Here is a 57,671-nt window from a genome sequence, read left to right as displayed (position 1 = left end):
GAAGTTACGGTAAGTGGTGAATTGGTCTCCGAAGAGGAATAGCCTTCCCTCTCCATCATAGTCCTGTATCGTCATGATCCCGTAGGGGTTGCCGCTCTTGGAGGTCCTCTCCGCATAGTCGGTCACTACACCGCCGAAGCGAAGTGCTCCCTTGCCGGCATAGTTGTCCAGTCCGTCGGTCACCTCGCTGCAGGGGATGTTGCAGAGTTCCCTCAGGACCAGAGCATACTTGTCGAGAGGGGAGGCGGTGATGTAGATCCCGAGCAGCGCCTTCTCCCTATTGAGCTTCTCGATGTCGCTCCAGGGCTGTGCGCGGTGGTCGGGTGCAGGGCGGGACATTTCCTGGAAGTTAGCGTCCCCGAAGAGAGACGTCTGACTGGACATCCGGGAGGCTCGGCTCTCGTCGCTATAACGGAGTAGCTTGTCGAGGAATGTCTCCTTCTTAGGCGTATCATCAGGATCGAGGAAATCCTCGCGGGTGAAAGTGCCAAAGGAGTCGAAGGCACCACTCAGCACCAGCGACTCGCACGTCTTCTTGGTCGCTACGCTTGCGGGGATACGCTTGAAGAAATCGTAGATGTCGGTGTAGGGACCATTTGCCTTCCGCTCGCTGACTATGTCCTGGGCAGCAGCGTTGCTAAATCCCTTGATCGCACCGAGACCGAAGCGGATGTCTCCATTCTTATTGGCGGCAAAGGCGCACTCGGACTCATTGACGTCCGGGCAGAGGACCTTGATCCCCATTTGCTGACAGGTACCTATGTACTTAGTGATCTTGGCAATGTCACTGAGGTTGATGCTCAGCACGCCAGCCATGTACTCGCTCGGGTAGTGCGCCTTGAGGTAAGCGGTCTGATAGGAGACCCAGGCGTAGCAGGCGGCATGGCTCTTATTGAACGCGTAGGAGGCAAATTTCTCCCACTCGGACCAGATGTGCTCCAGTGTATCGTCGGGGTAACCATTCGCCCGACCACCCTCGAGGTACTTCACCTTGAGTGCCTGCATCATCTTGATCTTCTTCTTCCCCATCGCCTTACGGAGGTTGTCCGACTGCCCGCGCGTAAAGTTGGCGATCTTGCGAGACAGGAGCATCACCTGCTCCTGATAGACGGTGATGCCATAGGTCTCTGCGAGATCCTCCTTCATCACCGGTAGCTCGTAGGTGATCTCCTCCTGACCGTGCTTACGGGCAATAAAGGAGGGGATGTTGTCCATCGGTCCCGGACGGTAAAGGGCTACCATGGCGATGAGATCCTCGAAGACGGATGGCTGCAGATCCTTGAGAGAGCGCTGCATACCGGGGGACTCAAACTGGAAGATCGCCATGGTGTCCCCGTCACTGAAGAGCTTGTAGGTCAGCTCATCGTCCAGGGGGATCTTATTGATGTCGATATCGACCTTATGATTGAGCTTGACGTTGTCGAGCGCAGCACGGATGATCGACAGCGTCTTCAGCCCGAGGAAGTCCATCTTGATCAGACCGGTGGACTCGATGACGCTACCGTCATATTGGGTGACCAGGATATCCTTATTCGTCAGACTATCCAGTGTGACCCATGAGGGCACGACGTCCGAGATCGGCATCTTGCTGATGATGATACCACAGGCATGGACACCGACGTTGCGCACCGTGCCCTCCAGCTGCATGGCGTACTTCAGCACCTCCTTCTGGAGAGATTCCGGGCCATACATGATATCGCTGAGCTCCGGGACATTCTGCACAGAGAGCGCGACAGAGGGATCTTTCTTGTCCCCTATGCGGTCGGGGATCATCTTGGCGAGCGCATTGGTCTCCGGTAGTGAGAGCTGGAGCACGCGACCCATGTCCTTGATCGAGCTCTTTGCCGCCATCGTGCCGTAGGTGACGATGTGGGCGACATGGTCAGCTCCATACTTATCGGTCACCCACTCAAGGATCTGCTGTCGTCCTTCGTTATCGAAGTCGACATCAATATCCGGGAGAGAGATGCGGTCGGGATTGAGGAACCGCTCAAAGAGGAGATTGTATCTCAGTGGATCAAGGTCGGTGATGGTGAGGGAGTAGGCGACGATCGAGCCTGCAGCAGAGCCTCGACCCGGACCGACGATGATCCCGAGCTTTCGTGCATTGACGATGTAGTCCTGCACGATCAGGAAGTAGCCGGGGAAGCCCATCGTCTTGATCACACCCAGCTCGTAGTCCAGCCGCTCCTTCACCTCGTCAGAGAGCTCCTCGCCATATCGCTTCCTTGCTCCCTCGTAGGAGAGATGCCTGAGGTAGTCGTCGGCATCGGCAAAGCCCTCAGGGATCGGGAAGTCCGGCATCAGCGGGTCGCTGTCAATGGAGTAGATCTCCACCTTGTCGAGGATCTCGGCGGTGTTGCTGAGTGCCTCCGGGACATCGGCGAAGATTTCATTCATCTCCTCGGTACTCTTGAGCCACTCTTGCTTGGTGTAAGTAAGCCTATTGGGGTCGTCAAAAGTCTTGCCCGTGCTGAGGCAGATAAGTCGCTCGTGCGCCTCGCCGTCTTCCTCGTTGGCGAAGTGAGAGTCATTCGTGGCGATCAGCTTCACGCCCTCCTCGGCAGCAAGCTGGATGAGCACCTTATTTACCTGCTGCTGCTTCTCGTAGGTCTCTCGATTGCCGCGTTCCTTGTCTGTCTTGTGCCGCTGCAGCTCTAAGTAATAGTCTTCTCCGAAGAGTCCCTTGAACCATCGGATAGCGCTCCGGGCTCCCTCAATGTCTCCATGAAGGATATGCTGCGGCACCTCTCCGCCAAGACAGGCGCTGGAGACGATCAGTCCCTCGTGGTACTTTTCGAGCAACCCCTTGTCGATCCTGGGCTTGTAGTAAAATCCGGTCGTGAAGGCCTCTGATGCCATCTTGATCAGGTTGTGGTACCCCTGCTTATTCTTTGCCAGTACGATGAGGTGGTAACCGCTGCGGTCCTCGACGGTGCTCTTATTCTCCCGACCATTCCGGGCACAGTAGCACTCGCAGCCGAAGATCGGCTTGAATATTTCCCTCCGCTTCTCCTCGATCTGTTGTCGGATATCCTCCTGAGTCGATGGATCTGACTCCTCAGACAGCTTTGCAGAGAGCTCCTTGATCTCCGTCTGGATCGGCTTATTGATCTTGTTGCAGTGATCATGCAGAGTCTTGATACCATACATCACGCCGTGGTCGGTCAGAGCCATGCCACGCTGACCGTGCTTCCGAGCCGCCTGTACTAGGTCCTCGACTGGAGATGCTCCGTCGAGGACAGAGAAGTAGGAGTGGACGTGGAGGTGTACGAAGGGTCTCAAGTCAGCCATTTTGCTCTCTTATCTTAGGTCTCTGTAGGTGTCAAAAAACTGCTCCTCGGTCATCATTTTTATACCAAGTTGCTCCGCCTTGGCGAGCTTAGCCGGTCCCATGTTTTCCCCATGGATGAGGAGCGAAGTCTTACCAGATATGCTGCTGCCGACCCGCGCTCCATGGCGGGCGAGTAACTCCTTAAGCTCGTCTCGTGAGATGGTGTGGAAGACGCCGCTGATCACGATCGTCTGTCCGGCGAAGGTCTTAGAGGTTGGGCCGCTCGGCTCTTCCTCAGTGATCTCAAAGTGAAGCCCGGCAGCCTTAAGATTAGCAACCAACTCCATGGATCGTGGCTCTTCTGCAAAGTCTCTCACGCTTCGGGCGATCATCGGACCCACCTCCGGGATGCTCTGGAGCTCCTCTTCGGATGCTTCCAGAAGTCGGTCGATTGACTTGGCATGGGTTGCCAGAGTCTCCGCCACCTTGCTCCCCACAAGGGGGATGCCGAGGGCGAAGAGTACCCGCTCGAAGGGCTTCTCCTTGCTCTCGTCGATGCTCTTCAGGAGGTTTTCCGCCTTCGCCTCCTTGAAGAGTGGCAGTCGGAGCAGATCCCTCTCAGTGAGTGTATAGAGCTGATCCACCGATCGTAGACCGAGGATGGTAGTGAGTGCGTGGATGCTGCTCGGACCGATAAAGATGTCCATTGCCTTCCGGCTGCAGAAGTGCTCGATCCGCCCCTCCACTTGAGCCGGACAGTCCAACCTATTGGGGCAAAAGAGTCCAGCCTCGCCCTCATGTCGTACGAGTGCAGAGCCACACGACGGACAGTTCTGTGGCATGGTCACTGGACCGCCCACGCGCTCGTCTCTCAAGTCCTTGCGCACAAGGGTAATCTTAGGGATGATCTCGCCCCCTTTCTCCACCGATACCAGATCCCTTTCGTGGAGATCTAGGTTACGGATGAAGTCTTCGTTATTGAGCGTCGCTCGGGAGACGGTGGTCCCGGAGAGCTCTACAGGCTCTAGATGAGCAACCGGCGTGACGATGCCGCTCCGCCCGGTCTGGAAGCGAACTTCCAGGAGTCGTGTGATCGCTTTTTCTGCATCAAACTTGTAGGCGATTGCCCACTTGGGGCTCTTCGCTGTCATGCCGATCAGCTCATGGAGAGAGTAGTCATTGACTTTCAGTACCACCCCATCCGTCGCCACCTCCAGCTCATGCCGGTGGAGGTCCCAGTAATCGAGATACTTGTCTACCTCCTCTACCGAGTGACTGAGTGCACTGTGCGTGCTTACTGGTAGCCCCATCTCCCGCATCCGCTCCAGTCGATCGGAGTGATACTCCGGCAGCCAATCCTCGTCATCGCTGAGGAGGTAGTAAAAGCGAGCCGTCGGACGGCGATGGCTCACCACAGCAGCGATATTATCTTTAGTCTTAATCGTGCCGGAGACTGCGTTGCGAGGGTTGGCAAAGGGAGGTTCGCCCGCCTCCTCCCGAGCCGCATTGAGTCGCTGAAACTCTCGCCACGGCAGCAGGATCTCTCCCCGCACCTCCACTCGATCCGGGAGATTATCGCCCTTGAGTCGGAGCGGAATCGCCCGGATCGCCCGGATCGCCTGCGTCACATCCTCGCCATATTGCCCATCACCGCGGGTGAGTGCTTGGTGGAGCAGTCCCTCCTCGTAAATTACGGAAATAGAGACACCGTCAAACTTCAGCTCCGCTACCAGTTCCGGGGTCTCGCCAACCGCTTCAGTGAGCCTGCGGTAGAAGTCCTCCACCTCGCCTATGCTGTAGGTATTGGCAAGGGAGAGCATTGGCACTCTGTGGGCGACAGCAGTGCCGGTAGTAACCCCACCGACGAATTCGCTCCCCACTCGCTGTGTAGGAGAGTAGGGGGAGATTAGCTCCGGATGGGCTTCCTCAAGAGACTCCAGCTCCTTCATCAGGAGATCGAAGTCCCTATCGCTGATGGTCGGAGCTGATAGGACGTAGTACCGATACTCGTGCTCCTCCAGCTCTTGTCTCAGCTGCTCTACCCGTCGGCGGGCTTCGTCGAGAGTCATTACTTCAGGAGAAAGGTCGATGAGACGGTGATACTTGCGGTCTTATCTATGTCTGAAGTATTAAGTGTGCCACCCCAGGAGTAGCTCTCATTGGCGTAGCGTCCCAGGATCTGGAAGACGCCCATCTGAGATTTCTGCAAGGCGCCGAGGCTGCCGTGGCTCGCTTTGGCGATTGATGCAGCGCGGTCTCGTGCATCAGCGGCTGCAGCATCGAGCATCTCCAGCTTCAGGTCCGCCATCTTGGTGTAGTAGTAGTTGGGCTCGCCCACCATTACGGTGACGTCAAGATTGATGAGCTCACCGACTGCCTTGGCGGTCTTGTCGATCTTGTCCACATCCTCTGAGGTGAGGACAATCGTCTGGCTCACATCGTAGCCGTCGTGCTCCTCGACGTAGCGGTCTTGATCCTTATTGTAGTAGCCATTGACCCGCTCATTGTACGATACACCGAGCGTCTCCATCTCCTCGTCGGTAAATTCGTGTGAGCGGAGGAAGTCAACCACGACGCCTCTCTGGCGCTCTACCTCGTCAAATCCCGCCTTAGGGGAGCTGCTATGATTAGTGATCGTGAGACTCCACGTGGCGAGGTTGCTCCGGAAGGACCGCTCAGCCCTGCCCTTTACGGTGATCGTGCGAGGTCCGTCGTTGCGGTGCCGCAGAGCTGAGCCACCGATCCATACCGAGAGGACGACAGCTACAGCGATGATCAGTGTACCGAGGATGTTTCTTTTGCTATTCATGGTGCTATGTGGTGATTGAGGTTTTATCTGTTGCATACAAAACTACGAAAAAAAGGACACCTAATGTGCCCTCTTTTCGACCTCTCTCGCTCCCTGAGAGGTAGGTGATAGAGAATGAGGAGAATAGCCTGTCAGAGGCTGATCACAGGCTGATCCATCTTGTCCGGATCCTCCGAGAAGCGAGCATCTCGCACAATGAGCCACTCCTTTGCGTAGGTATTGTAGAGGTCGATCCGGAAGTTCTCCGCCCCAAGCCGGTCCATGGCGGTGGTCACCTTACGCACAGTGATCGTGCTGACATCAAGGGCAGGTAGGTAAGTAGGACGTGAGGTCTGCTTCGGATTGGGCTGACGGATCAGCAGTCGGCAGAGCACCAGTTTGTCGAGCGTATCATTGACAACAATGATCGGCAGGTGACACTCCTTAGCCAGCTCCTCACCATTGTACACCTCCCCCTCGTGCTTGAAGGCGAGACAGATCTTCTTCATCAGCACCACGGCAATGAAGTCCCTGAAGCGTCTCGAGATATGCTCGCTCTCGGAGCGGAAATAATAGTACTCCACATTCTGGATCGAGTAGGCGAGCTGCGCACCGAAGAGTGCGATCACCCATGACATCTGGACAAATAGGAGGAGCAATGGTACTGCCGCAAAGCTTCCGTAGATCGCATTGTACTTACTTACCCACAGCTGTCCGGTAATGTAGATCATCTGGAAGAGCTGGAAGACCACACCGGACAGCGTCCCCGCCATCAACGCCGCTCCCGTGCGGACTCGGGTATTGGGCATAAGCTTATACAGTGCCGTAAAAATCAGAATCCAGATCAGGTAGAGACCGAAGCCGCTCAGGAAGGAAAAGAGCGGAGAGAGAGAGAGCTCGCCGAAGAGCTTGAAGCTCGAGAATGAGCGGATAAATACATTGAGACCGCTGGTCAAGGTGATCAGGAAAGGGAGGATTAGGAAGTAGGCCATAGATCCCAGGATCCGTCGGCTATAAGGACGGGGCTCCTTGATGTGCCACACCTCATTCATTACATCCTCGATATTGAGCATCAGTCGCACTACGGTGTAGAGCAAGGTACCCACTCCGATGATGATGAAGGTATTGCTGTGGACCACATTCATGTAGCTCTCGACGAAGTCAAAGGCCTGTGTCAGCTCTGTGTAGTGACCGGGGAAGTAATCGTACAGCTGTCGCTGGACCGAGCTCTGCATTCCGAAGCCTGCCGCAATACTGAGTACCACAGCCAGCATAGGAATGATCGCTAGGAGGGTGGTGTAGGTGAGGGCAGAGGCCTTGCGACCGAGGTTGCCGTCGGTGTACTCGCGTATCGTAATCACGATCACCTGTAGGACTCTCACCATCCACTTCTGCCCACCCCTGAGATCGTCCTCACGAAGACGCCAAATCTCGTCGGAGAAGAAGCGCTTTGCTTTCCTGCCCCGGCGTGTCACTCGAGAGAAGAAGCTCTTCCGTTGCTCTTTCTCCCTTCTGGACCGGATAGTCTGTAGGCGCTCCTCGTAGCTGGGGAGGTCGTTACTCTGCTGGATGTCCCTCTGGTCGTTGGGCATGTCTGATCGAGTCCGGTGTGATCGGTAATATATACAAAAAGAGAAGCAATCTATCCCCCTCGGGAGAGGGTGATAAGCCGGGTTCTGTCGAGATGGCAAAGCCATCCTCCCTGTCATTAATCTAGGAAGCCGGTCACCCGACTCCTCTATCGATCTACCCCCCGGCATCGGACGAGCAGCCCTCAGTCGCCGGTATACATGATTTTTCCCCTCACGTCTGCGTACGGCAGCCCTCGTCACCGACGGCTCGGTGAGCTCTTACCTCACCTTTTCACCCTTACCTGCATGCAGGCGGTTATTCTCTGTTACGCATGGAGCGCCTCGCGACGCCTTCCCGTTAGGAAGCGTGATGCTCTTTGTGGCCCGGACTTTCCTCTCGAGACCGAGGTCCCGAGCGACAGGGTCACCCTCTCATGATGAGGATAGGTTACTCCCTTATTTCATTAGCAAAGGTACCATTTTTACCTCTTCGTAGAGAGTGGTGTGGATAGGATCCCTATTGACCTGAGTGCAAGCGTGCTGACTGCACTGGTTCTCATAGCGGGTAGATCATGGGGATCAGCCATACCATTGCCACCAGGATGATCACCTGCAGTGGCAGACCGACTCTCACGTAGTCCATAAAGCTGTATCGACCGACGCTCATCACCATCGCATTGGGTGTGGTGGAGATGGGGCTCATGAAGCACATGCTCGCCGATACGGTCACTCCGATCATGACCACAACAGGATTGGAGAAGCCTGCCAGCCCCTTTTGAGGGGTGATGATCCCCATGAGTACCAGTGCCAGCATCGAGCAGAGGGCGACTACATCCGAGCGGATGCGCCCCCACATCAGCAGCCCTGCAGTAATTACCAGGACAACAAGGTCCTGTACCATCGTAAGTAGAGTGTTATGAGATGATGCCTTGTTATCGTTTTGTACAAATACAACTAAAAAGACGCTCCTGGGGTGCTGGTCCTCGGCTCCAAACTTATACCGATAATAGTGATCACTAATACCGGTATTAGCATTCACTATTACCGGTATTAGTTGCGACTAATATCGGTATTAGAATGACGCCACACTCTAAAGAGCGGCTCGGCTCTGATACGGCACTATAACTCACTTGCTGACAATATAAAAAAGGCTGCCAACCACTCGGGGTCGGCAGCCTTGTCTGACTAACCTGTGCTGAGCAAACTCTGGCTCAGCGAGGCAGGATTACATGCCCTGAGGCATGCCTGCGGCGGGATTCATGGCAGGCTCATCCTCCTTGATGTCGGTGATGACGCACTCAGTGGTGAGGAACATGCCTGCGATGGAGGCAGCATTCTCGAGAGCGACGCGGGATACCTTGGTCGGATCGATGACACCGGACTCACGGAGGTTCTCAAATCGATCCTCGCGTGCATTGTATCCATAGTCACCCTCCGACTCGCGGACCTTCTGCACCACTACAGCGCCCTCCTTGCCAGCATTGGCGACAATCTGACGAAGTGGCTCCTCGATGGCGCGGCAGATGATGTCGATACCGGTCTGCTCGTCGTCATTGGCACCCTTGAGACCCTCGAGAGCCTTCTGGGCACGGATGTAGGCGACACCACCGCCGGGGACAGTTCCCTCCTCGATCGCTGCCCGAGTGGCGCTCAAAGCGTCATCGACGCGGTCCTTCTTCTCCTTCATCTCCACCTCACTGGGGGCGCTGACGTAGAGGACTGCCACACCGCCGGCGAGCTTGGCGAGACGCTCCTGGAGCTTCTCACGATCATAGTCGGACGTGGTTGCCTCGATCTGATTGCGGAGCTGGCTGACGCGATTGGCGAGAGCATCCTTGTCGCCCTTGCCGCCCACGATGGTGGTGTGATCCTTGTCCACGCTGATCTTCTCGGCACTTCCGAGCATATCTGCAGTGGCGTTCTCGAGCTTGAGACCGACCTCCTCGCTCACTACGGTTGCCCCGGTGAGGATGGCGATGTCCTCGAGCATCTGCTTGCGGCGATCGCCGTAGCCGGGAGCCTTGACAGCGGCGATCTGTAGGATGCCGCGGAGCTTATTCACCACGAGTGTAGCAAGTGCCTCGCTCTCCACGTCCTCTGCGATGATCAGGAGAGGACGACCGCTCTGGGAGACCTTCTCGAGGATCGGGAGGATGTCCTTGATGTTGCTGATCTTCTTGTCGTAGATCAGGATGTAGGGGTTGTCAAACTCAGTCAGCATCTTGTCCGTGTCGGTCACGAAGTAGGGGGAGATGTAGCCCTTGTCGAATTGCATTCCCTCGACGACGTCTACGTAGGTCTCCATGCCCTTAGCCTCCTCGACAGTGATGACGCCCTCCTTCTTGACCTTACCGAAGGCCTCGGCGATCAGCTTGCCGATCTCCTCATCTCCATTGGCGGAGAGGGTGGCTACGTACTCGATCTTCTTTAGATCAGTGCCTACCTCGACGCTCTGCTTCTTCAGATCCTCGACGATGACCTTGACGGCCTTATCAATACCTCTCTTGATCTCCAGAGGGGCAGCGCCTGCGGCAACGTTCTTGAGTCCAACGCTGATGATGCTCTGAGCGAGGACGGTGGCGGTGGTGGTTCCGTCTCCGGCGTCGTCATTGGTCTTGGAGGCCACCTCCTTGACCAGCTGTGCACCCATGTTCTCATACGGATCCTCCAGCTCGATTTCCTTAGCTACGGAGACACCATCCTTGGTGATGTGGGGAGCGCCAAACTTGCGGTCCAGGATCACGTTGCGTCCCTTAGGTCCGAGAGTAGTCTTGACTGCATCGGAGAGCTTGTCGACACCATCCTTGAGGAGGGTCCTTGCCTCTGTGCTGTACTTGATTTGCTTAGCCATATATATGTTGTGATTTGATTCTTGTGATGTTTGTTATAGGGTAGTTTACTCAATGATGCCGAGCACATCGCTCTGGCGCATGATGAGGTACTTCGTGTCTCCGTCCTCGACCTCAGTACCTGCGTACTTGCCATAGAGGACGTTGTCTCCCTCCTTAAGCACCATTTTCTCATCCTTGGTACCCTCACCGACGGCGATGACCTTGCCGCGGACCGGCTTCTTCTCAGATGAGTCAGGGATGACGATGCCTGATGCAGTGGTCTTCTCTGCCTCTGCGGGCTGGATGAGGACTCTGTCTGCTAACGGTTTGATATTCATAATTGAGCTACTAAATATTGATTGAAATAGTCGTTACTTGCATTATTGACTTAGGGAAAAGTGTGCCAAGTCCGACCTGACAAGTCTACCGGTGACAAAATGGCGCTCCTTTGCTGCCTTCTCTGTCACGATTCATCCGAGGGACAATAGCCGAAGACGCATAGGACGGACAGGGTAGGTAGGGTGTCGCCAATCTCTCTCTGGGAGTGGGAAAGCCCTGAGTCTTAGAGGTGAGTATTTTGTCGCAAGGCATAAATCACGTACCTTTGCGCCGCTTAGTGCGATGGACAACAGCGGTTGTCCTCACAAAAAGGTTCCGAGACACGGACGCCTGATCGCAATGCCGGCCCGTGAGGGTATGTGGCGACTCAGGATATCTATTCACTAGACAATTTGATATGAGATTCAGAAATTTCGTACTTGGAGGGCTCGCTCTGATACTGACACTGTCGTGTCTGTCTGCCAGAGTGGCTCCCGTAGAGCCCGACTACGGACTCAATCCGGGAGAGCGCTTTCCAGGAAGAGAAATGGAGGGTTTCCATGACACACTCAGTGCCCTTGGACGTGGTCCTGAGACAGCACTCGTCGTGACCTGGCGGACGGATGATGGCCTCTCGAGAGCGATCAACGCGATGCTCTCGCACCGATCACTTACATGTGGAGTAACGGTCTACTCGATCTGTCTGGATGACAGCGATGACGATGCCCGACTCTTTGCTAAGGCAGATAATGTGGCCATGGGGACACGGATCCTGGCAGCCTCACAGCTTAGCCGAGGTATGAGACAGCAACTTATGCGGCGCGGTCCGCAGGTTTTTAAGCTCTCTTCCGGACTGGTGAGTGAGGTCTATAGCCTGGACCGCATCTGGCTGGATGGGGTGTCAGTGGTGTGACTCCCTTTATCTCGCTGCCGGATGAGCAGTTTCTCCCTCCATGTCAGCAGATAGGGTGACGGCAACGTCTGCCCGGTCGCTGGACTCATGTTTTTGAGCAATCAATTTATTTGTATTTAATAGAGACCACCTTCAGGAGTACTGAACTCCTGAGGGTGGTCTTTCTTCTGCTTCTACAAAATAAAAAGCAGGTGCGCCTGTCGCTGAGACGGTACACCTGCTGGCTGGAGTGACCCCGGGGAGAATCGAACTCCCATTTAAAGTTTAGGAAACTTCCGTTCTATCCGTTGAACTACAGGGCCTATTTTGAGTATCTTTGCCCGCAAAGGTACGATAAAAAGGGGTATTCCCTATAGCATTCCTCACAGAAATGAATTTCAGCAAGGTGTTCAAGCGACCATGGACTTGGGCTATAGCTTTGGTGGTCTGTCTCTTAGTCGCTGCGCTATGGACCGGCTACCGAGTGACAAAGATGCCATCCTACAATTGTGGAGGCTCGGCTCCGGTCAGTATCTATATCTATCCTGGCGACGACTGGAGTGCGGTCTCTGGCAGGATCCCGGAGGGAGTCTCTGTCAGAAATGGCAGAGACCTGTCGACGGTGGGCCTTCTGGGCGGTGAGCCCCGTGCCGGTCATTATCTGATTAGACCTGACGAGACAACTCTGGGACTCTATCGCCAACTGTCCCGAGGACTTCAGGCACCGGTTAGGATTACCTTTACCACGACCCGAGACGTGGGGCAGCTGTGGAGACGTCTGTCGGATCAGCTCCTCTGCGATAGCGCGGCGATAGCTGAGGCGATGACTGATCGGACCTTACTTGATAGCCTGGGAGTGGAGGACTCTACTCTTGCCTATTACTTGATCCCCGATACGTATGAGGTCTACTGGACTGAGTCCGCAAGGGCGATCACAGCGAGATTGGCGAGAGAGAGTAAGACCTTCTGGAACGAGAAGCGCCGCTCACAGGCTGCAGAGCTTGGTATGACACCCCGGGAGGTGATCACACTGGCATCCATTATCAATGAGGAGAGCGCCAAGAGTGACGAGTATAGGACCATAGCCGGGCTCTATCTCAATCGGCTTCATCGTGGGATGGCACTGCAGTCTGACCCCACTGTCCTCTTCGCCCTAGGAGATCGGTCGATAAGGCGGGTCATGCATAAGCATCTGGAGGTCGACTCTCCCTATAATACCTACCTCCATCTCGGACTCCCGCCCGGCCCCATACGGATCCCGTCCGCATCCGCCATCGATGCGGTACTCTCCGCCGAGCAGCATGACTACATATATATGTGTGCTAAGGAGGACTTCAGCGGTCGTCATAACTTCGCTGCCTCTTACTCGGAGCATATGCGTAATGCAAGGGCCTACGCCTCAGCACTAAATGAGCGTAATATTCATTGAGTGATTTACATATGAAAATATCAGAGCTTATCTCTTTCCTCGAGACGCAAGTCCCGGTCTCTCTGCAGGAGTCGTACGACAACTCCGGTCTGCAGCTGGGTAATACGGACCAGGAGTGTAGGGGTGTACTTCTGGCAATTGATATCACTGAGGCGGTGCTTCAGGAGGCTGTCGACTTAGGCTGCAATGCGATATTTACGCACCATCCGCTGCTATTCCACAGCTTAAGACGGATCACCTCTGAGACCTACATTGAGAGATGCGTGGCCTTTGCGCTAAAGCACGATCTGGTCATCTACAGCGCACACACCAGTCTGGATAATAGTTCTTTGGGTCCTAACTTTTACTGGGCGAGGATGATGGGCCTGCGGAATGTACAGGTCCTCGAACCAAAGTCAGACTATTACTTTAAGGTGGTCACATATGCCCCTCTTCAGGATGCAGATGCGATCAGAACAGCTCTGGCAGATGCCGGAGCAGGTATGCAGGGGGAGTATAGTGGATGCAGCTTCTCGGTCGATGGAGAGGGACGATTTACGCCGTCATCAGACGCTCATCCTCACTGCGGCGCACCGGGTGAGGCTCATGTAGAGCCGGAGACCTGCATTGCGGTATTGGTCGACAGGGGGAGGCTGAGCACGGTCCTGTCTGCGCTACGGAGTGCTCATCCCTACGAGGAGCCTGCTATCGACGTCCTCCCGATTAGTTATCAGTCTCCCGAGGTGGGAGGCGGAGTGATCGGTGACTTACCCCGTCCGATGACGCTTAAGGAGATTGTGGACAGTATGTCTGCCTTCCAGCCTGTCGAGAGGGTCTGTCACAGTCGCTACGACGGACATAAGGTCAGTAGGGTGGCCTTCTGCAGCGGATCCGGTGCCTCCCTCTATAAGCGAGCAGGGAGGAGGGGTGCGGAGCTATTCATCACTGGTGAGGCGAAGTACAACGACTTTTACGACGCTACTGACTACACGGTACTGGCAACTTACGGACACTATGAGTCCGAGCTGATGACTCAGAATATCTTAGGGGATATCTTATCAGAGAAAATGGGTACATTTGCACTCCACTACTCTGTAAATAGTGCAAATCCGGTAAATTATCTCGAGAGAAGTAATGGCAAGTAATAAATCTATAGATCAAGAGGAGCTCTCCGTGCAGGAGAAGCTCAAGGCTCTGTATAAGCTTCAGCTGGTCACCAGTGAGATCGATCGTATACGTATCATCCGCGGCGAGCTGCCGGAGGAGGTGCGTGACCTGGAGGATGAGATCGAGGGACGCCACACTCGGTATCAGAAGGACCAGGAAGAGATCGAGGAGCTTAATCGCCTGATCGGCGAGTACAAGGAGAGCACGATCAACTCTAATGAGCTGATCAAGAAGTACAATGAGCAACTCCATAATATCAGCAACAATAGAGAGTATGACCTCTTAGTGAAGGAGATAGAGTATCAGGAGCTGGAGATACAGGGCTTTGAGAAGGATACTCGTCTCGCTAAGGAGCGTATTGCTCGACTGGAGGAGGCCATGGAGGAGCTGAGTCACGAGACTGAGGAGAGAGAAAAAGACCTTGAGGTCAAGAAGACAGAGCTCGACACCATTATCTCTGAGACAAAGGATCAGGAGGATAGACTGCACGATCAGACTAAGGAGCTCGAGACCAAGATCGATGAGCGCCTGCTGAGAGCTTTCCACAGGACACGTGACTCGTACCGAAATGGTCTCGCTGTCGTGACGATCGATCGTGGCGCCTGCAAGGGATGCTTCAATAAGATCCCCCCTCAGAGGATCATTGACATCCAGTCTCGTAAGAAGATCACCGCATGTGAGTATTGCGGACGTGTCCTGGTCGATCCCGAGCTTGCAGAGGAGTCTGCACGTGAGGTCGATCTCCAGTGATAGAAGAGAGTAACTATCGACGACATAGGAGTGCCTCAGAGCTAATGTGCCCTGAGGCACTCTTTGCTATCATTTATGTCACTAACTCTATCCGACCATACGATGACTGAGGGCTCGACGATCATTGTCGGGCTCAGTGGAGGGGCGGACTCAGTCTGTCTCATGGACTTGCTCTACAGGTCCGGCTACGAGGTCATCGCTGCGCATGTCAATTTTCATCTCCGGGGAGACGAGAGCGACAGGGACGAGACCTTTGTGCGCCGGATCTGCTGTGACCGCTATCCCGATGCTCGGCTCGTCGTTCGATCTTTCGACACCATTGGATACGCGCGGGAGCAAGGCCTGTCTGTAGAGATGGCGGCTCGAGTACTGAGGTACGACTGGTTTGCTGAGCTTATGGTCGAGTACGAGGCTGCAGCTATTGCGGTAGCTCACCATGCCGGTGATCAGGTGGAGACACTTCTCCTCAATCTCGCCAGGGGTACCGGCGGAAGAGGCCTCTGTGGCATGCGATCCTACGACGAGCGAACCTCCGTCTGGCGTCCTCTCCTATCTGTCACACGTGATGAGATACTGCACTATCTCTCTGATCAGAAATTGCCCCATGTGGAGGACTCCACCAATGAGGATCCCTCCATTACTCGAAATCTCATTCGCCATAAGCTGATACCGCTGTTTCGGGAGATAAATCCCTCCTTCACCTCCAGCACGATCAATACCATGTCCCATCTCCGTGAGGAGCAGGACTACCTGGATCGGCAAGTGGCACAAGCTAAGGTGGCACTCTGGGATAATGACTGTGGATGCCTATGTCTGGACGGAGATCCCTTTGCACTCTATCGGATAATGAGTGAGATGGATCTTACGGCGACCCAGATCGATGATATCCTCTCTCCGTCTACTGAGGGTGGGGCTCTATTTAAGACTGCGGCAGGTACCCAATATGAGCTCTTTAGGAAAAAGCTCTATCGGATAGCCCTCCCCACTGTCTTCGCTCAGCCGGCAGATACCGAAATGGTCTGGTCGCAGCTGCTCACCATCTCGCTTCTCCAGTCGCCCTGTGAGGGGGCATATATTCGAGCGGCTCGCTCATCTGACACCTTCGTGCTCCACGGGATGAGTAGGGGGCATAAGTCGGTCTTTCAGTTTCTCAAGGAGTGTGGGATCCCCTCTTCCTATCGTCCGCTCTGCCCGGTGCTGGTTGATCGATCCGATCGGGTGCAGCTGGTGCTATGTCGGCACAGAGGTACCCAACCCTTCCGGCTTACCCCTGTAGCCGGTGCCGGGTACCTGGCTCACCTGCTGTGTCGAGGGGTCTGAGGAGGACAAGAAAAGAGGAGGGTAAGATATGCTCTTACTCTCCTCAAAACCTGAGCGGAAAACGAGGCTCGAACTCGCGACCTCAACCTTGGCAAGGTTGCGCTCTACCAACTGAGCTATTTCCGCATTTTACAATCCCCTCTTAGGTTCATTGCTCTGCAAAGGTAGGACAATTATGTGATATCTGCAAGGGCTTCCCGCTGGTTTAGCAGGTAAACCGCGTGAGAAACTTACCTATTGGGTCATCGGCTCCTCAGTTTTACGCACCGGATGTGTGGTCTCAAGTACAAGGCAATGGTTGTCTGTAGTGTACGCGCAGCTTGAGACTTCACTCCACACCTCTGCCCGGATCAATAAGCGAAGCGCTCAAACTAATATCGGTCTCAGTCAAACCTATTACCGGTAATAGACAAAACTAATATCGGTATTAGTCGAGACTAATACCGGTATTAGAAGTGGTAGATTCTGACCTGCTGATAATCAATTAAGTGTGGATTGCCTCTTGCGACTGTAAGGTCAGACCACTGCTGCGATTGACTACCGGTGCTTTTTGGACTACTTAATTAGCGCCCTTCCAATGGAACTCAGAAGCCAAGCATCGCGGCGAGCTCCTTAACATCCTTAGCTACCTTTTGATCACTCTGCATCAGGTCGCGAATGGTATTGTAGCCGTAGATCACGGTGGAGTGGTGCCTATTGCCTAAGGTCTGACCAATCACCTTAAGTGGAGTGTCGGTGTACTCCTTGCAGAGGTACATCACGGTCTGCCTGGCAAGTGCGATTACTCGCTTACGTCGCTTGCTCTCGATGTCCTCCTGAGAGACTCCATAGAATTGGCAGGTGGTGTCGATAATCTCGCTGAGGTCTGCCTTATGCTCCTGAATGCCCACTGTCTGGGACATGACGCGATGGGCTAAGTGAATGTCCAGAGGCACATCATTGTAGAGCGAGTAGGCCATTAGTGACGTCAGGGATCCCTCGATGTCTCTCACGTTGTCCTTGGCATGCTCCACGATGAAGTCAAAGACGTCATTGGATAGAGTGACACTGGCTTCCTTGACCTTAGACTGCAGGATCATCCTTCTCAGTCGTACGTCTGGACGCTCGATCTCCACAGTAAGACCCCACTTCAGTCGGGTGTAGAGTCGGTCCTCGAAACCCTTCAGCTCCACAGGTGCACGATCGCAGGTGATGATGATCTGCTTGCCGAGAAGCTTCAGGTTATTGAAGATCTGAAAGAAGGCATTCTGCGTACTTGTGGCACTGGCTATCTCCTGGATATCGTCCATCAGCAGCACGTCGATATTGTGGTAGTAGTCGAAGAAGAGCTCCGGCTGCTTTGCCTTTATCGTTGCATAGACATACTGACGCATGAAAGTCTGGGCAGGTATGTAGATCACTCTCATGGAGGGATTGTCGGCTACCAGCTGATTACCGATGGCGTGCATGATGTGCGTCTTGCCCACCCCGGATGCACCGTGGATGAAGAGAGGGTTGAATGCATTATTCCCCGGCTTCTTGATGATCGACCGTGCGGCAGTGTAGGCGAGCCTATTGCAGATACTCTCGTAGAAGTTGTCAAACTTCATCCTGTTATCCAGGTGCGTCCGGAAGGGCGCACTCTGAGCCTCGGGAGCGGACTGAGACAGATCGGTAGATGGCTCGATGTCTTGGATCGTAGTGATGTCTGTCCCTCTTAAGCTCTGTCGAGGCATACTCTCCAGTGTCCGACGAAGGGTCTCGTCAGGGATCTGATAGTTGAGCTTCACATTGTCCCCAAAGGCGATCCCGAGGGACTCCTTGAGCACCTCCAGGTACTGAGACTCGATCCGCGAGTAGTAGTCACGAGAGGGTACACGTACCGTCAGCACCCCGTCCTCCCACTTGATCGGCTTGATGGGCTCAAACCACATATGGTAGTCCTGAGGTGAGTGAAGACTGGTCCTGACGTTGCTTAGGAAGTTATCCCAAGCATTGATAAGTGTACTGCTAATCATAATGCTCTAAAATTTCTCCGACCTTGATGCAACTCTGTCCGGGGAGATCAGATAGATCCGGGGCTAAAATAAGGACTCCTCCCATTGGAACCAATGGAGAGAAGGCCTTATCTGGATGCCTTGCAGTGCAAAGGTTATGAAACCTATCGAAACAAAAAAAGTCCGATTCTCTTGCTTTTTCCGATCCCTGTAGGTCTCAACCCCTTAGGCGTAGTGCTCTATACTGTAGGGTGTTACATTCCCATTACATCGGTAAGGGTTTGGTTGTTAGCTACCTAAAGATCTAAACAATAAATAGTTAATGCAGGTTAACGAGCAAGGGGTCACTCGTACTTGATCCAGCGCCAGAGCTCTTTCATACTCGGCTTTTTGCCGTACATCAGCATACCGACGCGGAAGATCTTGGCTGCAAACCAGACGAAGAAGCAGGTGAAGGCAATCATGATAAACATCGACAGCCAGACCTGCCAGGCGGGAGGATTGAAGGGTAGTCTCACCATCATGACATTGGGTGCCATGAAGGGGATGAAGGAGGTGACAAGGGAGATATTGGTATTGGGATTCTCTGCCGAGTAGAAGCCGAAGATGAATCCAAAAAGCAGCAGGATGGTGATCGGCAGAGTGATCTGATTGACTCCCTCCTCGGCGTCTGTAACCGCGCCGGAAGCTGCGTAAAGTGCGGCGAAAGAGACGTAGGAGGTGATGAAGTAACAGAGGAAGCAGAGGATGATCTGTCCGTAATTGATATTCGCCAGTGCCTCCAGGCTGCCTGCCAGCTCAGCATCGTAGCCTCCCTCCTGTGCTGCCATCACAGCGTCCTTGAATTGGTTCATATCAAAGGTCACCGAGCTCAGCAGTAGTGACTGCAGTGCCACGAAGACGATGACGAAGAAGAGTCCCCACATCAGCAGCTGAGTGATTCCGACGAGACCGATGCCCACGATCTTTGCCCAGAGTAGGGTGGTGGGCTTGACGCTCGTGGCGAGGATCTCCATGATCCTATTCTTCTTCTCCACTCGCACACTCTCCATCACCATCGATCCATACATGATGACGAAGAAGTAGAGGGCAAAATTGAATATCTGCCCCGTGATCATTCCCACCGTAGCTGAGGCTGCTACCTCCTCCCCGTCAGAACTCCACTGTACGGTGGAGATATCCACTGACACCTTGGAGTCAGCGATGATCTTGTCCAGCTCCGGGATCTCGTAGGATGCGATCTTCTCCTGCTGCAGCTCCTTTGAGAGTGTCTCGGAGAGGTTTTTTTCCAGCGCCGGAGGGATCGTAGCGGTGGAGTAGATCGTTATGGCTCGTGGGTCCTTGAGGAGATCCTTTGTGATGACCACGACTGCGTAGAGGCTGTCAGAGGAGAGCGCTTCACTCTTGTACTCCGATATGTTGTTTGCGCCATTCATAAAGTGGAAGCCCTCTGCCTCTCCTGCCTTGATGGCATCGTAGTACTTGCCGGTCTGGTCCACGATGATCACCTCCTTGTCACTGGTATCCTTCGCAAAGACTCCGAGCAGAGCCGGCACAGCTCCCAGGAGTATCATCAGGACGGGGGTGAGGAAGGTCATGATGATGAATGACTTCTTCCCTACGATGGTCATATACTCCTTTCGGAGTACGATGAGGAAATTATTCATGGCTCTCTTCGATCTCTCTTTGCTTATCCGTAATACTCTGTAGCTCTGTCGGGGCACCGCTCTTCTTGACTACATCGATGAATATATCATTCATACTCGGGATGATCTCCTCGTAGCTCACCACCTCCCCGATGGGTCCAAAGGCCGCCAGCAGCTCGCGTGAACTCATTCCCGGGGTATTCTCGATCACCAGAGTGTGCTGACCGTACAGGTTGGTCTCATCGGTGCGGAAGACAAATTTCTCCCTCACTGCCTCCGGGAGCTCTATCTCAGAGTCGTAGACGATCCGGTAGAGATTACCTCTATAGTCGTTACGCACCTCGTGGATGTCCCCATCGAGGACCACGTGAGAGTGGTTGATGAGCGTGATGTTGTCGCACAGCTCCTCCACGCTGTACATGTCGTGGGTGGAGAAGATGATCGAGTGTCCCTCATCTCTCAAGCGAAGCATCTCTCGCTTCAGGATCTCCGCATTGATCGGGTCGAAGCCGCTAAAGGGCTCGTCGAAGATCAGCAGATCCGGCTGGTGGATAATGGTGCAGACGAATTGGACCTTCTGAGCCATTCCTTTGCTCAGTTCTCCCACCTTCTTGTCCCACCAGTCGATGATGTCCAGTCGCTCGAACCACATGCGCAGTCTCTTCTCAGCCTCCTTGCGCTCCAGCCCCTTGAGCTGAGCAAAGTAGAGAGCCTGCTTGCCAACCTTCATCTTAGGGTAAAGACCTCGCTCCTCAGGGAGGTAGCCGATGTGCTTCAGGTCCTTGCTGGTGAAGGGATGTCCTGCAAAGGTGATCTCCCCCTCGTCCGGCACGGTCAGGCGGGTCAAGACGCGGATGAGGGTAGTCTTCCCGGCACCATTGGGTCCAAGAAGACCATGGATCTTACCACGCTCAACTCTCAGACTGGCGTGATCCAGAGCTCGATGTGCGGAGAAATCCTTGACGATGTCTCTCGCCTCAAGTAAGTAGTTTTCCATCTATATATGCGTTATTTCTAATGTTGTCTTGGCTGAAGCTTAAGGGTCGGTGTGAGGATGCGATCCCCCAGCATTCGACTCATATCTACCTTCATCTGGTTTAGGTTCGCCAGCTCGGCGAGTAATTCTCTTGACCGCTCATCCAGAGCTTCGTCACCCTCCTGATGATCCATCGGTATGGTCTGCAGTTGCTGCAGCAGGTCCGAGATCTGCCTGAGGACAAAGTCGTACTTGTAGCTCAGGATTGTCCTCATGACCCGACTGACCACCTCTATCGGTGTGGAGGCCTCGCTGATGTAGACAGAGTGCATCTCGCTCAGCTCCTCCTCATTCATCAGCAGATCTGCCACCGTGTGCAGGATCACCGGATCCTCGTGCCAGGAGAGGTACTTGGCAATGTCTGGATTGGGTTCCTCCTCATAGAGGCGCTCCACCTCATCGAGTATGGTGCAGAAGTGTGTGGTCAGGGTACCATTCTCCCTCAGGTCCCTCGTCTCCTTCTGCACTACCTGGATCAGGCTACAGCCATGCCTTCCCGGCTCTATCTCGTAGTCGGGTATCTCCATGAGTCCGTTCTTCATGATTTCGCCCAGCAGCGTGATCTCGAAAGGATTGAGTCTTTCGTCAGGCTGGCTGGTCTGCTCCTTAGGTACCGTTGGGTTGGGAGTAGTCGCCTCTTCCTCTCGCTTCTGTTGCTCCTGGCGGCGCTGTGTGTTTTGCCACTCCCGTCGGATGGTATTCCTCTGTTGCTGCTGCAGCTTCTGGATCCGCTCCAGCAGGTGCTCCGGCTCGACACCCAGTCGGGGAGCCATATCCTTGACGTAGATATCCAGGATCAGCTTATCCTGGATGTGCGCCATCGACTCCGCTATGACCGCCACGGTATCTGCTATGCCCTGAGGTGTATCAGTCCCGTTTTGCTCAGAGAGGATCCGGGCATTGAAGCGTAGGCTATCCTCCTCATGCTCGCTGATGTACTGCTCGATCTCCTCTGCAGTGTGGCCCTTGGCAAAGGAGTCGGGATCCTCGCCCTCCGGCAGCAGCACTGTATGGAGACTCATCCCGCGCTCCAGCCCTACGTCCAGTCCCCTCATGGCCGCCTTGATGCCGGCGGCATCGGAATCGAAGATAAAGGTGAGATTAGACGTAAAGCGCTTGATCTTCTGCACCTGCTGCGTCGTGAGGGCGGTCCCTGAGCTGGCCACCACATTGGTAATCCCTCGCTGATGCATGGACAGCACATCCATATATCCCTCCACCACGATGCACTTGTCCTTCTTTGCGATCGCTTGCTTAGCGAAGTAGAGTCCGTAGAGCTCCCGGCTCTTATCGTAGATCGAGGAAGCGGGCGAATTGATGTACTTCCCCGTATTCTCCTTCTTGACTAAGATCCTGCCTCCGAAGCCTACGATCGAACCGCTGATCGAGTGAATGGGGTAGATGACGCGGTCCCGGTATCGGTCGATATATTGCCCGTCATCGGTCCGGAAGAGGAGCCCAACCTGCTCGAGGGCATCGGCGGAGACGCCCTTCTCCTTTGCTAATGAGTAGAGGAAGTGACGATCCCTCGGCGAGTATCCGAGCTCAAATCGCTTGATCGTCTCATCGCTTAGGTCGCGGTCGCGAAAGTACTTCAGACCGATGAGGCGCCCCTCGTTGCCGTTATGCAGTTCGTTGGTGAATGCGTCTCTCGCAAATGCATTGGCAGACAGAAGCTTGTCTCGCTCTGTGCGCGCCTCCTGCTCCTCGGCCGAGAGCTGCGTCTCTACGACCGGTATACCATACTTCTTTCCGAGGTACTTGATGGCGTCGGGGAAGGTGAGGTGCAGGTATTTCTCTAAGAATGAGACCGGCGTACCTCCCACGCCACAGGCGAAGCACTTGCAGATGTTCTTAGTTGTGGAGACATTGAATGATGGTCTCGAGTCGTCATGGAAAGGACACAAGCCGATGTAATCCTTGCCATGCTTCTTCAGTGCCACGAAGTCTCCCACCACGTCGACGATGTCGGCGCGCTCCATGATGCGGTCAATGGTATTACGGTCTATCATACGGAAATCTCGGGCGTAAAGTTACACATTTACTGACATCCATATCCATTCATATGCCTTACCTTTTGACCAATCGCATCAGGACCAAATGATGATTGACCTAGACTAATACCGGTATTAGTGATCACTATAGTCGGTATTAGTCAACACTAATACCGACTATAGTGAAGTCTTTTATCGGTATTAGATGTGACGATTCGCAATATGCTGAGAGCCAGCGATCTGATTTTTGTTCATTCTTTGTATTGAGTTGTGAGGTTTTCTGTGCTGCTTTTCCCCTGTAACGACACTCCCTGCGCTTGAGCTGGGGTGGGGTAAAATAGATACCTTTGTCGTGATATAGTACGAAGGACTTATCGACCGTCAAATGAAACCTTACACCGCTACATTTTCGCCCTATCAGTCGTTTACGAGAGATCAGTGGAGCAGTCTGGACAGCCATCCTGACTTCCCCTTCTCTGAGATAGACGTGAGCAAGCTCCACGCGATGAATGAGCCGCTGACCGTGGAGGAGATCAGCGATATTTATCTCCCTATGTGTCGCTTCCTGGAGATAAACATTATGCACCACAAGAATCTGCAGAGCGACTACGGGGAGTTTTTTCACCGACAATTTCAGACCGTTCCCTACGTCATAGGGATCGCCGGCAGTGTCGCTGTAGGTAAGAGTACGACCGCGAGGGTCCTGCAGAAGCTTCTGTCGATGAATGAAGAGACGCCAAAGGTCTCGCTCGTGACGACTGATGGCTTCCTGTACCCCAATGCCGAGCTGGAGCGACGTGGTCTGAGTGACCGAAAGGGCTTCCCCGAGAGCTACGATGTGCTGCGCCTGCTCAACTTCCTTGCGGCGGTCAAGAGTGGTCGTCGTCACTTGCCGTCTCCTAAGTACTCTCACCTCTTCTATGATGTCATCCCTGATGAGTATGACGATGTAGATCAGCCGGATGTGCTGATCATCGAAGGGATCAATGTCCTGCAGGCGAGTGTGGATGCCTCCAGGGCGCGTCGGTCGGTCTTCGTGTCAGACTTCTTTGACTTCTCCATCTATGTCGATGCGGATAAGTCTGCGATCCGCCGTTGGTATGTGGACCGCTTCATCAAGCTGCAGCAGACAGCGTTTCGGAATAAGGACTCCTACTTCTATCGCTACGCCGATCTCACCAGAGAAGAGACGATCGGTCTGGCAAATAAAGTGTGGGACGATATCAATCTGATCAATCTCGTCCAGAATATCGAGCCGACGCGCTTTCGCTCCAATCTCATCATCGAGAAGAGCGATGATCACAGCGTGCGGAGCATCTGGCTGAGGAAGGTATAGGGCAGAAGGACCATAACGAGCAGAGCCTCCAACGAGACACATGTCCCATCGGAGGCTCTGCTCTTGGTGAAATGCTATTAGTCCATCTTGGTCCCAAATGAGAGGTCGCCGGCATCACCCAGTCCAGGGACGATGTAGGCGTGCTCATTGAGCTTATCATCGAGGGCGGTGATCCAGAGGGTGGAGTCCTCAGGGGCGTGCTTAGAGAGCATGTCTACTCCCTGCTGGCTGGCGATGATGGCAGCGAAGTGGGTGGTGGCGGGCTGCCCCTTAGTGAGGAGTGCATTGTAGGCAAGCATCATCGAGCTCCCTGTCGCCAGCATAGGGTCGGCGAGGATCAGTGTCCGTCCCTCAAGCGATGGCGAGGCCAAGTACTCTATATGCACGTCAAATCCCAGTTCACTATCGCCACCCTCCTTGCGGTAAGCGGAGACGAAAGCGTTGTCAGCCTTGTCGAAGTAGTTGGTCAGTCCGATCTGCATGGGGAGCCCGGCACGGAGGATGGTGGCGACGACTACCTCCTCAGTAGGCAGGTACATATCCTTGGTCCCAAGGGGGGTGGTCACCCTCTTCTCGGTGTAGTCGAGAGTCTTACTGATCTCGTAAGCCATGATCTCACCGAGGCGCCTGGCATTGCTCCGGAAGCGCATCGAGTCCCCATGGATATCGACATCTCTCATCTCTGCTATGAAGCGATTGATGAGGCTGTTTTGCTCTGATAAGTTTACTATTTTCATACTCTTAGCTAACTATTTTTCCTTACTCTTTGCTCCCTGATAGAGGGCAGAGAGGTGCATGATATTGTCTACATACTTGACTGTCTCCGAGCCTCGGACGTAGCCAAACTTGACTACGGGGTCATTGAAGTACTTCGGTGTGCTCTTAAGGAGGAGGTACTCCCTTACGCCACCCTCCCAGACGCTGTCGGGGGCGCTGTACTTGCGTGCCAGCCGCATCGCATCCAGGACGTGACCGTAACCGGCGTTGTATGCGGCGAGGGTAAAGCACTCTCGCTCGTGGGTGTCCCTGATGTTGCTGAAGGACTTCTCATTGTCCCTAAGGCAATCGACCGCCACGCGCACTGCTGTCAGAGGGTCTAGCAACTGATCACTGCTCACCCCGTACGCTCGACCGGTGGCGGGCATCACACCCATGAGTCCCCTCGCCCCTGATCGGGCTACAACGTCCGGGATGAAGCGGGACTCTGTGAAGGCGATAGCAGCGAGATAGCTCCAGTGCCAGCCCAGACGCTTTGCCTCTTGCATGAATATCTCATCGTAAGGAGAGATCGCACCCGGTCGGATGGTAGGAGTAGGAAGGGGGGATCTGAGGTCCCTGAAGTAATTGCCACTCTCTATCGTTAGTAGGCGATCGGGATCATTCACTTCCTCTTCCGGTGAGGTGTTGAAAAAGGTGCTGATCTGCTCGGCGAGGCTCTGATTCCCCTTGTGCAGCATCCAACTGTACCGTAGTGGTACGCTGATGCGAAGCTCAGTGTCGAGGGTGGGGTGGTGACGCTGAAATAATCCGGCGAGCCGGGTGTCTACTGCTGCGTAGCGGATAAAGTCCTCCTGGTCAGCGACCGACTTGATCAGGTCCACATCACCCAGTGAGTCGACCGGCAGGATATGGAGGGAGTCCAGCGCTGCCTCAGCAACGATCTGCTTTAGCCGTATCTCTGCCGGGCTACTGGAGGAGACGTAGATCGACTTGCCATCGAGGTCCACAACCTGGCGGAGTAGTGGTGTGATGGACCTATTTTGCACCACTACTAAGGCGATCGTGTCTACAGTGCCGGCAAAGTCATACGACTTGCCGAGCTCGGAAGTCATGGCAAATGGCGTGATGGATAGGTCTATTGCTCCGGATGAGATCCATGACATGAGACTGTCCCTGCTACCAGTGACCCTGATGTCGAGCTTGAGCTTGTTCGTCTCGGCAAAGCGAGATACCTTCTGATACTCGAGACCGAAGGGCTCGCCTCTGTAGAAGTAGAAGTCGGTAGGAGAAGTGACCGTCCCCACTCGGAGCGTGTCACTGGCGATGATTTCGCTCCACTTTCGGTAGTTGACCTCCTCCGACTCTCTCTCCTTCCTCGTCTCGAAACAGGAGGACAGCATCCCGATGAGAAGGAGCAGTGGAGCGAGTCGAGAGAAGTGCTGGGACATCACTTGACGTAGAGTACTAGACCCTTGAGATACTCTCCCTCGGGGTGATAGATATTCACGGGATGATCCGCTGCCTGAGTAAGTCGATGGAGGATCCTCACCTCACGCCCGGCTTGCAGAGCAGCGGTAAATACTGCTTCTTGAAATTTCTCAGGACTAACCACCTGTGAGCAACTGAAGGTGAAGAGCAGGCTCGAGGGGGCAATCTTCTGGAGAGCTATGCGATTGAGCCGACGGTAGCCATTTAGTGCGCGTGAGAGGACGCGTCTATTCTTTGCAAAGGCGGGTGGATCCAGCACCATCAGGTCGTACTCTCCCCCCTGTAGTCCCTCTAAGTAGCCAAATGCATCGGTGGCGATCTCCTCGTGGGTATCGTCCCTGCTGGGGAAGTTGAGCTCCATATTCCTTGCCGTCAGGTCTATGGCGCGCTCTGAGCTGTCCACGGACACCACATGCTTAGCCTCTCCCAGCATGGCAGCGAGGGAAAAGCCCCCCGTGTAGCAAAACATATTGAGCACCTTCCGCCCCTTAGCATACTGTCTCAAGAGGGAGCGGTTGTCTCTCTGATCTAAGAAGAAGCCGGTCTTCTGTCCCTTGACGACGTCGAGGTAAAACTTCATCCCCCGCTCGTCGATCACCACCTCCTGCTCCTTCGGTAGAGATCCCATAAGCAGCTCATCAATCTCTCCCTCTATCGGAGAGCTTGCCGTCAGCGTCTCAGCGCTCTTGTAGTAAACCACCTGCAGGCGACTGCCGAGTACAGCGGACATCGCCTCTGAGATCAGGTGTCGCTGTCTGTGGATGCCGAGTGTGTGAGCCTGCATAACAGCGATAGAGTCGTACAGGTCGATGATCAGTCCTGGGAGTCCATCACCCTCTCCATAAACCCAGCGGAAGGCGGCATGCTCCATCGCTAGTCCGACAGCCTCCCTCACTTCGAGAGCCTCCCTCAGTCGCCGGATCCAGAACGCTTGATCAATCTGCTCGGATACATCGAAAGTGAGGATCCGTATCGCAATATTCTCAGGAGACCAGTAGCCGCGGGCGACAAAGTCATCCTTGGAGCTCCTGAGCTCAACCACGTCTCCTTCCATCAGTCCATCGGTATCTCTCCGATCCAGAGCTCCCGAGAAGACCCAGGGATGGCGGCGCTCCATCGGCTCATCCTTTCCGGGGCGTAAGTGGAGTATCGGTATGGTGTTGTTGGTAGTCATGAGGAGAGTTATTTGTCGGTGGTTTTGTTTCTGGCTTTTGTGCTTCGGGGCTTGGCTTTCACCCTCCGCTTTCGCACTCTGGCAGAAGGTTCTTTCCTCTTAGATTTTGGCATTCTCACAGTTGGCCCCACTTTCTTTTCGATCATAGATGGCTTGACGTAGTCCTTGAGCCCGTCGTAGATCAGCAGTCCGGCATAGGCATCAAGTGCGGCATAGTTTGTCTGCGCTTCCGACAGTTTCTCGCTCTCCCAATTACTGAGTCGCTGGCTCTTGGAGATGCGCTTGTCGTAGAGTAGGGCATAGAGTTTGGAGAGCGAGAAGACCTTAAGCCCAGCGGCCTTGGCTGTCAGCTGCAGCTCAAGGACCTGATGGCACTCTAGGCCATGGTCTTTCCTCAGGCCGAGGGCGTCATCGTGGATAGACACGCCCACGAGGAGCGTCTTGTCGTCTGCAAGCACGCGTGCTACGGGGGCAAGGCGTGATGCCTTGTCCTCCTTGCCGTCAAAAGTCAGGAGCTTGATGATTACTGATCGCTCGTGATCGGAGAGCTGAAGTATGGAGACCTTGTTCCCCTCGCCCTTATGAAATGAAGGCTTAGTCTCTGTGTCCAGACCGAGGACGGCAGCTCTCGAGAGCGCATCCATGACGCTCTCTATCTCTTCGTCCGAGCACGAGGCGTCAAGGATTGTGACCGGCACCGGAAGCTCCTCCGCCTCCAGCTCCCCGAGCTCTTCCTTGGTGATGGTGGTCCGATCTAAAGGCATATTACTCGTCATGGCTCAATAGGTCATCCTCATCGTCCGGCATCTCCAGGGGCATAAAGTCCGGATCGCTGAGTAGGAGGTGGAGTCGTCTGAGCACGGCTGCAAGCTTCTCTCCCCACTCGTGGTCAAAGGCGTACCTCGCCTCGGCAATGGACTGGACCATTGTCTCCTCATTTTGCTGCCTATAGACCCAGACGATATCGGCGAGAGCCTGGAAGAGGTCGGCAAGCAGCTCACTGAGACTGACGTTGATCGGACGCTCCGAGTATTGCATCTGCTCATTGAGTGCATCGGGGAATAGGTCTCGGTCGGCAAAGAATCGCTCGTAGCGTCGTCTCACCCGTTCGTAATCCTCTTCCTCGACTAAATGCTCCAGCTCGCCAAAGAAAAGCGATGGATCCAGATCCGGAAGTCTCGTTGCTGCGGCATACACTGCTGCCAGTGTGTCTCGGCACTCCCGCACCGTCTCCTTCGTCCATCGAGGGGTGACCTCGGGATCGAGCAGGGCGAGGTAATTCATGCTCTGCTGGATAAAGTCCAGAGTCTCCGGACTGTAGATGAGTGTCATATCTCCCGTCTGTCCCATAGGTCTGTGCCGATCTTAGTTACAAAGTTAGTTAATTTTACTCTTCAGTCTCCTCCTCTGCCTGTTCCTCCACCACCAGAGGCTCACGCTTGGAGAGGTAAATACTATCAAGGACTAACGGGATCTTCCTTAGGCAGTCCTTATCACGATAGTAGGAGAGGAAGAGCCGGTGCCACTGGCTCTGCTCGCTTGTGGTGTCTTGAGGCGTGACATACTCGAGTGCTATCCGTCGGTCGCCCTTGCCATCCAGTGTGGTCTGGGTGGAGTAGACGATGCTGCTGTCTCGGGTGAGGGTGACGAAAGAGACCTCGATCCTCTCCCCGGAGCTAAGCAGCCCCGGCAGTATATTAAAGCCAAAGTCAAGCGTGTCCCCTCCTGCCACACTGCCGCTCCTAAGCTCACACATCATAAAGCGGTAGCCTTGGTTTCCCTCCGAGAGACAGACCCTTGAGGGCTCACTCCAGAGCGACTCCAGCGGCTTATAGGACAGCCCGGCGCGGCGTATGGAGTCTTGGTATAAGGTGTCTAAAACTACAGCCTCCTGCTGAAGCTCCTCGATGATCTGATTGTAGATCTTCGTGAGCATCGGGAGATTTTCTCCGTACCAGACGAGAGAGGTATCGTACTTTGCCTGCGAGATCCCATGCTTCTCCAGCACACTCCTATAGTATGCTTCGCGGACCGAGTCCGGCATCCCATACTTGCTGTCGATGTAAGACTGGGCCAGGACCATATCCTTGGTGACTGCCTTCATCTCGTCTCTCGTCAGGATCGAATCCGGTCGGCGGCGACACTGCGAGAGGAGCACTATCAGTGCGATGGAGAGCAGGATCAGGCTGCAGAGACTACGATGCTTCCTCATCACGTATGACGGAGTCCTCCGGTGCTCTGTCCTTAGGTTTCTTACTACCGATATGACCCATCAGGTGAGCAAAAGAGCCACTGTAGAATAGCAGTAGCGCAATCACACCAACCGAAATGCATGCATCGGCAAAGTTGAATATCGGGCGGAAGAAGATCAGCTCCTCTCCTCCCCAGCCGGGCACCCAGTCGGGCCACTGACTGCGGATGATGGGGAAGTAAAACATATCCACCACCTTTCCCTGAAACCAGTCTCCATAGCCTGTCTCCGGTGTGGTGGGGAAGATCGTCGCTACCTGTCCGTAGCTGTGGGTGAAAATCTTCCCGTAAAAAATAGAGTCGATGATATTACCCACTGCACCGGCAAAGATAGCGACCAGACAGGTCAGCACGCCGCGACCATATCGCCTCCTCGAGACGTAGACCACCAGCCACCCCAGCAGCACGCTGGCGACTATGCGGAAGAGAGTCAGGAAGAGCTTGTCAAAAAGCTCCCAGCCAAATGCCATCCCGGGATTCTCCGTAAAGTAGATCTGAAACCAATCTGCCACCACGATGCTTTCGCCGAGCTGCATATGGGTCTTGACCCATATCTTGATAGCTTGGTCAATAACTAAGAGCAGGAGAGCCAGTCCCACAGCGACAGTAAGTCGACGTCGGGGACGATCTGCAGGCATCTCTCTCGGATCAGTGACAGGTTGATCTGCTGTGGAGGGTATGTCGTTGACGCTCACTGTAGACGATAGACTTACCTGTGATTACTTGTATCCGGCGTTCTTTGCTTCGACGCTAAGCGTAGCGTGTGGGACGGCACGGAGCCGTTCCTTAGGGATGAGCTTGCCGGTGATACGGCAGACGCCGTAGGTCTTATTCTCGATGCGTATCAGGGCAGCCTCCAGATTTTGGATAAATTTCTTCTGACGCGCTGCGAGGGAGGCTGTCTCCTGGCGAGAGGCGAGGGTCGCCGACTCGGAGAGATTCTTGTACGAGGGCGAGGTGTCGTTGATATCGCTATTCTCGCTCCCATTCATCGACTCGATGAGCGAGTCGTAGTCCTTGCGAGCCTTGTCGAGCTTCTCATTGATGATCTGGCGAAACTCCTCCAGCTCCTCATCAGAGTATCTTACAGTAGCCATGGTTGTCTCTTTTACTTGTTTACAATGGTTAGTTCTGCATGTAGGGTTACCTTCTCATCCAGGTCAAGAAGCTCCCCGGTGGAGAGTCCTTCGACGGACTCGATCGATCGAGCCTGTACCTGAGTGGAGATGTAGTCCTTGTGAGCCGCGAGGATCTGCTCCGTCATCGGGGTCTTCTCGAGGCGAATGTCGATCTTATCCTCCACGTCAAAGCCGGAGCTCTTGCGGAGATTCTGGATCCGGTTGACCATCTCGCGGGCAAGACCCTCGATGCGCAGCTCCTCGGTGATCTCCTCATCGAGAGCGATGGTGATGGAGCCCTCGTTGAGTACCAGCCACCCCGGCACGTCCTCAGAGATTATCTCCACACTGTCGAGTGTGATCTCCTTGCCCTCGTACTCGGTCTTCCCGGCCTTCTCAAAGATCTCAATCTCCTCTCGCGACATACCGGTGAGGTAAGCAGCCGCTCTCTTCATATCCTTGCCAAAGATTGGTCCGAGGAGACGGAAGTTTGGCTTCACTCTCTTCACCACAAGGTCGGAGGATCCGGAGTCGAAGACAAGCTCCTTCACATTCACCTCGGAGAGGATCAGCTCCTCCACGTGCTTCACCGACTCGATCATCTGAGGATCGGAGGTAAGTACCACCACCTTCTGCAGCGGCTGACGCACCTTCGTGTCCATCTTACGACGGAGTGAGAGCACCATACCGGAGATCCTCTGAGCATAGTCCATAGCCTCTTCCAGTGAGACATTGATCACTGAGGGATCAGCCTTGGGATAGTCCGTGAGGTGGACGGACTGCGTCTCATCCTGAGTGAGATCGCGGTATAGTCGATCAGCATAGAAGGGAGCGAAAGGTGCCATCAGCTTAGCCACCGTGACGAGACACTCGTAGAGGGTCTCGTAGGCGGAGAGCTTGTCATCGGTCATGCCGCCGCCCCAGAAACGCTTGCGGGCAAGGCGGACATACCAGTTGCTCAGCTGGTCTGTCACCATAGCAGCTATCTCGCGACCGGCCTTTGTCGGCTCGTAGTCCTCGAGGTCGGACTTCACCTCGGTGATCAGTGAGTGGAGCCGCGAGAGGATCCATCGATCCAGCTCAGGTCGCTCCTCAAGAGGGATCCTACGAGCAGTCGCGGGGTCGAAGTTGTCGATATTTGCGTAAAGAGCGAAGAAAGAGTAGGTGTTGTGCAGTGTGCCAAAGAGCTTGCGCGTCACCTCGTCGACGCCCGAGGGGTCAAACTTCAGGTTGTCCCACGGTGAGGAATTGGTGATCATATACCACCTCAGAGCGTCTGCCCCCTTCTGCTCCATGATCATGAAGGGGTCTACGCTATTGCCGAGGCGCTTCGACATCTTATTTCCATTCTTATCCAAGACGAGACCATTGGAGATCACGTGCTTGTAGGCGACACTGTCAAAGAGCATCGTCGCAATGGCATGGAGGGTAAAGAACCACCCCCTCGTCTGGTCCACTCCCTCGGCAATGAAGTCGGCCGGGAAGTAGCTCCTCTCATCCACCATCTCGCGGTGCTCAAAGGGGTAGTGCAGCTGAGCGTAGGGCATTGCCCCGGAGTCAAACCACACATCGATGAGGTCTGTCTCCCTGACCATTGGCCGCCCCTTGCTGTCGCAGAGGATCATGTCGTCAACATAGGGGCGGTGGAGATCGATCCGCTCGTAATTATCGTCCGTATACTCACCTACGACAAAGCCTCGATCGGCAAGGGGATTGCTCTTCATCAGCCCCTTCTCCACCGAGAGGTCGATCTCGCGGGAGAGCTCCTCGACGGATCCGATACACTTCAGCTCACTGTAGTCTTCATTGTGCCAGATCGGCAGAGGAGTACCCCAGTAGCGTGAGCGGGATAGGTTCCAGTCCTGGAGGTTTTCCAGCCACTGTCCGAAGCGTCCCGTGCCGGTAGACTCAGGCTTCCAAGTGATCGTCTTATTGAGCTCAATGAGTCGCTCCTTGACTGCCGTGGTGCGGATAAACCAGCTGTCCAGCGGGTAGTAAAGGATCGGCTTGTCGGTCCTCCAGCAGTGGGGGTAGCTGTGGGTAAATTTCTCGATCCTGTATACCTGGCCTCTCTCCTTGAGTGCCATACAGAGGTCAATGTCGAGAGAGTCGGCGTCGGACGGCTTGTCGAGGTAGGCGTTCTTGACATAGCGACCGGCGTAGACTCCGTACTGAGCGACGTCCACCCGCTCCTCCACAAAGCGTGGGTCCAAATCCTCGAGGGCGTAAAACTTTCCCTCGGGATCAACCATTGGCACCTCCTTGCCCCCCTTGTCAATGAGCATCATGCCGGGGATCTGCTCCTTCTTGCCGAGCGCATTATCATCGGCACCGAAAGTGGGTGCTATGTGGACGATGCCGGTACCATCCTCGGTGGTGACAAAGTCAGCTGCCACCACCCTCAGAGCCCCCTCATCGGGCTTGACCCAGGTAAAGAGCTGCTTGTATCTCAGCCCTACGAGGTCAGACCCCTTATATCGGGCAACGATGCGGTAGGGCATCACCTTGCTCCCCTTCTTGGGGGCCTCCATCGGCAGTTCCTCGCCCTCAGGGCTGAGATAGGCAGAGAGGCGCGGCTCCGCCAGCATGACGGTGATCGGCTCGAGGGAGTAGGGGTTAAATGTCTGCACAGCCACATAGTCGATCCCGCTGCCAACGGCGAGAGCCATATTGGAGGGAAGGGTCCACGGCGTGGTGGTCCAGGCGGCGAAGTAGGCGGTCCCGTGTCCCTGAAGTTCCTCAGCGGGATCGATGATCTCCATGAGAGCAGTGCAGGAGGTGTCCTTCACGTCCCTATAGGCGCCGGGCTGACTCAGCTCATGGGAGCTAAGTCCGGTGCCAGCGGCTGGAGAGTAGGGCTGTATGGTGTATCCCTTGTAGAGCAGATCCTTCTCGAAGAGCTGCTTCAGGAGATACCACAGTGTCTCTATGTAGCGATTGTCGTAGGTGATGTAGGGGTGATCCAGATCCACCCAGTAACCCATCTCCGAGGTGAGCTTGCGCCACTCGGCGGTATATTTCATCACCTCCTTGCGGCACGCCTCATTGTACTCATCGACAGAGATCTTGGTACCGATGTCGGCCTTGGTGATACCGAGCTTCTTCTCCACGCCAATCTCTACCGGCAGTCCGTGGGTGTCCCACCCAGCCTTACGGTCGACGAGGAAGCCCTCCATCGTCTTGTAGCGGCAGATAATATCCTTGATCGTGCGAGCCATGACGTGGTGGATCCCCGGCATACCATTGGCTGAGGGAGGACCCTCGTAGAAGATAAACCTCTGTGCCCCCTCGCGCCACTTGAGTGAGGCCTCGAAGGGATCTTCTCTCTTCCACAACTCCAGTACCTCCCGATCAATACTCGAGAGGCTTAGCTGATCGTAAGTCTTATAATTCTTCTTCGTCATGCTCATATCTGCTCATTCTACAGCGTCCCCTCTTCCCTCCGAGCGGACACTGAGCGAAGTACGATTGGGTACCTCTGCATTTTTGTCACGCAAAGATACGCTTTTTTGTCCACTAGCCTGTTTTCCTGAGTCCACAGACCCGGGTAAGCGCATCCGAAACTTCCCTAACCGGTCGTCGGTCTCACAACCCCAATATTTGTGCTGTAGCGAGAGTATCGTACCAGATTGGTTATCAGCAGGTGGTGACTCGGCATTTCTATTACCGGTATTAGTTGACACTATTACCGATATTAGTGTTTACTAATACCGACTATAGATTTGACTAATACCGATATTAGTCAGGGGTGACTTGGAGTAAAAAATACTCTCCTGGCAGTTTAGTAATCCTTCTGATGCTCTCGAACATTGTTGTTATGGAGTCCGAGTATCTTCTTTTTGTAATAAAGCAGCCACCCTGACGGACAAAGGTTGTCTCGCCAGGGTGGCTGCTTGTCTCGGTTTATGATCAGTAGAGTAGCAGCTCCCTCAGTCGGATCCTGTCTGACTCGTCGAAGTCCAGCACCTTGTCCATATAGTTCTCTATGTTGCCGTACTTATTCTCAATGTCGGTCATGATGGAGAGGAGGTCGCTGGGTCGGCAGCGGAAGAACTCCGTCAGAGCCTCTTGTCTGCCTGGCGCAAAGCGAAATCCCTGAGGCGCCAGCTGCTCCACAGGGAGCAGGGCGTTGCTCAGCAGATAGTCCGAGAGGATATCTGACCTGGAGACGCCCAGACTGTACTGGATCAGCATGATGAGGAAGGCGGTCCGATCCTTCCCCCACTCATCGCTGATCATCACCGGGTAGTGGTCCGGGTCGAGGAGGTAGTGGAGGGCGGCGGAGAGCTGCTCAGGATTTTCATACGCCAGACTATTGAACATATCGTGGACGAAGAGGATCACTCCCTCCTGGGTCAAGGATCCGTTACCGATCCTCTCCAGGACAGACTTGTAGTCGACCGGGGTGTTGGCGGCGAAGTCCTTCTGGAGGACATTCCCGATGCCATTTGTGAGGTAGACAAATGAGTAGGAGTCGCTCAGCACTAGATTATGCTTCAGTCCTATGGAGGAGATGATGAGGCTGTCCCTCGGTGTAAGCTGGCGAGACCTTCCCCCGCGATAGAGCTGACCCCATCTCACCTGGTATCCCTGATCAGTCATGTATCCACCGGCGTCCCTAAGATTGGAAAACCCTTCTGTAGGTATGACCCTCGTCCCGGTGACCCGTACCTCTCGATCGTCAAATACAAGGAGGAAATAGTGCCTGGTAAAGTAGCTGCCCTCGGTCGCAAACGTGGCCCACTCCTTACCGATAGGCTCTACCTTGGTCGGCTGGACCGGATAGCTACCGGCGTCATCAGAAGCGTAGATGGCGACCTCACCACTCATCCCCGGACGGACCTGCCATCGTACCACATAGTTGCCGCTGTCGGCGACATCAGCACCGGTGCTGATGTCATAGTACGCCTTCCTGGCACATGAGGAGAGACTCAGGCAGGCAAGTAGGGGAATGACAAGAGATAAGACTTTCTTGTAAAGCATCTGGTCTGGGCTGGTTATTCTTCCACGGACAAATCTACTCAAAGGACCGGTACCACGTTAGTTTTTATCTTTATTTCTATTTCTTTGACAGCGCTTTTGCCCTGTTGTTGTCAGACGCTATCGAGTTATAATATTATTCTGTTAGGTTTGTACAGTCATAACTATTGCTACAGACATAATGAGTAAGGACGAGATACGTAATGAGATCCTCTCCCTCGAGGACTTGGGGGAGATGGTTCCTTTTTTTAAGACCGGGGTCGGCAAAGGTCTAGGCCGGTGGTTGATGCGGATTCTTGGGGTTAACTCGATTAACCAGATTAATAGTGATCTCTGCCACCTGCAGGGACCGGACTATGCCAGTGCAGCACTTCGTCATCCCCTGGTCGATGTGGAGTATAGGATCCATGGGAAGGAGAATCTAGAACTTATGAGAGAGGGTCAGTTCCTCACAGTGTCCAATCACCCATTTGGCGGCATCGATGGTCTGATACTGGTAGATATAGTTGGTCACATTCGTCCCGACTACAAGGTGTTGGTCAATTCGGTCCTCTCGCACATATCCTCCCTCGAGGAGATGTGGGTGCCTGTCGTCCCCAATAGACAGAGTAGCAGAAGGTATGTCCATGACCCCTCGGTTAATGTCAAGAGCCTGAGAGCCCTGGCGAGAGAGTTTCAGGCCGGCTATCCCTTTGGTCTCTTCCCCGCAGGCGGGGTGGGGCACTTCTCGCTCAGACGAGGTCTGCCGGTGGAGAACCCGTGGAAGAACTCGAGTCTCCGTATCCTTCGGCGGGCAGATCGTCCGATCTTCCCCATTATGTTTGATGGGCACAATTCGTGGCTATTCTATTACATGAAGAATCACATCTCTGTCGTCAGCGACCTTATGCTACCATCGGAGAGCCTCAATAAGAAGGGTGAGATCATAGATGTCTACGTAGGGGCTCCCATTATGCCCGATGAGACGGCACACCTGACTGACCTCAAGAGCTACGGCGCCTACCTTATTCAGCGTAGTATGAGGCTTCTACCTAGAGCTATGTATCAGCCTCAGGTCGGTGCGAAGGCTGTACTCGTGGATCGGAGCGTCTGACAGTACAAGGTGATAAATGTGTATCTTTGGGGTGCGAAACAATCAATAGTTCACTACAGTAATGAATCTACGTCACTATCATATATCATTTCTCAGCACCCTGGTAGTCGCTCTCCTGACGACAGGTTGCTCCCTTGTCCCGCTTACCGGACGCCGGCAGATCAATCTGGTCTCCGATGCTCAGGTGGTAGCTATCAGTGAGCAGCAGTACCGATCCTTCATCTCCAGTGCCCCTAAGAGTCGCGATATGGAGCAAACTGTTAGGACTCGCGAGATGGGTAAGCGGATCGCGGCTGCTACGGAGCGCTACCTCAAGTCTATCGGACACACTGAGGATATTAAATACTTCCGGTGGGAGTTTAATCTCATTGCCTCTAATCAAGTCAATGCCTTCTGTATGCCGGGCGGCAAGATCGTGGTCTATGAGGGGATACTCCCCGTCGCTCGGACTGACGATGAGCTCGCTACAGTTATTGCTCATGAGGTGGCACACGCTGTCGCTAAGCACTCTAATGAGAGACTCTCTCAGGCGATCCTACGCCAATATGGAGGACAAGCTCTAGGACAGATCCTATCAGGAAGCTCTGCCGGAGCGCAGGTGATCGGCAGCGTGCTCTACAATGTGGGAGGTAAGCTCATCTTTGAGCTACCCTACTCACGTAAGCAGGAGTACGAGGCAGACCAGATCGGTCTCTATCTGATGGCACTCGCAGGATATGACTACCACAATGCGCCTAATCTCTGGGTCAGGATGGCTAGCCGTAGCGGCGGCGGTAATCAGAGTGAAGTGATGAGCTCTCACCCCAACGACCAAAATCGTATCAAGGCTATCCGTGAAGAGATCCCCCGCGTAGAGGCCTTCATGAGAGGAGGCGGGAAAGTGCCACCCTCCGCTGTCCCTGCCGCATCCAAGACTAAGTCTACTAAGTCTAAGAGTAAGGGCAAGGAACCTCTCATTACTCACTATTGAGTTATCCCCCATTTATATTAGTCACTAATTCATCAAGATAATCAAGTAATACCATGGTTGATCTAACCACCACTTATGCCGGACTGAAGCTCAAGAGTCCGATCATCGCCGCAAGCTCAAGCCTTACTGCTTCGCCCGCAAAGATCAAGACCTTCGCCGAGGCTGGCGCAGGTGCAGTGATACTTAAGTCCATCTTTGAGGAGCAGATCCAGAATGAGGCTGCAGATACCTACGATCAGTCACACGACTTCCCTGAGGCCTACAATTACATCAAGGAGTACTCCGAGGAGCACTCGATCCGTCAGCATGTGCAGCTGGTACGTGAGGTAAAGGAGGCAGTAGATATCCCTGTCTTTGCGAGCATCAATTGCTCCAGCTCGGAGGGCTGGGTGGACTACGCTAAGAGCCTCTCAGACGCCGGTGCGGATGGACTGGAGCTTAATGTTATGCGCATCGAGACCGATCGGACGCAAGACTATGGCGAGCCGGAGCGCGCCATCATCAAGATAGTCACTGAGCTGAGGGAGTCGGGATTCGACAAGCCGCTTGTGGTGAAGATCTCTAAGTACTACAGCAATCTGATCCGCCTCTGCGCAGATCTCCATATGGTCGGTGCAGACGGTGTGGTTCTCTTCAATAGATCCTACATGCCGGACGTTGATCTCTCCGCTGAGCGTCTCTCTGCCGGACCGGTCTTCAGCAGCCCCAGCGACTTCTACGACGGTCTTCGCTTTACTGCCCTTGTCCGTGGTGCTGTCCCCGGTCTCTCTGTCTCCATCTCTTCTGGTGCTCGCAATGGCAAGGACGTCCTCAAGGGAGTACTCGCCGGGGCCAACGCCATCCAGATGGCTTCGATCCTGTATGGAAAGAAGGAGAAGGCTATTACCGAGTCGCTGGACGAGGTGAAGAGCTGGATGGAGGAGCACAAGTACGAGAGCATTACCGAGATGACCGGTCGTCTGGCAGCTAAGCAGGTCGATAAGGCCAACTTCCTCGCCCGCTCGCAATTTATGAAGTACTTCGACTCTCCCGAGGCAGGACATCCTACAAACACCTTTAGTGGAGCGGTAGAACGTCCGAGAGGCTAATCTCATAATGGCTAATCGTCTCCTACCGGACTATGCTGGGACGCTCGCCGATCGTGGACTGATTGCTCAGCTCTCGTCTATTCGGCTGAGAGAAGCGATCCCACATGCTCTGCTCTTCTGTGGAGATGATGGTGGAGAGGCTCTTCCTTTAGCCCTTGCGTTTGCTCGTCATATCCTATGTGAGGATCCCGGGGAGGATGCTTGTGGACACTGTGAGTCCTGCAGGCAGATGGACTTGTGGGACAATCCTGACTTCTACCTCTGCTATCCGGTCATCAAGGCGGACTCCAGGGAGGTGACCTCCGAGGATCTCCATGAGGACTTCTCTTCACTACTTGAGTCTCAGGTGCGCTTCAGTACGGAGGACTGGAGAGCGGTACTCAAGGGTGGCAATAAGCAGCCCCACATCTTTGTCGCTGAGGCTGATCGTCTGATACACATCACCTCTCTAAGCTCCTTCAAGAGCCGACACCAGGTGGTGCTTATCTGGCAGCCGGAGACGATGAGGGAGGATACGGCCAATAAGCTCCTCAAGCTCCTCGAGGAGCCACCTAAGGGAGTTATCTTTCTTGCCGTGTCTCACGACCCCTCGCGATTACTGGAGACGATCCTGAGCCGCTTCCAGCGAGTAGATGTGCCGCCCATCGAGGAGGATCGACTAATTGACTACCTTGTTAGCAACTCAAGCGCCACTCCTGACCAGGCGTACGAGGCAGGTCACCTCGCTCGAGGTAATCTCCTGCGTGCCATGAGACTCCTCGAGGGAAAGGCGCAGGAGCATGCGACCGATCTCGCACTGAGTCTCATGGAGACGGCGATGCAGCGGACGCCAAAGGCCTACCGCGAGTTTGCCAATCAAGCAGCCACTCTGAGCCGTCCGGAGGTGATCTCGCTCATCGATGCGACCGATCGGATGCTTCGCGAGATGCTTGCACTATCCTATGGGACTGACGATATCATCTACACACGGCTCTCTATCCGTGACAGGATCAGACGTGTCTCTGAAGCAGTCCCTCTCAGCTCCTATCCTGGTCTGATGGATGATCTCTCGGCGGCGCGTATGGAGCTTATGCAAAATGCATCCATCAAGATCGTCTTCTTCGATCTGTTGGTGACGATGGCGATGCTCATCCCCAAGAAATAGAGATAGCTTCGTATATTAGCTGTAAGAAGGGACCGATGTGGTATCATCCGCATCGGTCCCTTCTGTCGTTATGGAAACCTCAGATGAGGTCCTAGTTATTTAGATTAGCTTGATCCTAATTAAGATAGGTCTGGTGGTGGGAATTACTCCTCGACAAGCTCAAAGTCATCCTTTGTGGCTCCGCAGAGGGGGCAAACCCAATCCTCCGGGATGTCCTCAAAAGCTGTACCCGGCTCGATGCCGCCATCAGGATCGCCCACCTCAGGGTCGTAGACCCAGCCACAGACTGTGCACTCGTACTTCTTCATAATGAAATCTCTATTTGTCGTTAAAGTTTAGTTGTAGTCCTATTGGACTGGTACAAATATACTCTTTTCCTGATAAATAGATCCTCCCTGGCGGAACAATTTCCCGGCAGAAGCAGCCGAGAAATAACCGAGTATTGCTCAGTGGCGAGTAGGCTCCATCAGCGATAATTCTTTTACCGATAATAGTGATCACTAATACCGGTATTAGTCGTCACTATTACCGGTATTAGTTTGTAGCCTTACCGGGTTGGGTGACAGAGCGTCTCGGATTGAAGTCGCTATCATTGTGTACTTGTCTGGGTGTCATGCTGATGTGTCGTTCATACTGTGCTTTGTGTGCCGGCAAGTCGGAGGGTGTCGTAATATTTGTGTACTTTCGCAATTGTGAAGTAACGAGCACATATACCTTTTTAATCATAACACCTACACATGTCAAGATTCTTATCCCTTATGACCCTTGCGGCGACCGGAGCGCTTATGCTCTGCTCTCCGGTGAGCGCAACGACGGTCACAGAGACCGCCGGCGAGGGCAAAGTCTTCACCGCTGAGGCGATGCACAAGCTCTATCGCATCGGGGGCATCCAGCTCTCTCCGGACGGTAAGCACTTCATCTACACCCGCTCCATGGCTCAGCTCGAGGAGAATAACTTCTCCTCAGAGATTATGGTCGGCGAGACTGCCAAGTCCGGCAGCGGGCGAGCCATTCTCGGTAAGAATGCCGGTCACTCGCCGGTCTTCCTCGATGATCAGACGATTGCTTTTGTCTCCACCAAAGGCGATAAAGCTCAGATCGCGCTCTGTAACTTAGACGGCAGCAACCTCCGCGTGGTGTCGGACTACGACTTCGATGTGATCGACTTCCTTTACTCTCCCGATCGTAAGAAGGTGGTTGTCATCCGCGAGGTAATGCTCCCGGAGATCTCCAAGGAGGAAAACCCTGACCTCGGGAAGCAGACCGGGCATATCTATGATGACCTGATGTACAAGCACTGGGATGAGTGGAATGTCTCTGTACCTCAGTCTTTTATCGCCACGGTAAGCACCGATGGTAAGGTCTCCAAGGAGCTTCGCTCCATCCTTAATGAGGGCGAGCTCTTTGAGTTGCCGACCAAGCCCTTCGGAGGGACTGAGCAGCTGAGCTGGACCAAGGATAGCCAGCAGATTGCCTACTCTTGCCGTAAGAAGGTGGGTAAGGAATACGCCGTCTCGACCAATACAGATATCTATCTCTTTGACCTCCAGAGTGGCAAGACGACCAATCTGACAGAGGGGATGATGGGCTACGATACCAACCCTACGTTCTCTCCCGACGGGACTAAGCTCGCCTGGCTAAGCATGGAGCATGACGGCTGTGAGTCGGACCTCCCGAGGATCTTCGTGATGGATATGAAGAGCGGGAAGAAGACCTTTGTCTCAAAGGACTACGAGTACTACCCTCAGCAGCTGGGCTGGTGTTCCTGTGGCAAGAAACTCCGTTTCGTTACCCCGGATAACGGCACGTCTAATCTCTTTAGTATCAATATCGAGACCGGGAAGGCTGAGCAGATGACGAAGTACAACCTTACTGACGTGACCGGCTTCGCGGGCGAGGGTAAGGATATGCTCCTCACCATTCAGTCGATGGCTGAGCCTACCTCCGCCTTTGCTTACGACGTGGCTAAGGGTAAGGCAACGAAGCTGACCCCTGACAATGATGCCTTCCTCGCTGACTATCCCAATGTGACCGTACAGCGCCATATTGTCAAGACTACAGACGGTAAGGATATGATCACTTGGTTTATCCTCCCGCCCAACTTTGACCCCAATAAGAAGTACCCCACCGTCCTCTTCTGCGAGGGTGGTCCGCAGAGTCCGATGACACAATTCTGGAGCTACCGCTGGAACTTCCGCACCTTTGCCTCCGCCGGCTTCATCATGGTTGCGCCTAATCGTCGCGGTACCATCGGTAATGGTAAGGAGTGGACCGAGCAGATCTCCGGAGACTATGGTGGCCAGAATATCAAGGACTACCTCTCCGCGATCGACTACGCTGCCACGCTGCCTTATGTGGATAAGGATCGCCTCGGTGCCACCGGTGCCAGCTACGGAGGTTTCTCCGTATACTATCTCGCCGGTCACCATGAGGGTCGCTTCAAGGCCTTTGCTGCTCACGCTGGGATGTTTAATCTCGATGCCCAGTACCTGGAGACAGAGGAGCTATGGTTTACCAATTGGGACCTTGGTGGTCCCTTCTGGGAGACGGACAAGGAGCGGGTACGCAACTCGTACTCTTTCTCTCCCCACCATTTCGTAGACAAGTGGGACACCCCGATCCTCTGCATCGCAGGCGGGTATGACTTCCGTATCCTCTTCTCACAGGGTATGCAGGCCTTCAACGCAGCTCAGCTGCGAGGCATCCCCTCTCGTATGCTCTACTTCCCCGACGAGAGCCACTGGATCCTGAAGCCTCAGAATAGTGTCCTCTTCTATCGCACCTGGATCGACTGGATGAATAAGTGGCTCAATCAGAAGTAACGTGAGCCCTATATAGCACAAGAGAGGCTGCCCGATTATCTCGGACAGCCTCTCTTGCATTATAGATCTCGGATAGGATCCCAGACGCGAGTGGAGGGGAGGGGGGCGATGAAGGTGATCGGCTCCCGTCGGACCGGATGAGTCAGAGAGAGGGAGCGGGCGTGGAGTGCTATCGAAGCGTCCGGGAGTGGGTGTGAGGCGCCATACTTTACGTCCCCGACGATCGGGCAGCCTATCGCCGCCAGCTGGGCGCGGATCTGGTGGTGCCGTCCGGTATGGAGGTGGATCTCCAGAAACGTCTGCCCCTCGGAAGGCTGAGCCACCGTCTGATATTCGAGTACCGCCTCCTTTGCCTCCTTTGTCCCCTTAGAGACCGGGTAGCTCTTATTCTGATCTCTATTGCGAAGGAGAGTGTGTGTAAGGGTCGCAGTAGGGCGCTCCGGGTGACCTTCGACGAGGGCGAGGTAGATCTTCTCAAGGTCGTCTCTCCGGCGGAATGCGTCATTAAGCCGGGTGAGTGCCTTGCTTGTGCGGGCAAAGAGTACAACCCCGCTCACCGGTCGATCGAGCCGGTGTACCACTCCGAGGAAGACGGCGCCGGGCTTGTTGTACTTCTCCTTTATATAGGCTTTGCAGGTCTCCACAAGTGGTTCATCACCGGTGCGATCCCCCTGGACGATCTCACCGGGAGCCTTGGAGACAGCGAGCAGATGGTTGTCCTCGTAGAGTACCTCCATGGATCAGAGCGCCATGCCGCCACAGACCTGCAGCGCCTGTCCGGTGATGTAGGAGGCATCATCAGAGAGAAGGAAGGCGACTGCTTGGGCGACGTCCTCAGGAGTACCTGCCCGACGGAGCGGGATCTCTGCCGTCCACGCCTTGGTCTGCTCCTCGCTCAGTTGAGAGGTCATGTCTGTCTGTATGAATCCCGGGGCTACTGCATTCACGCGTATGCCGCGACTGCCCACCTCCTTAGCTAGCGACTTCGTGAAGCCAATGATTCCGGCCTTGGAGGCGGAGTAATTGGTCTGACCGGCATTACCGTGGAGTCCGACGACCGAGGAGAGGCTGACGATGGCTCCGCTGCGAGCGCGAATCATGGTCGGAATGACGGCAGAGGTGACATTGAAGACGCTCTTTAGATTCGCACCGATGACGCTGTCCCACTGTTCCTCGTCCATCCGCATCAGGAGTCCATCACGAGTGATGCCGGCATTATTGACTAAGTAATCAATCGTGCCGAAGTCTCTGAGCACGTCGGCGACAAAGGCCTTTGCTGCCTCGTGATCTGCAGCATCGAGAGCGTAAGCCTTGGCCTCCACACCCATTCTACGGAGCTCCTCCTCAAGGGAGAAGGTATTGGCATTGAGTGATCTACCACAGAAGGCTATTTGGATGCCTCTCGAGGCAAGCTCGAGACAGATGGCGCGACCGATGCCACGGCTTCCACCGGTGACGATGGCGGTCTTGTGAGTCTGAGTAATAGTCATATCCGGTATTGGTTTATTATTATTCTTCCGTATTATTGCCTATCCCCTTCAAGATAAGGTCGTAGACGATAAAGTAGGTGCGCACGAGCGACTCCCGTGAGCGTCCCAGCTGACCCCGTATATAGGGCACCTCAAGCCCCTTGAGACAGGCGTGTAGGAGCATCGTGGTACGGGTCGGGTCAAGGGAGGAGCGGAAGTACCCCCCGGCAATCCCCTCCTGAAGCATCTGACGGATCAGACGCCGCTCGAGCACATCGAAGCGCACTCGAGCGCGCTCAAGCGTAGCAATGTCATTGAAGAACTCTGCCTCCAGTGTCCCATTCCACATCACTACGTTATTGATCATCTCCTCACGACGCCCAATGTAGCGCATGAGTTTCTCCGGTGTGGGGAGCGGCTGATTGACAAACTTCTCCAGTTCGCTGTAGAGGAAGTCAAACTCCTCCTTGATAACCTCTAAGTAAATGTCCTCCTTGGTGCTGAAGTAAGTGTAAAGGGTGCGACGGCTCTTGCCGGCACTCTTCGCGATGCCATTCATCGTCGTGTCACGGAAGCCCAGCGAGGCGAAGAGGTCTCGAGCTACTTTGATGAAGTGCTGTCGGGTCCGCTCCGCCGTTGCTGTGCGACGCTTCCGTTTCCTTACCTCAGCCATGGTGGATTACTTCTCTCGGAAGAAGAGGTTGATCGGGGTGCCGCTAAAGTCCCAGTTGGCTCGTATCTTATTCTCAAGGAAGCGCTTGTAAGGCTCCCTGATCCACTGTGGGAGGTTGCAGAAGAAGACAAAGCTCGGAACGGTAACACCGGGCAGCATGGTGATATACTTGATCTTGATCATCTTCCCCTTGATCATCGGAGGCGGGGTGGCGCCGATGATGGGGAGCAGCACCTTATTGAGCTGACCGGTGGAGATGCGGGTCTTACGCTTGGCATAGATCTCCTCAGCGAGGTCGAGGATCTTAAGCACCCTCTGCTTCGTCAAGGCGGAGATGAAGAGGATCGGGAAGTCGGTGAAGGGAGCCAGTCTGGAGCGGATAGCTGCCTTGTAGGTCTCCATCACCTCCTTGCCCTTCTCCTCGATCAGGTCCCACTTATTGATACAGACGATGAGCCCCTTATTATTTTTCCGGACAATGGAGTAGACGTTCACATCCACCGCCTCGATCCCCTGCGTGGCGTCAAGCATCAGGACGCAGACGTCGGAGTTCTCTATTGCCGTGATGCTACGGAGGACAGAGTAGTACTCGATGTCCTCACTCACCTTCCTCTTCTCCCTCACGCCGGCGGTATCCACGAGGAGGAGATTGTGTCCAAAACGGTCGTAATGGGTGTAAATGGAGTCCCGCGTGGTACCGGAGATGTCGGTGACGATGTGTCGATCCTCTCCGAGGAGGGTATTGACGAGAGTGGACTTACCGGCATTGGGACGGCCGACGATGGCGAGACGAAGCATATCCGGCACCTTCTCCTCCTCTACGCTCTCCTCAGGTAGTAGCGCAACCAGCGCATCGAGGAAGTCGCCCGTACCGGCACCATTGGTTGCCGAGATGGGGTAGGGGTCACCAAGTGATAGAGCGTAAAACTCGGCGGCATAGGCATCCATCGTGAAGTTATCCGCCTTATTCGCCACCACCATCAGCGGCTTGTCCGTACGGCGGAGCATATTGGCGATCTCCATATCCAGCGGAGTGAGTCCCTCCTTCACATCCACAAGGAAGACGATAAGGTCTGCCTCGGCAAGTCCCATCTCGACCTGCTTATTGATGGCGGACTCAAAGGTCTCATCGCTCTGACCGACCCAGCCACCGGTGTCGACGATGCTGAAGGAGCGACCCTGCCACTCGCAGCGTCCATACTGCCGGTCTCGTGTGGTGCCCGGAGTGTCGGAGACGATCGCCGTACGGGACTCTGTGAGGCGATTGAAGAGGGTGGACTTGCCGACATTGGGTCGGCCGACAAGGGCTACCAGTTTGCTATTGGCCATAGTATGTATCTGTCTAATGTGTTGTCTGTATTGAAATAGGTACTCAGCTCTTGGACTCGTAACCAAAGGAGCGAAGCGCTCGGTCGCTGTTGCGCCAGTCATCGGAGACCTCCACCTCGAGGCGGAGGAAGATCTTTTTACCGAAGAACTTCTCCAGGTCACGACGAGCGAGGGTGGAGACTTTCTTAAGCGCTATGCCACCCTTGCCGATGATGATCCCTTTCTGAGACTCCCGCTCTACGTAAATCCTCCCTGTGATTCGGATCAGATCGTCAGACTCCTTGAAGGAGTCTATTGCCACCTCGCAAGAGTAGGGGATCTCCTCCTGATAGTAGAGGAAGATCTTCTCGCGGATGATCTCAGAGACAAAGAAGCGTGCCGGTCTGTCGGTCAGCGCATCCTCGTCAAAGTAAGGAGGCGACACCGGGAGCAGATCCGGGATCCGCTCCTTGAGATAGGGGATCCCCGCCCCATGCAAGGCGGCGAGAGGGAGGATCTCTGTGGCATTAGGAAGCCGGTCTCTCCAGCTCTCTATTAGTGCTGCCAGCTCCTCCTGACTCATGAGGTCTGCCTTATTGATCAGGACAAGCACGGGAATGTCGAGCTTAGCCACTTGAGCGACGAAGTCCGCATTCTTATCTGCCTTCTCTATAGTGTCTGTGACATAAAGTAAAATATCTGCGTCCTCGAGGGCACTGCGAGAGAAGGAGAGCATATCCTCCTGCATGCGGTACTTGGGCTTAAGCACCCCCGGAGTGTCGCTGTAGACGATCTGCATGCGTTCGCTATTGACGATGCCGATGATACGGTGTCTCGTCGTCTGCGACTTATTGGTGATTATGCTGAGTCGGTCGCCCACCAGCTGATTCATCAGGGTAGACTTACCCACATTTGGGTTGCCGACGATGTTGACGAAGCCGCTCTTGAAGTTCTCTATCTTATCCATCTCTGTTACTCTTGCTCTCCGGGTGTGTCGTAAGCCCACTTAAGTAAGGCTGTACCGTATGTGAGACCGGCGCCAAAGGCGGTCAGTACTATATTGTCTCCTCTTCGTATCCGGCTCTCGCACTCACTCAGTACGATGGGAATGGATGAGGAGGAGGTATTTCCACAGTGACCAATATTGACCAGTAGTCGATCCATCGGCAGCTCGAGCCGATCCGCCACAGCACTCATGATCCTGAGATTTGCCTGATGAGGAACCACCCAGGTCACCTGATCCTTGGTTAGTCCGTTTCTCACAAGCATCTCCTCCGAGGTCTCGCCCATGGTAGTGACGGCGCACTTGAAGATCACCCGCCCATTCATCTTAACGAAGTGCTCTCCATTCTCTATCGTCTCGTGCGAAGCGGGTCGGGCGGAGCCTCCGGCGGGGATGATCAGGTCATCACGGTGACCGATATTCTTATTCCCTATCAGGAGGTCCATCACCCCCACCTCGTCCTCCGTCGGCTCGATCAGTGTCGCCGCTCCGCCGTCACCGAAGAGCGGAAGGGTCGATCGATCAGAGGGATTGGCAAAGTAACTGTTCTTCTCTGCCGTCACCAGGAGGATCCTCCTATACAACCCGCTCTCCACGAATCCTCGAGCGATCTGCAGTCCGAAGATAAACCCACTGCATGCCGCCTGAAAGTCGTAGCATGGCGCCCCGTCCGGGATGCCCACCTCAGCAGCTATGATCGACGCCGTAGAGGGGAAGATATAGTCCGGGGAGTTGGTCGAGCAGATCACCATATCTATCGTTGATAGATCGACCGGGTGGCGTCTCACCAGGTCACGGATTGCCTCCACGCCAAGCACCGAGGCACCCTCGGTCCGATCTCTCAGTATGTGACGCTGATGGATGCCGACCCGTGTTGTGATCCACTCGTCCGAGGTGTCGACCATCTTGGCGATGTCGTCATTGGTGAGGACCTCACTGGGCAGGTAGTGTCCTATGGCGGTGATGGCAGCTCTTAGGTGCTGTGTCATATATTATTCTCTCCGGTACCACCGGGATGGTATACAAATGTGGAAGAAAGAGGGAGAACAAGTGTATCCGCATACTGCAGCACCTCTCTCTTTCCAGTGCCAAAGGTACGATTTTCTCACCTTATCTTATAAGTGTGCATTTTATATCTGGCTACACAAATACATTTTGGAGTAGACGAAGAGGACTGTGCGAAGTTGCCGTCAAACTAATACCGATATTAGTGAGATCTATAGTCGGTATTAGTCATCACTAATACCGGTAATAGTGAAATCTAATACCGATATTAGAAGTGACGTAATGCATTCTATTGATTATCAGGCTGATGTGTAGCTACTCGTTCGGTGTCCATACCGGGGTCACAGGTCCGATAGCTCCGTCGGTAGATCCTGATGCGTCTATGAGTGAATTTTAGGGACTCCACCACACATTAAACTATTAATTGCTACTTTTGCACCACATTCAAGTAGAAGTAATCTCGCAGCATAAAATCATGGCTAATCATCTCCTTATCGTCGAGTCTCCCGCAAAGTCGAAAACGATCGGCAAGTTTTTGGGCAAAGACTTTACCGTGCTCCCCAGTTATGGACACATACGTGATCTCAAGACCAAGGGTATGGGGGTCGATGTGAATAATAACTACGATCCTCAGTACGAGATCTCGGACGACAAGAAGAGCGTCGTATCCACTCTGAGAGCTGCTGCTAAGAAGGCGGATCACATATGGCTCGCATCCGATGAGGACCGCGAGGGAGAGGCTATCGCTTGGCACCTGGCGGAGGTGCTTGGGCTGAGCGAGAAGGAGAAGAATAGGATAGTATTCCACGAGATTACCGAGTCTGCCATCCAAAATGCTCTGGAGAATCCGCGCTCGATAGACCTGAAGATGGTCGATGCGCAGCAGGCACGGCGCGTACTCGACCGTCTGGTGGGCTTCGAGCTCTCTCCGATCCTCTGGCGGAAAGTCCGTCCGAGTCTCTCGGCAGGACGTGTCCAGTCGGTTGCTGTCAGGATTATTGTGGAGCGGGAGAAGGAGATCCATAGCTTCGAGCCTGAGAGTTCATTCCGGGTGCGGGGACTCTTTACGACAGAGGGTGGCGAGTCGCTTAGCGCTGACCTGACCTCACGACCTCAGTCGGTCGATGAGGCGATGAGGATCCTAGAGGATCTTCTCTCTGCGACATACTCCGTGGGACAGGTGACCGTCACTCCGGCGACACGTCAGCCTGCGCCTCCATTTACCACCTCCACACTGCAGCAGGAGGCGTCGAGGCGGCTGGGCTATCCAGTCGGCCTGACGATGAGTCTGGCTCAGAAGCTTTACGAGGCAGGACATATCACCTACATGCGTACGGACTCGGTCCATCTCTCCTCCTTTGCCATCGGTGCCTCTGCATCTGTGATAGAGCGAGAGTATGGCAAGGAGTATGTCAAGGTCAGGAACTTTGCCACCAAGACCAAGGGAGCACAGGAGGCTCACGAGGCTATCCGCCCGGTACATCCGGAGGCTGTATCCGCCGGTGCGACTGCCCAGGAGCGTCGGCTGTATGATATGATCCGGAAGCGTACACTCGCGACGCAGATGGCAGACGCTCAGCTGGAGCGTACTACGGTCACTATTGATGCATCGAGTGGTTCTTCGTTTCAGGCAAAGGGTGAGGTGATCACCTTTGATGGATTCCTCAAGGTCTACCTCGAGGGACGGGATGATGAGGATGACGCAGAGGAGTCAGAGGAGGGATCCGGACTACTGCCCAGGATGGCTGTCGGAGACGTAGTCTCTGCTGAGCAAATAGAGGCCCGGGAACGCTTCACCAAGCAGCCCGCCAGGTACACAGAGGCATCGCTGGTCAAGAAGTTGGAGGACCTCGGCATAGGTCGTCCGTCCACGTACGCTCCCACGATACAGACGATCCAGAAGAGAGGCTATGTCGAGAAGCGGAACCTCGAGGGAGAGGAGCAGAGGTACACTGTACTGACACTAAAGTCCGGTAAGATCTCCCGGACGACCCGTAAGGAGCGGGTGGGCGCCTCTAAGGGGAAGCTATGTCCGACTGACACCGGTCTCGTCGTGACGGACTACCTGATCGAGCACTTCCCCAGAGTGATGGACTACCACTTCACTGCCGAGGTTGAGGAGGAGTTTGATGCCATAGCAGACGGGGAAAAGGAGTGGACTGAGGTGATCGATAACTTCTACCGCTTCTTCCACAGCAACGTGGAGGATGTGATGAATGAGAAGGAGGATCACAAGGTAGGAGAGCGATACTTGGGCGATGACCCTAAGACAGGCTTGCCTATTTACTCAAAGATTGGACGCTATGGCCCTATGGTACAGATGGGGAAGGCTGACGTGGATGGCGAGAAGCCTAAGTTTGCCTCACTCCCTAAGGATCTCTCGATAGCGACCATCACCCTTGAGCAGGCTCTAAAGCTCCTGCAGCTTCCTCGTGAGATCGGTCAGTACAATGGGGATGCCGTCACTGTGGATATCGGGCGCTTCGGCCCTTACGTGAGGGTCGGGAAGTCCTTCTTCGTGAGCATACCTAAGGAGATCAGTCCTTATGAGATCGAGATGGATGAGGCTACTCCTCTGATCAAGGAGAAGGAGGAGCGAGATCGGAATAAGTACATCGCAGAGTATGGGGAGGGGTCTGACAAGCTGGAGATCCTCAATGGTCGCTATGGTCCCTACATCAAGTATAAGAGGAAGAACTATAAGATCCCAAAGACTGTCGAAGCAAAGTCGCTAACTGAGGAGCAGGCGCGCGCTATCGTAACTGAGAGTGATAAGAATGGCGGAACGACTAAGAAGCGCAGCTCCGCCTCTAAGACCAAAAAGACCGCATCGCCTAAGAAAAAAGCTTCAGGCACAAAGGCGAAGAAGTAAAACCAAGCAGCTCCGGATCGCGAGACTGATAGAGATATTAGATGTATATGAAAGATGAGTATTTTCTGCTCCTAGACACCTCTACCGAGGTCTGCTCTGTAGCACTGGGGAATAGGGATGAGATCGTTGACTACGAGGAGACTAAGGGATCTAATAAGCATGCCGAGCAACTTGCCGATATTGCCGCACGCATGCTGAGTAAGATCGACTATAAGCGTGATCTGAAGGGGGTCGGCGTCTCCAATGGCCCGGGGAGCTATACCGGACTTCGTATCGGAGCCTCTTACGCCAAGGGGCTCTGCTGGACTCTCGGTATCCCGCTGGTATCGGTTATGACGACAGAGCTACTGGCGATGACGATCTTTGATATGGAGGATGAGCTCGACTATCCTAATGCCCTCCTTATGCCTATGATAGACGCTCGTAGGATGGAGGTCTATACGGCGATATATACAGGTAGCTATGATGATCATTACTTCGGCGTAGTGGAGCCCTTGACAGACATCGCTGCTGTGGTCCTTACGGACGAGCAGAGTCAGGCAAGGTTGCAGGAGATCGTCGGAGACAAGCTCCTTTACTACTTCGGTAATGGTGCCGAGAAGGCTAAGGAGATCTTTGATACTATCTTACCGGGATCCCATCTGATATACGACCTTCACCCGCGTGCTGACGCGATGCTCAGCTCTGTGGTGAAGCGCATCTCCCTCGGGCAGACTGAGGATGTGGCTTACTGGGAGCCATATTACCTCAAGGAGTACGAGGCGAAGAAGAGTGTCAATAAGGTCCTCTCTCGCACCTTGGGTAAGAGCTAAAGGGCTACAGATCCCGCCGAATTACCATACAACTACTCTTTTATTATGGATCTCTGCACTAAGTTTTGAGTGCAGGGGGCTTCCATTGTAGATAAATATGGTAGATTTGTATGTGGATCAAATCAGTAAATAACACTAGAACCTCTTCAAATATGAGCCAAACCTCTATAAACGCTGCAGCTCGCGATATACTGAGAGACCTGGCGACCATGTCAGTAGGAGCTGCCACCGGTATATACATCTATAACCTCATCAAGAGTCGTCATCATAGAGTAGAGACTCCTACTACGCTCATTGACTCCATCACGTGCTATGAGGGCAGTCGTCCTTCCTCTGTACTCACCTTTGGATGGGATGAGGACGAGAAGTTTTCTTGGGCACGGAGGATCGCTCTCGACGAGCAGGGCTGTCGTTCCAGGGAGTCTCTGATCGAGGCCGAGGTGTACGACAGGAAACTATTGGTCGTAGAGACAGACTGTATGGAGGAGTGCAATACTCCTGAGATCACCACCATAGATCTGGATCCCTTCGGGATGGGGACGTCGCTATCTTTCAGACGGAAGAGTGGTAAGGAGGAGCACTGGGACCTTAAGCTCTACGGAGGTCAGCTCGACAGCATACTCAGCCAGGAGGATGAGATGGATGTGACCTGGGACCTGGAGGGAAACATTACTTCCATCACAGGGCGTGGAGGGGAGTATCGCCAGGAAATGACTTACTACAGTAATGTAGGCAATCGGGTCTTTCCTGACCTCAATTATCTTTGCGATGATAACTCGATCAACTTCCTCTCCAGCTTTATCCTCGGCTCCCGGTCTACTAATCTGATCTCCTCTATGGTGATCCGTCGTCCGGACTACCACTATCACCTGCTCGCCTCCTACCTCTGCGATCGCTTCGATCAGCCCCTTCAGGTAAGACACGAGATCAAGGAGATCAAGGATGGGGAAGCGAAGGAGTTCACCCGTCGTTATGACATCAAGTATCTATGACCGTATTAAAGAAGTTAATCAATGGATGATATCAGAGCCTTACTTTTAAAGTTTATTACAAGCTTTGACCTTGGCATAGAGCACGGATCGTTTGCTTACGAGATGCTGGTGCTGGGGATTGTCGTTGTATTCCTGGCGCTACTGGACTTCATACTCCGACTGATTTTCATCAAAGGACTGAGGGGACTCCTGGGAAAGATCCCTTGGTTTAGCAGCTCCACAGCGGATGCCCGCAGTAAGAAAGTCCTGAGCAAGTTAGTCAGCCTGATCATTACCTCTATCTTTATCGGTCTGCTGACGCTTCCATTCCCCGATGGAGGAGCCGTATATGGAGGTCTTTTGCTGATTGCTAGACTTTGCCAGACGTACTTCTTCTTTTCATTCCTTATCAGCGTGATCGACACAGGTAGAGCCTGGATGCTGAAGCAACCCCGATATAGGGATAATCCCACGGTGGCACTTCTGCAGGCCTTTAAGGTGCTAGCTATCTTCCTGGCGGTACTCGTTGTGATATCGCTGCTCTTCCGCATCAATATGAGCACAATATTCGGGAGCCTGGCAGCCCTGTCGGCAGTGCTTATGCTGATCTTTAAGGACACCATCCTCGGATTCGTGGCCAGTATACAGCTGACCGGTAGTGATATGGTCCATGTGGGCGACTGGATCAGTGTGCCGGGTAAGGATGTCGACGGGGACGTTATGGAGATCTCCCTGACAACGGTAAAGGTCAAGGGCTTTGACAACTCTATGTACACCATCCCTCCCTATACGCTTGTCAGCAATACGGTACAGAATTGGTCGCATATGCAGCGCTCCAATGCCCGACTATGTGCAAGAGCGATCTATATCGACATTTCCTCTATCCGCTACGTAGATGACGGGCTGATCGAGCGGCTGCGTCGCTCCGGTATGGTGAGTGAGGTAATGGATCAGCTCATCGCCGAGGTGGCTGACGAAAATAGTAAGCAGAGCCTGACCGATGATCTGACTCAGGTAAGGGTTACAAACCTTGGACTCTTCCGTAACTACGTACTCAAGTTCCTCGAGAAGTCTGATGCCGTGGATCACAATTACGCAGCGATGTGCTACCAGAAGCCTATGACAGAGATGGGCTTGCCGCTGCTTGTCCGCTTCTTCACCAAGACGTCCAACTGGAATATGCATGAGACCATTGCCGCCAATACGTTTGAGCACCTAATGGCAGTGATCTCGCTCTTTGATCTGAAGATCTACCAGAAGATTTCGTCTAATAACCTTGCGTCCTCCACTGAGCCAGAGCTCAAGGAGATGCTCAAGTCTAAGCAAGAGAATAGCTCTGCTGACAATACTCAGGAGTAATTAGTCAGCTTAGGACAAAAGAGAGGGAGATGTACCCGAAACAGGTACATCTCCCTCTCTCCGTTTGCAGAATGGATTACTGCTTACCGGATCTCTTCCTGATCTGTCGCTCGTAGTCTACGATCGCCGTGGCGATCTCATTGGCTATTGTTGTCTGTCCCTTTTGTGAATTAAGGTAACGCTCCTCCTCACGATTAGAGATAAACCCTATCTCGATCAGGACGCTGGGCATGGCTGCCTCTCGAAGCACCAGAAATCCTGCTTGGCGCACACCTCGGTCGTATCGATTGGCAGACTTAAACCCGCTCTGAACCAGCTTGGCGAGTCTGAGACTGTTCTCTAAGTGCTTATTGGCCATGAATTGGAATATGATGTATGACTCGCTCGAGGTCGGGTCGAAGTCCTCGTACTTCTTGGAGTAATTGTCCTCAAGGAGTATGGCGCTATTCTCCTTCATCGCCACCCTCAGGTTATCCTCAGTCCGGTGAAGTCCCAGTACATAGGTCTCTGTCCCGCTGGGGGAGTGGCTGTTGCTTGCGTTGGCGTGTATGGAGACGAAGAGGTCAGCATTCTTGCTAATGGCGAAGCGAGCTCTGTCCTGGAGACCGATGAATTTATTGTCCGGTCTGCTGTAGTAGACCTTGATTTGAGGAGCGATCTGGCCAAGCTTGGCACCGACTTTCTTCGAGATAGCAAGTACAATATCTTTCTCGTAAGAGAATTTGCCTTTCGCTCCACTGTCATGCCCTCCATGCCCGGCATCGATGACAACGATAAAGTTTCCCTCCTTGTCCCTGGCTTGCAGAGGGGTAGAGAATAGGAGGGATGCGAGAAAAACCACCAGAAAGAGAGAGCGAGCAGTCAGAGATACTCGTGGAAAAGGGGATGAATGGGATACAATCATATAGAATAGTGCTTGATGGATCGGAAATATACCCAAATGTCCGGAAAGGAGAATAGGAAAAGCCTGAAACTACTCGGAAAAGTAGTCTCAGGCTTTACATACCTTGGTTGGTAATGAGTGCGTCTAAGTACGGAAGAATCCCTTACTCAGCAGACTCATCCTCAGTCTTCTCGTCGCCTGCCGTGATGATCTTCTGGAGCTCATCCGGAGTCACCTCCTTGGTCTCGACCGTCAGCAGACCCTCTTCGTGGATCTTCTGAGAGACCATTTGACGCAGCATGTTCTGCTGGGTGTTGTAACGGAAGTTATCATTGCTGAGTGCACGCTGTACCTGACCCTCGATCATATCCTCAGTAGGTGAGGAGAGCCCGATCTGTGCCAGCTGGTTGATCACATAGGAGCGGGTGAAGTTCTTAAGATCCTCCTCGCTGACCTCGAGGCCGTACTTCTCCGTGTAGTGGTTGATGATAATGTCCAGCTTCAGGCCCTTCAACAGCTCCTTGAGATTACTGTCGACCTCCTCGTCTGTCTGATCCTTAGCCATCTCGGAGCCCTTAAACCACTCCTTGATCGTATCCTCAGCGAGATCTACCTTATCAGTCTTCTGATTGGCGATAAGATCAATGAGATCCTCGGTGAACTTGTAGTCGGCGTTAGCCTTGATATTTTGCTCCATCCTAGACTTCAGCTCCTCGCGGGCCTCCTCCTCAGAGTGTACCTTGTCCGGACCGAAGACCGTGTCGAAGAACTCCTGATCTAGCTCTGCACGCTTGGAGTAGCTGATCTCCTTGATCTCGTAGGAGAAGTCGCTCTCCTTGTACTTCTCCACCTCCTCATCACTCATATCATCGAGGCGGAAGAGAGCCTTAAGCTCAGACTTCTTACCACCATAGGCCTTGTAAGGGTTGAAGACGACGATGCTATCCTTAGGTGCATTGTCAAACTTTGCCTTCTCCTCATCGTCAGTCATAAAGTCCGGATAGACCAGTGTCCGCTCTACTTGGATGCCGTCCTCCTTGGGGGTGTCACCGTCCAGCTCTGCAAGGGTGCCGGAGATGAATGCATTCGGTACGATATGATCCCCCTCGACAAACTTGGAGTTGGTCTGCTGTAGGCGCTCCAGCTGCTTTGTGACCTCCTCCTCATTGATTATCGGCTGGTAGTAGGTCAGATGGTCGTCGCTACCCAGGATGTCCTCACTGACGGGAGGGATGAGTGCCAGGTGGAAGGTGAGAGTCATCTCGTCCTGCAGAAGCTTTTCGCCCTGATTGAGCTCCTTAGGCATGATAGGCTGACCAATGGTCTTCAGCTCCTTCTCTCGGATGAAGTCCATGAGCTTAGTTGTAACTGCCTCGCTAACTGCGTCGACGTGGATGCTGTCGCCATACATCTTTAGGATGAGCCCCTTGGGCACGTGCCCCTTGCGAAACCCACGCATCGAGGCATTGGCGCTAATGTTATTGAGACGCTTCTTGTAGTCCTCGGCGTAGTCCGACTTCTCGACGGTTACGTCTATACGGGCAAAGTTATCTTTCTGCTCTACGAGAGTGATATCCATTGTTATGTATTTATGTGATTTAGTTTCAGTTGTTAGCGTGCAAAGTTAGCATTTTTGCCTCTATTGCCCAACCCTCAGCTCCTGCCCTCTCAGGGTAGACGCACGTGAGACTAGTATAAAAAGCCGTCAGAGTCTATGTGAAGGCGTTCTTTGGAGTTCTTTCATATGGGTCTGTAAGCCAGCAGGTAAAGGTTAGCTACATCTAATACCGGTAAGAGTAACATCTAATATCGGTATTAGTGTCGACTATTACCGACTATAGTAATCACTAATACCGATATTAGTCTGAGGGCGTCACTGAGTGGTCCAAATGCAATGACTTATGCGATTCCTGAAAAAGTACACAGTTGATTGAATATTACTAGGACTGTATACCGGCCATTGGATTAAGACCTGAGAGTGTACACACCCGGAATGGGTTTGGCGTCAGGGGTGACGCATTTGATCTTTACAGCTAATTGTAGCTTGGACATTCCGTTATGATTTACAATGTTCTCTGAGTTTGCCAGGAGTAAAAACCGAGATCCCTTTATGAGCCTCCTTTTAGCCGGGTCTACCTCTCGTGAGACCAGCTCTCTTCGGA

General features: G+C 53.9%; 46 protein-coding genes, 2 tRNA genes and 1 other RNA gene (1 of these 49 running past the window's edge). 15 read left to right on the top strand and 34 right to left on the bottom strand.

From position 1 onward, the window contains the following. The 8 genes from dnaE to B088_RS01605 all read right to left on the bottom strand — a co-directional run. Nucleotides 1-3,285, bottom strand: partial view of a DNA polymerase III subunit alpha gene (dnaE, locus tag B088_RS01635; protein ID WP_026170425.1) — the 5' portion only. 357 nt of this gene lie to the left of the window's left edge; only the first 3,285 of its 3,642 coding nucleotides appear in the window; it begins with the start codon at nucleotides 3,283-3,285; its stop codon lies beyond the left edge, outside the window. 18 nt (nucleotides 3,286-3,303) lie between these two features. Next, a complete protein-coding gene (gene ligA, locus B088_RS01630; RefSeq protein WP_018106666.1) occupies nucleotides 3,304-5,343 on the bottom strand; it encodes an NAD-dependent DNA ligase LigA in 2,040 nt (679 codons plus the stop codon). Continuing rightward, on the bottom strand, nucleotides 5,343-6,083 hold the full coding sequence (locus tag B088_RS01625; RefSeq protein ID WP_018106665.1) for an SIMPL domain-containing protein: 741 nt from the start codon (nucleotides 6,081-6,083) through the stop codon (nucleotides 5,343-5,345). The genes ligA and B088_RS01625 overlap by 1 nt, the downstream gene beginning before the upstream one ends. Before the next feature lie 131 nt (nucleotides 6,084-6,214). Further along, nucleotides 6,215-7,654: a YihY/virulence factor BrkB family protein gene (locus tag B088_RS01620; protein ID WP_018106664.1), complete on the bottom strand. Its 1,440-nt coding sequence runs from the start codon at nucleotides 7,652-7,654 to the stop codon at nucleotides 6,215-6,217. A 58-nt stretch (nucleotides 7,655-7,712) separates the two neighbouring features. Next, nucleotides 7,713-8,068, bottom strand: an RNA gene (gene rnpB / locus B088_RS08230) — RNase P RNA component class A. Between the two features lie 121 nt (nucleotides 8,069-8,189). Further along, entirely contained in the window at nucleotides 8,190-8,534 is a 345-nt protein-coding gene (locus B088_RS08540) for an SLC13 family permease (protein WP_018106663.1), read from the bottom strand. 324 nt (nucleotides 8,535-8,858) lie between these two features. Then, nucleotides 8,859-10,484 carry a chaperonin GroEL gene (groL, locus tag B088_RS01610; protein WP_018106662.1) on the bottom strand — a complete coding sequence of 542 codons (1,626 nt, stop codon included), beginning with the start codon at nucleotides 10,482-10,484 and terminating at the stop codon, nucleotides 8,859-8,861. A gap of 45 nt (nucleotides 10,485-10,529) precedes the next feature. Further along, the gene (locus tag B088_RS01605; protein ID WP_018106661.1) at nucleotides 10,530-10,802 is read right to left on the bottom strand and encodes a co-chaperone GroES; all 273 of its coding nucleotides are present in this window, start codon (nucleotides 10,800-10,802) and stop codon (nucleotides 10,530-10,532) included. Between the two features lie 398 nt (nucleotides 10,803-11,200). On the opposite strand from B088_RS01605, the gene B088_RS01600 reads away from it, so the two are divergent. Beyond that, nucleotides 11,201-11,695 (top strand): hypothetical protein, encoded by a 495-nt coding sequence (locus B088_RS01600; protein WP_025081484.1) that lies wholly within the window; start codon nucleotides 11,201-11,203, stop codon nucleotides 11,693-11,695. Between the two features lie 230 nt (nucleotides 11,696-11,925). Here B088_RS01600 and B088_RS01595 read toward each other — a convergent pair. Beyond that, nucleotides 11,926-11,997: transfer RNA gene (locus B088_RS01595), tRNA-Arg, on the bottom strand. A 68-nt stretch (nucleotides 11,998-12,065) separates the two neighbouring features. On the opposite strand from B088_RS01595, the gene mltG reads away from it, so the two are divergent. The 4 genes from mltG to tilS all read left to right on the top strand — a co-directional run bounded on the left by mltG (nucleotide 12,066) and on the right by tilS (nucleotide 16,319). Continuing rightward, on the top strand, nucleotides 12,066-13,103 hold the full coding sequence (gene mltG, locus B088_RS01590) for an endolytic transglycosylase MltG (RefSeq protein ID WP_025081483.1): 1,038 nt from the start codon (nucleotides 12,066-12,068) through the stop codon (nucleotides 13,101-13,103). A gap of 11 nt (nucleotides 13,104-13,114) precedes the next feature. Next, a complete protein-coding gene (locus tag B088_RS01585; RefSeq protein ID WP_018106658.1) occupies nucleotides 13,115-14,227 on the top strand; it encodes a Nif3-like dinuclear metal center hexameric protein in 1,113 nt (370 codons plus the stop codon). Further along, nucleotides 14,217-14,999: a zinc ribbon domain-containing protein gene (locus tag B088_RS01580; RefSeq protein WP_018106657.1), complete on the top strand. Its 783-nt coding sequence runs from the start codon at nucleotides 14,217-14,219 to the stop codon at nucleotides 14,997-14,999. The genes B088_RS01585 and B088_RS01580 overlap by 11 nt, the downstream gene beginning before the upstream one ends. A 75-nt stretch (nucleotides 15,000-15,074) precedes the next feature. After that, complete coding sequence (tilS, locus tag B088_RS08225) at nucleotides 15,075-16,319, top strand: tRNA lysidine(34) synthetase TilS (protein ID WP_081605447.1); 1,245 nt, start codon at nucleotides 15,075-15,077, stop codon at nucleotides 16,317-16,319. 53 nt (nucleotides 16,320-16,372) lie between these two features. On the opposite strand, the gene B088_RS01570 is transcribed toward tilS, so the two are convergent. The 5 genes from B088_RS01570 to dnaG form a co-directional block, all read right to left on the bottom strand. Then, a tRNA-Gly gene (locus B088_RS01570) sits at nucleotides 16,373-16,445 on the bottom strand. A 458-nt stretch (nucleotides 16,446-16,903) separates the two neighbouring features. After that, nucleotides 16,904-18,316, bottom strand: a complete 1,413-nt coding sequence (gene dnaA / locus B088_RS01565; RefSeq protein ID WP_018106655.1) for a chromosomal replication initiator protein DnaA — start codon at nucleotides 18,314-18,316, stop codon at nucleotides 16,904-16,906. A gap of 323 nt (nucleotides 18,317-18,639) precedes the next feature. Further along, on the bottom strand, nucleotides 18,640-19,962 hold the full coding sequence (locus B088_RS01560) for an ABC transporter permease (RefSeq protein WP_018106654.1): 1,323 nt from the start codon (nucleotides 19,960-19,962) through the stop codon (nucleotides 18,640-18,642). Then, nucleotides 19,955-20,938, bottom strand: coding sequence for an ABC transporter ATP-binding protein (locus tag B088_RS01555; RefSeq protein WP_018106653.1), 984 nt, complete (start codon nucleotides 20,936-20,938; stop codon nucleotides 19,955-19,957). Before B088_RS01555 ends, B088_RS01560 begins: the two co-directional genes overlap by 8 nt. Before the next feature lie 17 nt (nucleotides 20,939-20,955). Continuing rightward, nucleotides 20,956-22,989, bottom strand: coding sequence for a DNA primase (gene dnaG / locus B088_RS01550; RefSeq protein ID WP_018106652.1), 2,034 nt, complete (start codon nucleotides 22,987-22,989; stop codon nucleotides 20,956-20,958). Between the two features lie 367 nt (nucleotides 22,990-23,356). On the opposite strand from dnaG, the gene coaA reads away from it, so the two are divergent. Further along, on the top strand, nucleotides 23,357-24,307 hold the full coding sequence (coaA, locus tag B088_RS01545) for a type I pantothenate kinase (protein ID WP_018106651.1): 951 nt from the start codon (nucleotides 23,357-23,359) through the stop codon (nucleotides 24,305-24,307). 77 nt (nucleotides 24,308-24,384) lie between these two features. Here the strand turns inward: coaA and upp are convergent, their stop codons facing one another. From upp to B088_RS01495, 10 genes are all read right to left on the bottom strand, one after another. Beyond that, nucleotides 24,385-25,044: a uracil phosphoribosyltransferase gene (upp, locus tag B088_RS01540; protein ID WP_018106650.1), complete on the bottom strand. Its 660-nt coding sequence runs from the start codon at nucleotides 25,042-25,044 to the stop codon at nucleotides 24,385-24,387. A gap of 12 nt (nucleotides 25,045-25,056) precedes the next feature. Next, nucleotides 25,057-26,475, bottom strand: coding sequence for an MltF family protein (locus B088_RS08220; protein WP_018106649.1), 1,419 nt, complete (start codon nucleotides 26,473-26,475; stop codon nucleotides 25,057-25,059). Continuing rightward, nucleotides 26,475-27,689, bottom strand: coding sequence for a class I SAM-dependent rRNA methyltransferase (locus tag B088_RS01530; RefSeq protein WP_018106648.1), 1,215 nt, complete (start codon nucleotides 27,687-27,689; stop codon nucleotides 26,475-26,477). The genes B088_RS08220 and B088_RS01530 overlap by 1 nt, the downstream gene beginning before the upstream one ends. Nucleotides 27,690-27,697: 8 nt before the next feature. Further along, the gene (locus B088_RS01525; RefSeq protein ID WP_018106647.1) at nucleotides 27,698-28,465 is read right to left on the bottom strand and encodes a 3'-5' exonuclease; all 768 of its coding nucleotides are present in this window, start codon (nucleotides 28,463-28,465) and stop codon (nucleotides 27,698-27,700) included. Next, the gene (locus B088_RS01520) at nucleotides 28,455-29,039 is read right to left on the bottom strand and encodes a DUF5063 domain-containing protein (RefSeq protein ID WP_018106646.1); all 585 of its coding nucleotides are present in this window, start codon (nucleotides 29,037-29,039) and stop codon (nucleotides 28,455-28,457) included. Before B088_RS01520 ends, B088_RS01525 begins: the two co-directional genes overlap by 11 nt. A 37-nt stretch (nucleotides 29,040-29,076) precedes the next feature. Continuing rightward, a complete protein-coding gene (locus tag B088_RS08215; protein ID WP_018106645.1) occupies nucleotides 29,077-29,901 on the bottom strand; it encodes a DUF4296 domain-containing protein in 825 nt (274 codons plus the stop codon). Next, the gene (locus B088_RS01510; RefSeq protein ID WP_018106644.1) at nucleotides 29,885-30,577 is read right to left on the bottom strand and encodes a lipoprotein signal peptidase; all 693 of its coding nucleotides are present in this window, start codon (nucleotides 30,575-30,577) and stop codon (nucleotides 29,885-29,887) included. Before B088_RS01510 ends, B088_RS08215 begins: the two co-directional genes overlap by 17 nt. Nucleotides 30,578-30,658: 81 nt before the next feature. Beyond that, complete coding sequence (locus tag B088_RS01505) at nucleotides 30,659-31,036, bottom strand: TraR/DksA family transcriptional regulator (RefSeq protein WP_018106643.1); 378 nt, start codon at nucleotides 31,034-31,036, stop codon at nucleotides 30,659-30,661. 11 nt (nucleotides 31,037-31,047) lie between these two features. Continuing rightward, on the bottom strand, nucleotides 31,048-34,467 hold the full coding sequence (gene ileS / locus B088_RS01500) for an isoleucine--tRNA ligase (protein ID WP_018106642.1): 3,420 nt from the start codon (nucleotides 34,465-34,467) through the stop codon (nucleotides 31,048-31,050). Between the two features lie 499 nt (nucleotides 34,468-34,966). Beyond that, nucleotides 34,967-36,040, bottom strand: coding sequence for a tyrosine-protein phosphatase (locus B088_RS01495; protein ID WP_018106641.1), 1,074 nt, complete (start codon nucleotides 36,038-36,040; stop codon nucleotides 34,967-34,969). Nucleotides 36,041-36,218: 178 nt separating this feature from the next. Here B088_RS01495 and B088_RS01490 point away from each other — a divergent pair, with 178 nt between their 5' ends. The 4 genes from B088_RS01490 (at nucleotide 36,219) to B088_RS01475 (ending at nucleotide 40,332) form a co-directional block, all read left to right on the top strand. Next, the gene (locus tag B088_RS01490; protein ID WP_018106640.1) at nucleotides 36,219-37,130 is read left to right on the top strand and encodes a 1-acyl-sn-glycerol-3-phosphate acyltransferase; all 912 of its coding nucleotides are present in this window, start codon (nucleotides 36,219-36,221) and stop codon (nucleotides 37,128-37,130) included. 61 nt (nucleotides 37,131-37,191) lie between these two features. Then, on the top strand, nucleotides 37,192-38,100 hold the full coding sequence (locus B088_RS01485) for a M48 family metallopeptidase (RefSeq protein WP_018106639.1): 909 nt from the start codon (nucleotides 37,192-37,194) through the stop codon (nucleotides 38,098-38,100). 53 nt (nucleotides 38,101-38,153) lie between these two features. Continuing rightward, nucleotides 38,154-39,188 carry a dihydroorotate dehydrogenase-like protein gene (locus B088_RS01480; RefSeq protein ID WP_018106638.1) on the top strand — a complete coding sequence of 345 codons (1,035 nt, stop codon included), beginning with the start codon at nucleotides 38,154-38,156 and terminating at the stop codon, nucleotides 39,186-39,188. A gap of 7 nt (nucleotides 39,189-39,195) precedes the next feature. Continuing rightward, on the top strand, nucleotides 39,196-40,332 hold the full coding sequence (locus B088_RS01475) for a DNA polymerase III subunit (RefSeq protein ID WP_018106637.1): 1,137 nt from the start codon (nucleotides 39,196-39,198) through the stop codon (nucleotides 40,330-40,332). Between the two features lie 143 nt (nucleotides 40,333-40,475). Here B088_RS01475 and rd read toward each other — a convergent pair whose 3' ends face one another. Further along, nucleotides 40,476-40,640 (bottom strand): rubredoxin, encoded by a 165-nt coding sequence (gene rd, locus B088_RS01470; protein ID WP_018106636.1) that lies wholly within the window; start codon nucleotides 40,638-40,640, stop codon nucleotides 40,476-40,478. 429 nt (nucleotides 40,641-41,069) lie between these two features. Here rd and B088_RS01465 point away from each other — a divergent pair, with 429 nt between their 5' ends. Next, a complete protein-coding gene (locus tag B088_RS01465; RefSeq protein WP_025081481.1) occupies nucleotides 41,070-43,154 on the top strand; it encodes a S9 family peptidase in 2,085 nt (694 codons plus the stop codon). Nucleotides 43,155-43,213: 59 nt separating this feature from the next. Here B088_RS01465 and B088_RS01460 read toward each other — a convergent pair whose 3' ends face one another. From B088_RS01460 to B088_RS01435, 6 genes are read right to left on the bottom strand one after another with little or no spacing between them, the layout of a single operon-like run. Then, nucleotides 43,214-43,891 carry an RluA family pseudouridine synthase gene (locus B088_RS01460; RefSeq protein WP_018106634.1) on the bottom strand — a complete coding sequence of 226 codons (678 nt, stop codon included), beginning with the start codon at nucleotides 43,889-43,891 and terminating at the stop codon, nucleotides 43,214-43,216. A gap of 3 nt (nucleotides 43,892-43,894) precedes the next feature. Further along, nucleotides 43,895-44,644 carry a 3-oxoacyl-[acyl-carrier-protein] reductase gene (gene fabG, locus B088_RS01455; protein WP_018106633.1) on the bottom strand — a complete coding sequence of 250 codons (750 nt, stop codon included), beginning with the start codon at nucleotides 44,642-44,644 and terminating at the stop codon, nucleotides 43,895-43,897. Nucleotides 44,645-44,663: 19 nt separating this feature from the next. Then, a complete protein-coding gene (locus B088_RS01450) occupies nucleotides 44,664-45,296 on the bottom strand; it encodes a TetR/AcrR family transcriptional regulator (RefSeq protein WP_018106632.1) in 633 nt (210 codons plus the stop codon). Between the two features lie 6 nt (nucleotides 45,297-45,302). Next, complete coding sequence (gene der / locus B088_RS01445; protein WP_018106631.1) at nucleotides 45,303-46,625, bottom strand: ribosome biogenesis GTPase Der; 1,323 nt, start codon at nucleotides 46,623-46,625, stop codon at nucleotides 45,303-45,305. 43 nt (nucleotides 46,626-46,668) lie between these two features. Beyond that, nucleotides 46,669-47,571: a GTPase Era gene (gene era / locus B088_RS01440; RefSeq protein ID WP_018106630.1), complete on the bottom strand. Its 903-nt coding sequence runs from the start codon at nucleotides 47,569-47,571 to the stop codon at nucleotides 46,669-46,671. A 5-nt stretch (nucleotides 47,572-47,576) separates the two neighbouring features. Then, nucleotides 47,577-48,596 carry a beta-ketoacyl-ACP synthase III gene (locus B088_RS01435; RefSeq protein ID WP_018106629.1) on the bottom strand — a complete coding sequence of 340 codons (1,020 nt, stop codon included), beginning with the start codon at nucleotides 48,594-48,596 and terminating at the stop codon, nucleotides 47,577-47,579. 491 nt (nucleotides 48,597-49,087) lie between these two features. Between B088_RS01435 and topA the strand changes: the two genes are divergently transcribed. The 4 genes from topA (at nucleotide 49,088) to B088_RS01415 (ending at nucleotide 54,626) form a co-directional block, all read left to right on the top strand. Beyond that, complete coding sequence (gene topA / locus B088_RS01430) at nucleotides 49,088-51,484, top strand: type I DNA topoisomerase (protein ID WP_018106628.1); 2,397 nt, start codon at nucleotides 49,088-49,090, stop codon at nucleotides 51,482-51,484. A gap of 47 nt (nucleotides 51,485-51,531) precedes the next feature. Beyond that, the gene (gene tsaB, locus B088_RS01425) at nucleotides 51,532-52,296 is read left to right on the top strand and encodes a tRNA (adenosine(37)-N6)-threonylcarbamoyltransferase complex dimerization subunit type 1 TsaB (protein ID WP_025081480.1); all 765 of its coding nucleotides are present in this window, start codon (nucleotides 51,532-51,534) and stop codon (nucleotides 52,294-52,296) included. Nucleotides 52,297-52,505: 209 nt separating this feature from the next. Then, nucleotides 52,506-53,288 carry a hypothetical protein gene (locus tag B088_RS01420; RefSeq protein ID WP_025081479.1) on the top strand — a complete coding sequence of 261 codons (783 nt, stop codon included), beginning with the start codon at nucleotides 52,506-52,508 and terminating at the stop codon, nucleotides 53,286-53,288. A 21-nt stretch (nucleotides 53,289-53,309) separates the two neighbouring features. Continuing rightward, nucleotides 53,310-54,626 carry a mechanosensitive ion channel family protein gene (locus B088_RS01415; protein WP_018106625.1) on the top strand — a complete coding sequence of 439 codons (1,317 nt, stop codon included), beginning with the start codon at nucleotides 53,310-53,312 and terminating at the stop codon, nucleotides 54,624-54,626. A 76-nt stretch (nucleotides 54,627-54,702) separates the two neighbouring features. Here the strand turns inward: B088_RS01415 and B088_RS01410 are convergent, their stop codons facing one another. From B088_RS01410 to B088_RS08735, 3 genes are all read right to left on the bottom strand, one after another. Then, nucleotides 54,703-55,467 (bottom strand): N-acetylmuramoyl-L-alanine amidase family protein, encoded by a 765-nt coding sequence (locus B088_RS01410; protein WP_018106624.1) that lies wholly within the window; start codon nucleotides 55,465-55,467, stop codon nucleotides 54,703-54,705. 205 nt (nucleotides 55,468-55,672) lie between these two features. After that, a complete protein-coding gene (locus B088_RS01405) occupies nucleotides 55,673-57,088 on the bottom strand; it encodes a trigger factor (protein ID WP_018106623.1) in 1,416 nt (471 codons plus the stop codon). Between the two features lie 386 nt (nucleotides 57,089-57,474). Continuing rightward, a partial coding sequence (locus tag B088_RS08735) for a hypothetical protein (RefSeq protein WP_038973811.1) occupies nucleotides 57,475-57,671 on the bottom strand: 197 nt, incomplete at its 5' end.

The organism is Porphyromonas bennonis DSM 23058 = JCM 16335 (genome assembly GCF_000375645.1).
Taxonomy (GTDB): domain Bacteria; phylum Bacteroidota; class Bacteroidia; order Bacteroidales; family Porphyromonadaceae; genus Porphyromonas_A; species Porphyromonas_A bennonis.
The sequence above is the reverse complement of the archived record's forward strand: the minus strand, read 5'-3'. Positions and strand labels throughout refer to the sequence as shown.

Excerpts from the sequence above, each read along its gene's own strand:
- der (WP_018106631.1), bottom strand. The coding sequence starts at position 46,625 with ATGGCCAATAGCAAACTGGTAGCCCTTGTCGGCCGACCCAATGTCGGC.
- B088_RS01525 (WP_018106647.1), bottom strand. The coding sequence starts at position 28,465 with ATGACGAGTAATATGCCTTTAGATCGGACCACCATCACCAAGGAAGAG.
- B088_RS01495 (WP_018106641.1), bottom strand. The coding sequence starts at position 36,040 with ATGCTTTACAAGAAAGTCTTATCTCTTGTCATTCCCCTACTTGCCTGC.
- topA (WP_018106628.1), top strand. The coding sequence starts at position 49,088 with ATGGCTAATCATCTCCTTATCGTCGAGTCTCCCGCAAAGTCGAAAACG.
- dnaA (WP_018106655.1), bottom strand. The coding sequence starts at position 18,316 with ATGATTAGCAGTACACTTATCAATGCTTGGGATAACTTCCTAAGCAAC.
- ileS (WP_018106642.1), bottom strand. The coding sequence starts at position 34,467 with ATGAGCATGACGAAGAAGAATTATAAGACTTACGATCAGCTAAGCCTC.
- B088_RS01520 (WP_018106646.1), bottom strand. The coding sequence starts at position 29,039 with ATGGGACAGACGGGAGATATGACACTCATCTACAGTCCGGAGACTCTG.
- fabG (WP_018106633.1), bottom strand. The coding sequence starts at position 44,644 with ATGACTATTACTCAGACTCACAAGACCGCCATCGTCACCGGTGGAAGC.
- era (WP_018106630.1), bottom strand. The coding sequence starts at position 47,571 with ATGGATAAGATAGAGAACTTCAAGAGCGGCTTCGTCAACATCGTCGGC.
- B088_RS01485 (WP_018106639.1), top strand. The coding sequence starts at position 37,192 with ATGAATCTACGTCACTATCATATATCATTTCTCAGCACCCTGGTAGTC.
- tsaB (WP_025081480.1), top strand. The coding sequence starts at position 51,532 with ATGAAAGATGAGTATTTTCTGCTCCTAGACACCTCTACCGAGGTCTGC.
- B088_RS01555 (WP_018106653.1), bottom strand. The coding sequence starts at position 20,938 with ATGGAAAACTACTTACTTGAGGCGAGAGACATCGTCAAGGATTTCTCC.
- B088_RS01435 (WP_018106629.1), bottom strand. The coding sequence starts at position 48,596 with ATGACACAGCACCTAAGAGCTGCCATCACCGCCATAGGACACTACCTG.
- B088_RS01480 (WP_018106638.1), top strand. The coding sequence starts at position 38,154 with ATGGTTGATCTAACCACCACTTATGCCGGACTGAAGCTCAAGAGTCCG.
- ligA (WP_018106666.1), bottom strand. The coding sequence starts at position 5,343 with ATGACTCTCGACGAAGCCCGCCGACGGGTAGAGCAGCTGAGACAAGAG.
- rd (WP_018106636.1), bottom strand. The coding sequence starts at position 40,640 with ATGAAGAAGTACGAGTGCACAGTCTGTGGCTGGGTCTACGACCCTGAG.
- B088_RS01605 (WP_018106661.1), bottom strand. The coding sequence starts at position 10,802 with ATGAATATCAAACCGTTAGCAGACAGAGTCCTCATCCAGCCCGCAGAG.
- B088_RS08540 (WP_018106663.1), bottom strand. The coding sequence starts at position 8,534 with ATGGTACAGGACCTTGTTGTCCTGGTAATTACTGCAGGGCTGCTGATG.
- B088_RS01490 (WP_018106640.1), top strand. The coding sequence starts at position 36,219 with ATGAGTAAGGACGAGATACGTAATGAGATCCTCTCCCTCGAGGACTTG.
- B088_RS01560 (WP_018106654.1), bottom strand. The coding sequence starts at position 19,962 with ATGAATAATTTCCTCATCGTACTCCGAAAGGAGTATATGACCATCGTA.
- B088_RS01475 (WP_018106637.1), top strand. The coding sequence starts at position 39,196 with ATGGCTAATCGTCTCCTACCGGACTATGCTGGGACGCTCGCCGATCGT.
- coaA (WP_018106651.1), top strand. The coding sequence starts at position 23,357 with ATGAAACCTTACACCGCTACATTTTCGCCCTATCAGTCGTTTACGAGA.
- B088_RS01465 (WP_025081481.1), top strand. The coding sequence starts at position 41,070 with ATGTCAAGATTCTTATCCCTTATGACCCTTGCGGCGACCGGAGCGCTT.
- B088_RS01450 (WP_018106632.1), bottom strand. The coding sequence starts at position 45,296 with ATGGCTGAGGTAAGGAAACGGAAGCGTCGCACAGCAACGGCGGAGCGG.
- B088_RS01620 (WP_018106664.1), bottom strand. The coding sequence starts at position 7,654 with ATGCCCAACGACCAGAGGGACATCCAGCAGAGTAACGACCTCCCCAGC.
- B088_RS01510 (WP_018106644.1), bottom strand. The coding sequence starts at position 30,577 with ATGCCTGCAGATCGTCCCCGACGTCGACTTACTGTCGCTGTGGGACTG.
- B088_RS08220 (WP_018106649.1), bottom strand. The coding sequence starts at position 26,475 with ATGTCCCAGCACTTCTCTCGACTCGCTCCACTGCTCCTTCTCATCGGG.
- B088_RS01585 (WP_018106658.1), top strand. The coding sequence starts at position 13,115 with ATGAAAATATCAGAGCTTATCTCTTTCCTCGAGACGCAAGTCCCGGTC.
- B088_RS01505 (WP_018106643.1), bottom strand. The coding sequence starts at position 31,036 with ATGGCTACTGTAAGATACTCTGATGAGGAGCTGGAGGAGTTTCGCCAG.
- upp (WP_018106650.1), bottom strand. The coding sequence starts at position 25,044 with ATGAAAATAGTAAACTTATCAGAGCAAAACAGCCTCATCAATCGCTTC.
- B088_RS01625 (WP_018106665.1), bottom strand. The coding sequence starts at position 6,083 with ATGAATAGCAAAAGAAACATCCTCGGTACACTGATCATCGCTGTAGCT.
- B088_RS01460 (WP_018106634.1), bottom strand. The coding sequence starts at position 43,891 with ATGGAGGTACTCTACGAGGACAACCATCTGCTCGCTGTCTCCAAGGCT.
- groL (WP_018106662.1), bottom strand. The coding sequence starts at position 10,484 with ATGGCTAAGCAAATCAAGTACAGCACAGAGGCAAGGACCCTCCTCAAG.
- tilS (WP_081605447.1), top strand. The coding sequence starts at position 15,075 with ATGTCACTAACTCTATCCGACCATACGATGACTGAGGGCTCGACGATC.
- B088_RS08215 (WP_018106645.1), bottom strand. The coding sequence starts at position 29,901 with ATGAGGAAGCATCGTAGTCTCTGCAGCCTGATCCTGCTCTCCATCGCA.
- mltG (WP_025081483.1), top strand. The coding sequence starts at position 12,066 with ATGAATTTCAGCAAGGTGTTCAAGCGACCATGGACTTGGGCTATAGCT.
- B088_RS01415 (WP_018106625.1), top strand. The coding sequence starts at position 53,310 with ATGGATGATATCAGAGCCTTACTTTTAAAGTTTATTACAAGCTTTGAC.
- B088_RS01600 (WP_025081484.1), top strand. The coding sequence starts at position 11,201 with ATGAGATTCAGAAATTTCGTACTTGGAGGGCTCGCTCTGATACTGACA.
- B088_RS01420 (WP_025081479.1), top strand. The coding sequence starts at position 52,506 with ATGTCAGTAGGAGCTGCCACCGGTATATACATCTATAACCTCATCAAG.
- B088_RS01530 (WP_018106648.1), bottom strand. The coding sequence starts at position 27,689 with ATGACTACCAACAACACCATACCGATACTCCACTTACGCCCCGGAAAG.
- dnaG (WP_018106652.1), bottom strand. The coding sequence starts at position 22,989 with ATGATAGACCGTAATACCATTGACCGCATCATGGAGCGCGCCGACATC.
- B088_RS01405 (WP_018106623.1), bottom strand. The coding sequence starts at position 57,088 with ATGGATATCACTCTCGTAGAGCAGAAAGATAACTTTGCCCGTATAGAC.
- B088_RS01580 (WP_018106657.1), top strand. The coding sequence starts at position 14,217 with ATGGCAAGTAATAAATCTATAGATCAAGAGGAGCTCTCCGTGCAGGAG.